Raw genomic sequence first — 57,671 nt, 5'->3', positions numbered from 1 at the left:
CTCTCCTCGATCATGGGCTCAATCTACGATCCCCGGACGCCGGTTCTGGCCGCGCCTCCGTGCACACCGGCGCGGCCAGAACCAACTCGGGCTGTCAGGACCTGGCTTCGAACCCCTCAGTCCCCAACTACACGGCTAGACAGCCCGGTTCACGGGGCGAGCTGCCACTGCTCGATGTAGCCGACGTCGACCGCCGCGTGGTCCTGCACCCTCAACTTCCAGGTGCCGTTGACCGGTTGGGCGGAGGTGTCGACGGTGAAGGTCTGGTCGACGTTGTCGGCGGAGCCGCCGGAGCGGTTCAGCAGGGAGTAGACGGTTCCGTTCGGACCCACGAGGTCGACGGTCAGGTCGCCGCGGTAGGTGTGGACGATCTTGACGTAGACCTGGGTGGTGGCCGAGGCGTTGCCGTCGCGGCCGGTGACCGTGATGGGGGACTCCACGGCGCCGGCGTTGTCGGGGATGTCGACGCGGGTGGCGCTGGCGTAGATGTTCGCGATCCGCCAGCTGAAGGCGACGGTGGCACTCGCGTCCGTGTCGTCGGTGACGGTCACCGTGACGTCACTGGTCCCGAGGGCGGTCGGGATGCCGGAGATCAGACCGGTGCTGCTGATGGTCAGTCCGTCGGGCAGTCCCGTGGCCGAATAGGTCAGGCCCGCACCGGAGTTGGTGGTGTACGCGTCCGTCTGCAGGGACACGGCCTGGCCGACTCCGCTGATCTGGGCGGCGACCGGTGCCACGTTGACGCCGAGGGCGATCCGGCTGCCGACGTTGATCGCCGCCCACGCGTCCGCCACGGCCAGGTAGGTCGGGCTGTAGGCGCCGAAGAGGTCCGCGGCGGCCTGCAGGGTCGCGGTGCGGGCACCAGCGTAGTTCGTGGACGAGGTCATGTACGTGGTCAGCGCCCGGTACCAGACCTTCTGGGCGTTGTCGATGCCGATGCCGGCGACGGGCACGCCGTCGTAGGTGGGGCTGTCGTAGGCGACCCCGTTGACGGTCTTCGCGCCGCTGCCCTCGGACAGCAGGTAGAAGAGGTGGTTCGCCGGGCCCGAGGAGTAGTGGACGTCGACGCTGCCGAGCGTCGAGCTCCAGTAGTCGCGGGACGCGCCGTCCTTGGAGGGCTTGTCCATGTAACGCAGCGGTGTGCCATTGCCGTTGATGTCGATCTTCTCGCCGACCATGTAGTCGGGGACGTCGGCGGGCAGGTTCTCGTGGAACTCCACCGCGGCTGCGAAGATGTCCGAGGTGGCCTCGTTCAGGCCGCCCGACTCGCCGGAGTAGGTGAGGCCGGCGGTGGCGGCGGTGACGCCGTGGCTCATCTCGTGCGCGGCCACGTCCAGCGCGGTCAGCGGGTGGGTGTTGCCCGAGCCGTCGCCGTAGGTCATGCAGAAGCAGGTGTCGTCCCAGAACGCGTTGACGTAGTTGTTGCCGTAGTGGGCCCTGCTGTAGGCGGCCACTCCGTCGTTGCGTATGCCGTTGCGGCCGAAGACGTCCTTGTAGTAGTCCCAGGTGGCCGCCGCGCCGAACGCGACGTCCACGCCCGCGGTCTGCCGGTTGCTCTGGGTTCCGTCGCCCCAGACATCGTTGTCATCCGTGAAGAGGGTGCCGGTGCCGGAGGTGCCCTGGTTCAGGTCGTAGGTGCGGTGGCCCGCACGGTCGCCGTCGACGAGTTGGTACGTCGAGCCTGAGAGCGTGGTGCCGAGGGGGACCGTTCCGTTGAACTGGCCGGTGCCGGTGCCCGTTTCGATGCCCTGGTACTGGAAGACGGCCTTGCCGGAGTCGGCGTCGGTGATCACGTGGAGTTCGCTGGGCGTGCCGTCGTCCTGGAAGCCGCCGACCACCGCCTCCCAGGCGAGGACCGGCTTGGCACCGGCGGCCCAGACGACGAGCCGCGGGGCGCCGTCGAGTTGGGCCTTCTCGCCGCCCGCCTTGGACGCTGCCGCGAGCGCCTTGGTCTTCACCGTCGCCGACGTGACGTTCGGGGTGATGCCCGGCAGGGCCAGGTCGGCCTTCGCGGCCTTCGTCACCGTGAGGCGGCCACTCTTGGCGTGCACGACCAGGTCGCCGCCGAGGACGGGCAGACCGGCGTACGTCCGCTCGTAGCGGGTGTGGGTGGTGCCGTCGGCGTCCTGGCTGACGTCCTTGACGACGAGCTTCTCCTTGGCGCCGAGGCCGAGGGTCTTCGCCGTGTTCCTGACGGCCGCGCCCGCGCTCTTGAGGAGGGCGGCGTGCTTCGACGGCGACAGAGCGGCGGGGGCCGCTCCGGCCCGCGAGGTGGCCAGGATCTTCGCGGAGGCGGTGGGCCCGCCGGGAGCGGCGGAGGCCGCGCTGGTCTGCATACCGGCGGCCAGCAGGGTGCCGACCGCGGTGAGCACGAGGGCTGCGGTGTATCTGGGGTGGTGCGGATAACGGTCATGCCGGGTCAAGGCGTTCTCCTTATGTGGGGTGGTCGGACTCGGTGGAGTCCTGGAGAGCGGGTCGGGCCGGGGTACGGCCGTCCGGCGGGCGCGCGGGTGCGGGGAGGAAGGGTGAGGAGTGAGTGAACGCTCGGTGAGCGTGGTGCTCAGCAGCGTGGCATCACGTCCACAGAATTGTCATGGCTATAACAAAGCAACGGCTCAAAATGGCTGCCGCGTCCTGCGGATCACTCGCTTGAGCGACACTTTTCAGCCTCACGTCGGACGCCGACGTCACGGGGGAACATCGCGCCGTCGAACAGGTGGTTGAATGTCGAGCCGGAAGGGTAATCAGTCCTTCAACTCGCGTACGGCGTCTACGACTTGCCCCACCAGGAGAGCTGCGCCACGAGCACGGCACCAGTCGCCCGTGAAGACGCTGGCATATGCCAGAAGCACCACCGGATCGGGTGTTGCCAAATCCCTTACAGGGCGTCGCAGCCTGTGCGACAGTCGTAACCGGTCCCTCCATCCGCCTTGGTCGTACCGCCCCGCATCGGAGTGCTTCATGCCGTCCCACCTCTCTGCGGACCGCCCCGCCGCCCAGCCGCCCGCGCGCGGCTCGGTCGACGCGCTGATATCGCAGGCCCGGCGGCTCATGGGCGACGTGGACGCCGTACGACGGGACGCGCAGCACGACGGTGCGGACCCGCGCGAGCGGTGGCAGCGGGCGCTGTGCGATCTGGCGCTGCATCAACTCAACGACCTCGACGAGCACTTGGCCCAGTTGCGGGACGGCCCGCCCCCCGTGCCGGTGGCCGTGGAAGCACCGCTCGCCCCAACTGCCGTACCGGAAGCGCCTCGTGACGACTCGCTGCTCAGCCGGGTCGGCAGCGCCGAGTGGAATCTGCTGACGGACGAGGCGAGTTGGTCCGGGGAGCTGTATCAGATCCTCGGCCGTGACCCGGCCGTTCCCCCGCTCACCCTCGACGAACTGCCGTCCCTGATCCTCGACGAGGACCGGCCGGCGCTGACCGCGATGGTCACGGACTGCCTGATCGACGCCAAGCCGATCGACGGCGAGTTCCGCATCGTCCGGCCCGACGGCACCGTACGGACGGTGCACATGATGGGCGAGCCCGTGCTCGACGCCGACGGCGGCACCGCCTCGATGTGGGCCGTGCTGCGGGACGTCAGCGAACTGCGCCGCAGCCAGCGGACGGTGAGCGAGACCCGTGACTCGCTGCAGCTCCACCGGCACCACGCGCAGACCGAGCGCCGGCTCGCGGTCGAGTTGCAGGAGGCCGTGCTGCCGCCGTGGCGTGGCTCCCTGCGGCTCCCGCACCAGGGGCCGGAGACACTGGACCTGGCCGCCCGCTATCTGCCCTCGTCGACGAGCGCGCTGATCGGCGGCGACTGGTACGACGCGCTCCAACTGTCGGACGGGGCAACGCTGTTGAGCGTCGGCGACCTCACCGGACACGGTGTCGCCGTCACCTCGGGCATGGCGATGCTGCTCGGCGCCCTGCGCGGCATGGCGATGGCGGGCACCGAGCCCGGCCAACTGATGTCCTGGCTCAACCAGTTGCTCGACGCCACCGTGCAACCGGCCCTGGGCAGCGCGGTGTGCTGCCGCTACCGGCCCGAGACCCGCACCCTGGCGTGGGCGCAGGCAGGACACCCCGCCCCGCTGCTGTTCCGCGGCGGAACGGGGCGCGTGCTGAGCGCGCCGGACGGCGTCCTGCTCGGCGCCACCTCGGGAGCGGCCTACGGGCAGGCCGAGGAGACCCTCGAAGCGGGCGACGTACTCCTGCTGCACACCGACGGACTGGTGCCGGGGCACAGCGGAGAGGCCGCCGTGCGCCAACTCCTCGACCTGGCCCCGCGGTTCGGCGAGGCGCGCACCGCACAGGACTGCGTACGGATGGTCGTGGAGGAGTTCGGCGACACCGAGCGCGCGGACGACGCGTGCGTGCTCGTCGCCAGGACGACCTGAGAAAGAAGCGGCTGTACGAACTCCTCGTGCGGAAGGAGCCGCACAAACCCCTTATGCCTGTGCGCTGTTGCCGCCCCTGGCCCTCGGGCTCTTCGACTGGGTCTTCGGCAGCGCGAGTTCGATCTCCTCCCGCAGTTCGTGGATCTTCGGATAGCCGGCGTACTGGGCGGTGAGCCGGTACATCTCGCGCAGCCGGTCCCAGGTGCGGTGGGAGGAGTTCGATCCCATCGACGCCAGGGCCAACCGCGCGTACCTGTCCGCCTGTTCGGGGTCGTCGGCGATGAAGCAGGCGGAGGCCATCGACAGGAAGTCGAAGATCTTCGACCGCTGCCGTCCGTCGACCCGCAGCGCCAGGGCCTTCTCCGCGAAGTACTGGGCGTGCACGGCCGCTCCGGGCTCGTGCTCGGCCAGAGTGCGGTAGGCCAGGGCCTGCATGCCGTAGAGATCCTCCTCCTTGAACGTCTGCATCCAGCTCGGGGGCGGTACGTCGCCGCGGTCGGAGACGAAGAGGTCCTCCGCCTGGCCGAGGGTGCGGCGCATGGCCTGGCCCTTGCCCATCGACGCCTGTGCCCAGGCCTCGATGGTGAAGAGCATCGCCTGGGTGCGCGGCAGCACCTCGTCGCCGGAACCGGTCTTGGCGAGTTTCATGAGATCGAGTGCGTCGTCGGGCCGGCCCAGGTGCACCATCTGGCGAGCCGCCCGTGAGAGCGCCTCCCCGGCGCGGGGCCGGTCGCCGCCCTCACGGGCCGCGTGGGCGGCGATGACGAAGTACTTCTGGGCCGTGGGCTCCAGGCCGACGTCGTGCGACATCCAGCCCGCGAGTACGGCGAGATTGGCGGCGACGCCCCACAGGCGCCGCTGCAGATCGGTCGGGTGCCGGTAGGCGAGCATGCCGCCCACCTCGTTGAGCTGTCCCACCACGGCCTTGCGCTGCAGCCCGCCGCCGCGGGCCGCGTCCCAGGCGCGGAACACCTTGACGGACTCCTCCAGTTCCTCGATCTCCTGCGACCCGATGGGGGCGGCCTCATAGCGGTCGAACCCAGCGGGGTCGGCGTGCAGGGGATCGTCGAACCGGGGAGCGTCGGCGGAAAGAGTCGGATCGGAGTGCAGCCATGCGTACATGGCGCTGCTGAGTGCGGAGCCTGCGGCGAGCGCGGCGCCCGCGCCCACCAAGCCGCGTCGGTTGAGCATGAGGTCCATTCCCGTGAATTCGGTGAGGACCGCAGCAGTCCGTTCGGGCGCCCACGGCACACCGTCGGGATGTTCCACACTCCCGTCGTCGGGCCGTTTTCCCGTACGCCCGTGCCGGACCAGACCGAGGTCCTCGATGGTCACGACACGGCCGAGACGCTCGGTGAACAGAGCCGCCAGCACCCTCGGCACCGGATCGCGCGGGATCTCTCCCGTGTCGATCCAACGCCGTACCCGCGAGGTGTCGGTCGACAGCTGGGGGTGGCCCATGGCCGCCGCCTGCCGGTTGACCCGCCGCGCGAGCTCGCCCTTGGACCAGCCGGCCAGGCCGAACAGGTCCGAGAGACGGGAGTTGGGTTGTCCGTTCACGTCAAGCCCCCAGGTTCTCGGCTGACTTGAACATAGCCCGGTGCGCCTTGCCGGGCGACTATTCGCCAGGGTTCGCCAGGGTGCGCCAGATGGTGTGCCACTGCGCATCTGGTGTCAGGTAGGAACGCGCCACCCCGACCCGGTCACCGAGGGACACTCCCCAGGGTGCACCCGTGGGACCGGGCCGGGCAGCGCACTTGCTTGGACAGGCTATGCAGGCACACGAAGGGATCTGTATCTCCCATGTACACAGCATCGTCCTCCGTGTCCGCCCCGCCCCGGTCGCTGCACCCCCGCCCGGGAGCCGGCGGCCCCTACCTCGACCCGGCGCGGCCGGCGGCCGCCCCCGTGCTCGGTGCGGGCAGGCCGCGGCGCGTTCCCGGGCTCGGCCCCCAACCCCTCAGCGGGAGACTCGACTTGTCCGGCCCCCAGGGCGCCCAGCTGCGTACGGCGATCGCGTCGGTGCACCGGATCTGCCCGGAGTTCGCTCCGGTGCAGGTGCTACGCCGCAACGGGCGCTCCGTGCTTCTGGTCGGAACGACCGGACGCAGCACGGCCGTCGCGAAGTGTTTACTGGACCACTCCCCCGCGTGGGCCGAGCGGATCCGGCACGAGATAGCCGCATACCGCTCGTTCGTCCGGCACCGCCCGCCGGTGCGGGTGCCGCGACTGATCGCGGCGGACCCGGACAACTGCACGCTGGTCATCGAGCGGATGCCGGGCCGGGTGGCGGCGCTGCACCGGCACCCGGCGGAGGCCCCGCCGCGGGCGGACATCCGGGCGGCGCTCGGCTCGATCTGCCGGCTGAACGCCTGGCGGCCGCCGGCGGGCACGTTCGACGCCCCGCTGGACTACGCGGCCCGTATCTCCCGCTTCCACGAGCTGGGGCTGCTCACCGACCGGGACATGGGAGACCTGCAGAAACTGCTGCACGGCATCGCGCACTCGGCGGGCCGCGGCGGGATGGGCCAGTTCTGTCACGGTGACGCCCTGCTGTCCAACATCCTTCTCTCACCGGCCGGTCCAGTGCTGGTGGACTGGGAGCACGCGGGCTGGTACCTGCCGGGCTACGACCTGGCGACGCTGTGGGCGGTCCTCGGGGACGCGCCGGTGGCCCGGCGGCAGATCAGCCAGATCGCGCAGTCGGCGGGACCGGCGTCACGTGACGCCTTCCTGGTGAACCTGATGCTGGTACTGACCCGCGAGATCCGTACCTACGAGATGGCCGTGCAGCGTTCGATGCACGACTCGGCCCCGGCGGCACCGGGAGTGGTGGCCCACCCGGGTGCTGCGCCGTCCGGCGAGGAACAACGGCTGCTGCTGAGGCGGCTGCACGACGACTGCCAGATGGCCCGCCGGGCCGTACGTGCGGCGGTCGGCACTCGCTGACGGGGACGACGGTCCGCGGTACGCCCTGCAGCGGCGTACCGCGGACCTTCGTGTGTCCGGCCGACATATGGCCGGCCTCTATGTGTCCGGCCTACATATATCTGCCCGAGCCCCGCCGCACTCCCCCATTGGTGTACTCCACTGACGCCCCGCAGGCCCGGACACCGCCGCCACGAAACTCCTCGCACCCCCCGTTGACATGGGAAATCGCCCTCCTCTGGGCATGATTGACGGATCGTCGGCCAGCCGGTACCACTGACGCACGCCCGGCCCCGCACGGTTCATGACAATCCCACCGTCCCAGGAGGCTGCATTGCGAGGATCCTCGACCGACCCCACCCGCTCTCCCGGACACAGACGCGCGCGCCGGTCCGCCGGCGCGCTCGCCACCGCCGCCCTGCTGCTTCCCCTGCTGGGCGCGGCCCCCTCGGAGAGCCCCACCGACTCCTCCTCAGCCACCCTCCAGCGGGCGTTCGCGTCGGCGTCCGCCCAGTACCACGTGCCGCAGACAGTGCTGCTGGCCGTCTCCTACCTCCAGTCCCGCTGGGACACGCACGGCGGAGCGCCGAGTGTGACCGGCGGCTACGGCCCGATGCACCTCACCGACGCCCGCACCGCCCTCGCCGCGACGGAGCACCTGAGCGAGGGCACCGAGGACCCCCGCGGCGACAGCGCCCGCCCCGCCCTGCACCCCACCACGCAGATCCCGGCGGACTCCCAACTCCCCGCCCGCCTCAAGACGTTGACGAAGGCGGCCGATCTGACCGGCCTTCCGGCGACCGACCTCCGTACCGACGAGACCGCCAATGTGGCCGGTGGCGCCGCGCTGCTGGCCGACGCCCAGAAGAACCTCGGTGAGTCGCTGAGCGCGGATCCGGCCGACTGGTACGGCGCGATCGCGCGCTTCTCCGGCGCCGACGACACGGCGACGGCGGCCGCGTATGCCAACGATGTCTACGACGTGATCCACACCGGCGAGGCGCGCACCACGGACGCCGGGCAGCAGGTCGCGCTGGCCGCCCGGCCGGACGTCGCGCCCGACACCGCGCAACTGAAGGAGACCGGGCTGCGCACGGTCTCCGCCGACGGCACCGAGTGCCCCAAGAAGGTGTCCTGCGAGTGGATCCCGGCGCCGTACTCCCAATTCGGGAACGACGACTACGGCAACCACGACCTGGGCGACCGGCCCGCGTCGCAGAGCATCAAGTACATCGTCATCCATGACACGGAAGGCCAGTGGGCCGGCGTCCTGAACCTGGTCCAGGACCCCACCTATGTGTCGTGGAACTACACGATCCGCTCCACCGACGGTCTCGTCGCCCAGCATGTGAAGGCCAAGGACGTGGCCTGGCACGCGGGCAACTGGTACATCAACGCCAAGTCGATCGGCATCGAGCACGAGGGCTTCCTCGCGGCGCCGGACGCCTGGTACACGGAGGCGATGTACCGCTCGTCGGCGCGACTGGTGTCGTACCTGACGAAGAAGTACGGCATCCCGCTGGACCGGCAGCACATCCTCGGCCACGACAACGTGCCGGGGCCGACCACGTCCACGGTCCCCGGGATGCACACGGACCCGGGCCCGTACTGGGACTGGGCGCACTACTTCGACCTGCTGGGTCACCCCGTCAAGCAGACCGCGAAGAAGGGCGGCGGCCTGGTGACGATCCGCCCCGACTACACCACCAACCAGCCGGTGTACACGGGCTGCGTCACCGCGGGACAGCCGTGCGCGGTGCACGGGTCGAGCGAGGTCCGGCTGTACTCCGGGCCCGGCGAGACCTACCCGCTGATCAAGGACATCGGCCTCGGGACGACCCCGACGACCGGGGTCAACGACCTCTCCTCACGGGTGTCCACCGGGCAGCAGTACGCGGTGGCCGACCGTTCCGGGGACTGGACCGCGATCTGGTACCTGGGTCAGGAGGCCTGGTTCAAGAACCCGGAGAAGCAGCCCACCGCGGTGAAGGCGGCCGGTCTGGTGGCGACGCCGAAGGAGGGCATGGACAGCGTCCCGGTGTACGGCCGCGCCTACCCGGAGGCCTCGGCCTATCCGACGGGAGTGCCCGCCCAGGCGATCTCCGCGCTGCCGTACAAGCTGCTCAAGGGCCAGAAGTACGTGGTCGGTGACAAGGTGCCCGGCGAGTACTACTACGCGGTCACCTTCACCACCGACTCGCACAAGGTCGTCGTAGGAAAGGATCTCTACTACGAGATCCAGTACGGCCACCGGGTGGAGTTCGTGCGCGCCGCCGACGTGACGGTGAAGCGGTCGAGCCGGTAGCCGTGCCTCAGCCCTGCTGGAACAGTTCCGCCGGGAGCGGTTTCAGCAGGGCGTAGAGGTCGTCCGTGATGGGGCGGTCCCAGGCGGCGATGGTGACCAGGACGTTGTCGCTGCGGTCGAACTGGACGCACGAGATCCGGCTCTCGGAGAGCTTGAGGCGGCGCACGATCAGCAGGTTGTCGCCCTGCATCACCGGCATGTCCTCGACGCCTACGACGGTCACCTCCTCGTCGTTCTCCAGCGCGAGGAGCAGTTGCGCGACCTCGAACGGGATCTCGTCCTCGGCGACGTCACGGGCCGGGGAGCCCTCCGGCAGATTGCCGATGACCATCGCGGGGCCGCGGCCGCCGAAGAGGTCGTACCGCAGGAACACGCCCTGGCAGGTGCCGTCGGGCGCGGGCAGCAGACCGGCACCCAGGTTGCCGGGCCAGTCGCCCGGGTCCATGGCCAGCACATCGAATTCGGGGCCGGCGGGGGTGGCGCTGCGGCGGCGGAGGAACGACATGAAGCAATGGTACGGGGTGCCGTTCGGCGATGTGGCCGTGGCCGGGTGCCGGGTGCGGATCGTCGGTCGGGTGCGGCGCCGTGGGGGCTGAGCGCGCAGTTCCCCGCGCCCCTGGGTAGGTGCGTCCTATGTTGGCTGGATTGGTTCCGTTTCCAATCCTGAGCGTTCCGTGCCCACCTTGCGGCAGACGGCTGAGAGCAAGCGCACCACCGTCTGCTCGTCCGTGTGGAGTTCTACGGCTATCTCGTGGTCCGTGTGGCCTTGGGCGGCCAGGGTTGCGGCGGTGCGCTCGCGGGTCGTGAGGGTGTCGGTTTCCGTGCTGTGGAGGCGGCGGGGGCGTAGGCCTGCTGCTGCCAGTTCGGCGCGGGTCGTGTCCGCGAGGCCGTCGGCGCCGCATTGGACGGCTGCGTCGAGGCCTCGGTAGAGGTGGTCGCCGGCTTCCCTGGACCTGCCTACGCGGCGGAGTTCGGTGCCTAGGGCGACAAGGGCGCAGGCCAACTCGTAGGCGGCCGGGGAGCGTTCGAGGTGGGTGACGGATTCTTCCAGGAGTTTGGCGCGGGCCGAGCCGGTGGAGACCTCGGCGGCGATGCGCAGGGCCTGGCCGATGGCGGAGGGGGTGCCGAACTGGCGGGCGCGGGCGACCGCTTCGTGGGCGGTGACGACGGCGCGCTCGGGGGTGTCGTGGCGTTCGGCGCGGGCGAGGTGGAGCTGCCAGGGGCACCACGCGGGGTTGCGGATGCCGCGTGGGTCCAGACGGCGGCCGGCGGAGGCGAGTTCGGCGGCGGCTTCCTTGGCGAGGCCACGGGCCAGCAGGAGTTCGCCGTAGACGGTCTGGGCGTCAGGGAAGACGACAGCGGCTGGGAAAGGCTCCGCGAAGGCGTGGTCCTCGGCGAGTTGTACGGCTTCGGCGACCCGGCCGCGGGCCAGCAGGACCTCGATGAGGATGCCCGTGCCGTACCAGTAGACGGGGGTGCCGGGTCCGACGCGTTCGGCGAGGCCCAGGCCGGCGCGGGCGAAGTCCTCGGCCTCGGCGAGGCGGCCGCGCCGGTAGCGGAGGTAGCCGAGGAAGGTGTACCCGAAGGACAGGTGCGCGCCGCGCCAGCCCTGTTGTTCGAAGTCGGCGATGCCGGTGGCGAAGAGTTCCTCCGCGCGGCCCGGCCGATCGCAGTACATGAAGGTGAGGGCGACCAGCACCGGCACCTCGAAGCCGCGGTCGGCCTCCGCCCAGCCGAGACCACCACTCAATGCGCGCTCCGCATGGTGCAGGGCCACATGTGCGGGTTCACCACGAAGTACGGCGTCCCAGGTACGCAGGCCGATGATGTACCGCTCGGTGAGGTCGCGGCCCTTGAGGCGGTCGGCGAGTTTGGTGAGGCGGCGGGAGCGTGAGGGGTGGTCGGGTTCGTCGGCGCGGAAGGCGTCCCACATGAACTGCTCGGAGAGCATGCGCAGTTTGACCCGGGCGTCGCCGGTGACGCGGATCTCGCGGGCGAGGGTGTCGGAGGCCTCGGCGAGTCGGTCGCTGTGGGCGAGGACCTGGGAGAGGCGGTAGACGATGTTCTGCCGCAGGCTCGCGTCACTGATCGGCTCTTCGAGGGCGGCCCGCAGATGGTTGACGGTGGTCGCCGGTTCGGTGAGCAGGGAGGCGCTGCCCAGTTCGTACAGGACGGCGGCCCGGTCGTCGAAGGGCGGGGGTTCGCGCAGGGCGCGGGCGAGGTAGCTGCGGGCCGTGTCGGGGGCGCCCGCGCGCAGGGTCTCGCCGGCCGCCGCGCGGAGTTGCTGGACCACCCAGTTGTCGCCGTCGGGGTGGGTCTCCATGAGGTGGCGGGCGGCGGCGGAAGGACCCTGGCCCTCGTTGATGACGCACCAGGCGGCCTGGCCGTGCAGGGCCACGCGGACGCCAGGGGGGATGGCCCGGTAGACGGCGGTGGCGATGAGCGGGTGCACGAATTCGAGGGTGTCCGCCGCGGTCAGCGTGCCGGTGAAGATGCGGGCGCCGCGCAGCGCGTCGACGGCGTCGGCGGCCTCCTCGTGGCCGAGTCCGGCGACGGCGGCGGCGAGCATCGGATGGGGCTCGGTGCCGAGGACCGCGCAGGCCCAGGCGAAGCGGACGGTCGAGGTGCCGAGCCGTTCGAGGCGGGTGGTGAGGCCACTGCCCTTGACGGCGGCGGCGAGGTCGCGCAGTTGGTAGGCCCCCGCCTCGGTGGGGGTCAGGCCCCGGTCGTGGATCTTGGCGGTGAGTTCGACGGTCTCGAAGGGGTTCCCGGCGGTGACGGCCCAGCACTCGTGGCAGAACGCGTCGTCGGCGTCCTCGCCGAGCGTCTCCCGCACCAGGTCGGCCACGGCGGCGACGCTGAGCGGTTCGAGGTCGAGTGGGCGTCCGCCGGCCCGGCCGGGCAGTCCCCTCAACGACTCGGCGTGGTCGGGGAGTTCGTCGGGCCGGTAGGCGACCACGACCAGCAGCGGGAGTTGTTCGGCGCGGGGTGCGAACGCGGCCAGCCAGCCCAGGGATTCGGGGTCGGTCCAGTGCGCGTCGTCGAGGACGAGGACCATCGGGGCGCGCTGCACCGCGAGGTGGGTGAGCACCCAGTCGAGGCCGTCGCGCAGACCCTGCTGGTCCGGCGGGGAGCCTTCGGTGGGCGCGCACAGGCCGAGGGCGGGGCCGACGATGTCGTACCAACTCCCCAGCGAGGAACGGAGATCGGCGTCGGCAGACCCGGCGAACTGCGGTTGCAGCAGCTGTCGGGCGACGTGGAAGGCGACGCGCTGTTCCTGGTCGCCGCCCCGCGCGGAGAGCACGGTGCAGCCCTGGGCGGCGGCGCGACGGCGGACTTCGGAGAGCAGGGTGGTCTTGCCGATGCCGGCCCGTCCCGCGAAGGCGAGCAGGGCGCCGCGCGGCCGGTCACCCGGTTCGCCGCCGTCCGTGCGCAGACCGGTGAGTTCGCCCAACGCCTCGTCCACGGCGGCGAGTTCACTCTCCCGTTCGAAGAGTGTCCTTCTGCTGCGTGCACTCCGCTGCCCCATGCCATACCCCCTGCCACGGTGGTGCGCCCGCGCGGGGAGCGAACGCGCACCGTGAGCTACAGGGACCTCAGCGTACGCTTCCCGAAGGTCGCGCGACCCGGTAGTCGGCGAAGGCGTACCGGCCGGTTCTCCTGGGTCTCCGGTGACGGCGGAGGCGCGGGGCCCGCTTGATCACATCCCGCCGTTCTTCGACCCCTTGGCGGCTCCGGACACCGTCCGAGCTGTTCACGGAGTGGCTGCTGGGGGCGCTGGAGGCCGGGGTGCGCGAGCCGCAGGCGATGACGGTCTCGACAGCCGGCGCCGACGGCAACCCGTCGGCAAGGACCTTGATCCTCAAGGGCGTTGGCCCCGACGGCTGGCGGTTCGCGTCGGACGGCGGCAGCGTCAAGGCCCGCGATCTCGCCCAACAGCCCTTCGCCGCCCTGACGTTCTACTGGTCGCCGCTCGCCCGCCAGGTCCGCGTGCGCGGTCCCGTAGTGACGGCGGGCGAGGCGGACAGCGCGGCGGACTTCCCGGCCCGGAGCACCAGCGCCCGCGCGGAGGCACTGGCCGGCCGTCAGTCCCAGCCGCTGGCGGACCTTCCTCGCCGAACGGGACGCGGCCGTCAAGGAGTTACTGGAACGCCTTGAGGACGAGCCGGACCTCGTGGCCCCCGGCTGGACCCTGCACACCATGCGGCCCGAGTCGGTCGTGTTCTGGCAGGGCGACAAGGAACGTCGGTACACGCGGCTCGTGTATGTCCGCGAGGGCGAGGGGTGGCGCACGCAGTTGCTGTGGCCGTGATCGCCGACCTGTTGCCGGTGCGGCACGTACGGTGCGACACCGTCGAGCAAGTCGCCGTAGGAACAAGGGACTTGCTCACTCCTCCAACGCCGTCGGCGGCACCACCGCCACCGGGCTCGCCGCGTGGAGCAGGACCGCCTGGGTGACCGAGCCGAGGAGTCGGGCCGGGGACAGCAGGCGGCGGCGGTGGCGGCCCACGACGACGAGGGCGGCGTCCTTGGAGGCGGCGACGAGGTGGCCGGCCGCGTCGCCCGGGGCGACGTACGGCTCGGTGGGGACGTCCGGGTGATGTTCGCGGTGCGGGGCGAGGAGGGCATCGGTGAGGGTGCGGGTCTCGTTCTCGATGGCGTCCTGGTCGATGACCGGCGGGACGAGTTCGCCGGGGGACGCCCAGGCCTGCGGCGGCCACGGGAAGGCGGCGACGACCTGGAGGCGGGCGCCGCGCAGGGCCGCCTCGGCGAAGGCGAAGGAGAGGGTGGCCTCGTCGGGGCTGTCCACGTGCAGGCCGACGACCACGCGGGGCCCGGGTTCGGCCGGGACGTCGCCGTGCACCTCACGCCCGGGCCGGGGCACCACGACGACGGGGCAGTCGGCGTCGCGGGCGGCGGCCATGCCGTTCGAGCCGAGCAGCAGGCTGGCGAAGCCGCCGCGGCCACGCGAGCCGAGCACCAACAGCTGCGCGGTGGAGCCGAGTTCGGGGAGTACGGCACTCGGCGCGCCCTGCAGCCCGAGGTACTCCATGACCGGCCGGTCGGCCCGCCCTTCGACATGCGTACGAACCTGGTCGAGCACCTCGTCCTCGTCCGGCTCCGGTGGTCCGGCGACCAGGACGCCTGGCGGTGTCCAGGCGGCGGCGTACTGCCACACATGGACGACCCGCAACGCCGCCCCGCGTCCACGGGCCGCGTCGAGGGCCCAGTCCAGGGCGCGCAGGCTGTCGTCCGAACCGTCGACCGCCGCGATGACCGGCAGGGTGCTCATGGGTTCCTCACCTCCGGAGTAACGGGATCTTCCCCTCCGGCGCCAGCCTGGCTCAGGCACCGGCTCCAGAAGGGTTCCCAAGGTCGCGTGTCCGGAAAATCAGGTGCGACACCCTTGGTAGACCCCGACGCTGCCGACCCGCTCCCGCCACCCCGACGCTGCCGGCCTGCTCCCGCCACCCCTCCGTCCGCTCCCTTGAGCGCTACGTCCGCCCCGGCGCCGATGAGTCGACGGTGACGGCGATGGCCACGAGCGGGCGTTCCCGGCACAGGACTCCGTCGAGGAGGTGTACCAGGAGGTAATCGAAGCCCGCGCACTGGCCAGCCCGGGGCATCCCCGCCCAGCACGGCCGCACCGCTGTGATCACGGGTGCCGACACCGGCATCGGATTCGAGACGGCCAAGGCCCTAACCCTGCGCGGGGCAGCAGTCGTCCTGGCGGTACGGGACGCCGACAAGGGCAAGCGCGCGGCGGAGGAGATCGCTCTCGTCGCGCCGACGGCGAGGGTGCACGTCCAGCGGCTCGACCTGAGTTCGCTCGCCTCGGTCCGCGACACGGCCGGGGATTTGAGAGACGCCTACGCCCGGATCGACCTGCTGATCAACAACGCCGGCGTGATGTACACGCCGTACCGGACGACCCCGGACGGCTACGAGCTCCAGTTCGGAACCAACCACCTGGGGCACTTCGTCCTGACCGGGCTGCTGCTGGACCTGCTGCCGGCCTCGCCCGCCTCCCGTGTCGTCACGGTCGGCAGCGCGGGCCACCGCATGGGCGGCCCGATCGATCTCGATGATCTCGACCGGCGCAGACGTTCCGTACGACCGGACCGCCGCGTACGGGCCCTCCAAGCCGGCCAACCTGCTGTTCACCTACGAGCTCGACCGCAGGCTGCCCGCCGGCGGGCCACTGGCAGTCCCCCGAGAGGGGAGCACAGCCGGTACTGCGCGCCGCGACCGGCCCGGACGTGCGGGGTGGTGAGTACTACGGCCCACGCGGATTCCAGCAGAGCAAGGGGCATCCCAAGGTGGTCCGCTCCAGCCCGCAGTCGTACGACACGTCGCGGCAACGCCGCCTGTGGGCGCTCTCCCAGGACATGACCGGCATCGAGTTCCATCAGGCACGCAGCCCGGCCGCCACCCTCACGAGTGAAGGCCGGGCTGTAGATGCCCTGTGCGTACGTCCCCCGATGGTTCGCCGGGGATCTCTCACCTTCAGGTGAGGTCGAACTCCCCTTCCCGCGCCCCCGACACGAACGCGCCCCATTCCGCGGGCGTGAAGATCAAGGAAGGGCTTTCCGGGCGGCCGCTGTTGCGCATCGCGATGAATCCCTCGACAAAAGCGATCTGGACATCCCCCAGTCCACGGCTGCCTGAGTGCCAATCGGCGTCACTGAGGTCCAGCTCCGGCTTGTCCCAGCCCGCAAGCGGGTGCTGCTGGATGGTGCTCTCGGCCACGTCCGTGCTCCTCCCGATTCGTCGTCCGCGGCCAGCCTAGCGATCGGTTTCTGATGCCAACAGGCCACGTGAGGGGGACCTTTCAGGAGGCGGGGGGTTCGCTGCCCACGAGCCACATCGAGAAGAACTGGGATCCGCCGCCGTAGGCGTGCCCGAGAACCCGTCGAGCGCCTTCCACCTGGTGTTCTCCGGCTTGCCCGCGAACCTGGAGGGCGGCCTCCGCGAAGCGGATCATGCCCGAGGCGCCGATCGGATTGGTGGAAAGCACGCCCCCTGACATGTTCACGGGAAGGTCGCCGTCCAGCTCGGTCACGCCCGATTCGGTGAGTTTCCAGCCCTCCCCCTCCTCGGCGAATCCGAGGTTCTCCAGCCACATGGGCTCGTACCAGGAGAACGGCACGTACATCTCCACGGCATCGATGTCCCGGCGCGGATCGGCGATCCCGGCCTGCCGGTACACGTCGGCCGCGCAGTCCTTGCCGGCCTGTGGCGACACACAGTCCTTTCCGGCGAACAGTGTGGGTTCGCTCCGCATGGCGCCCCCATGCATCCAGGCCGCCGGACGTGGTGCGCGAGCCGCGCCCGCCCGGTCGGTGAGCACCATCGCGCAGGCGCCGTCGGAGGAGGGGCAGGTCTCCGAGTACCGGATCGGGTCCCACAGCATCGGCGAGGCCTGGACCTTCTCCAGCGTGATGTCGTGCTCGTGGAGATGCGCGTACGGGTTCTTCAGCGCGTTGCGCCGATCCTTGTACGCCACCAGCGAGCCGACCGTGTCGGGCGCCCCGGTGCGCCGCATATAGGCGCGCACGTGCGGCGCGAAGAACCCGCCCGCACCGGCAAGCAACGGCTGCTGGAAGGGAATCGGCAGGGACAGTCCCCACATGGCGTTCGACTCGGACTGCTTCTCGAAGGCAAGGGTGAGGACGGTGCCGTGCACACGGGCCGCGACGAGGTTCGCGGCGACAAGCGCCGTCGACCCGCCCACGGAACCAGCGGTATGCACCCGCAGCATCGGCTTCCCTACGGCGCCCAGCGCATCCGCGAGATACAGCTCGGGCATCATGACGCCCTCGAAGAAGTCGGGCGCCTTCCCGATGACGACGGCGTCGATGTCGGCCCACGTCAACTCGGCGTCGTCCAGAGCCCGTTGGGCAGCCTCCCGCACCAGCCCCGCGATCGACACGTCCCGCCGCGCGGCGACATGCTTGGTCTGGCCGATCCCTACGACGGCCACGGGCTCCTTGCTCATCGCGGATCCCCTTCGAGTACGGCGACCAGGTTCTGTTGCAGACAGGGGCCGGAGGTCGCGTGGGCGAGAGCCCGGTCGGACTCGCCCCGGTGGATGCGGGCGGCGGCCTCGCCGATGCGGATGAGCCCGGCGGCCATGACGGGGTTGGCGGCGAGGGCGCCCCCGGACGGGTTGACGCGCACGTCGTCACCGAGGCGCAGCGCCTTGCGCAGGACCACCTCCTGCGCGGTGAACGGCGCATGCAACTCGACGGTGTCGACGGGCCGTTCGAAGACCCCGGCCTTCTCGGCGGCCAGCCGCGTGGAGGGCGAGTCGGTCAACTCCCTCACCCCGAGCCCATGTGCCTCGATACGGTGGTCGATCCCCCTGATCCACGCGGGCCGTTCACACAGCTCACGGGCCCGGTCTCCGGCCGCGAGGATCACGGCAGCGGCGCCGTCACCGACCGGCGGACAGTCGCCGGTGCGCAGCGGCCGTACGACATAGTCGCCCTGCGGCACCGAACCCCGCGCCTGAGCATGGGAGTTGGCGCTCGCGTCCGTCCGGCTGCGGGCCGCGACGGCGGCGAGCGCGGGCTCGTCGGTGTCGCCCGCGTCGATGAGGGCCTGGGCCTGGAGGGCGGCCAGGGCGACGGAGTCCGGCCACAGGGGGGCGACGTAGTACGGGTCGAGCTGTCGGGTCAGGACGTCGCGTACGGAGCCGGGGGACGACTTGCCGTACGAGTAGACGAGCGCGGTGTCCGCGTCGCCGGTGAGCAGCTTGGTCCACGCCTCGTAGAGCGCCCAGGCACCGTCCATCTCGACGTGCGACTCGGAGATCGGCGGCCAGGCGCCGACGCCGTCGAGGGCGAGGGTGAAGGAGAAGGCGCGGCCGGCGAGGTAGTCGCTGGAACCGGAGCAGGTGAAGTCGATGTCGGCGGTCTTCAGACCGGTCTGTTCGAGGACGCCGTGCAGGACCGGCATCAGCATCTCCACCTCGGAGAGCTCGTCGGTGGTACGCCGGTGGTCGGTCTGCGCGAAGGCGACGACGGCGATCTCCCGCATCGCGGCAGCTCCTTGCATCACAGCAGCTCCTTGTAGACGTCGTAGTCCGCGTCGGGCTCGCCGGTCGGCCGGTAGTGGTCCGGATAACGGCCGCCCTCACTCCACACCGCCTCGACCCGCAGCCCCATGCGCACCTGGTCATACGGAATCCCGCCGATGCGTCCGTGCAACGCGAGGTCGGCCCCGTCGAGCGCGATGTGCGCGTAGACGTACGGCACCTCGATGTCGAGGTTCTTCGCCTTGATGTTGACGATGCAGAAGGTGGTCACTGTGCCGCGCGGACCCACTTCGACATGTTCCGCTGTGGCGACACCACATGTGGGACACGCACCCCTCGGCGGGACGTACACCTTCCGGCAGGAGGGGCAGCGTTCGCCGACGGTGCGTTGCTCGGAGAGCGCGTGGATGTAGTCGGTCTGGGCACGGCCGGGCGAGTAGACGTAGTCGAGGCGCGCGGGGGCCACGATGCCGGTGACCATGTCCTCGAACTCGCCGCTGTGGGCGGCGGGTTGGCGCTCCTCGTCACCATCGGCATCGCCTGCGTACGGCTCGAAGCAGGCGATGTCCGTGATGGCGCCGACGCGCTCCTCGGCCCAGCGGACGCGGACGCGCATACCGGTGCGGACGGCGTCGGAGCCGGGGGCGTCGAGAGCATGCAGGAGGGCGGTGTCGGCACCGTCGAGCCGGACCAGGACCCAGGCGAAGGGGGTGTCGAGGGGCTGCCCGCGCCGGGGTTCATGGTTCCAGGCCCAGGTGGTGACCGTACCTGTGGCCCCGACCTCGACGAGATCGCGGATCTCCTCCGCGGTAACGGGGTCGTACTCGACGGGCGGTACGAGGGTCCGTCCGTCGCCGGTCTTCACACCGAGCACGACACGTTCGCGCAGCCCGGTGAGAAAGGCGCTCTGCACGGGACCGAGGGAGCGGGTGAATGGGAATTCAAGGACCAAGGGGGCTTTGAGCACTTCAGGCACGACATCTCCTCACTAAACAGATGCGGGCCGGCTGTCCCCACCCAGGGGCGCGGGGAACTGCGCGACTAGCCACAACGAACCCGCAGACGAAATCCGGCCGACCAGCGAAACGCTTACGCCCGCCTATAAACAGGCGGCCGTTTCTCCGCAAAGGCACGCGCCCCCTCCTTCGCATCGGCGGTGTCGAAGATCGGCCAGCCACGCTTGAGTTCGGCGGCCAGCCCGTCCGTCTCGGTCAGCTCCGCCGTCTCGTACACCGACGCCTTGACCGCCTCAACCGCCAACGGCCCACACTCATTGACGAGTTCGGCGATCTCCAGCGCCTTGGCAAGCGCCGTACCGTCCGGCACGACATGTCCGACGAGACCGACGTCCGCCGCCTCCCTCGCGCTGTACGGACGCCCGGTCAGCAACATCTCCAGCGCATGGGTACGCGGAATCTGCCGCTGAAGCCGCACAGTTGACCCCCCGATCGGGAACAGCCCACGCTTCACCTCGAACAACCCGAAGGTCGCCGACTCCCCCGCAACCCGAATATCGGTGCCCTGCAAGATCTCCGTACCGCCGGCCACGCAATACCCCTCGACCGCGGCGATCACCGGCTTCCGGGGCCGGTGATGCCGCAGCATCGCCTTCCAGTGCAGATCCGGATCAGCCGTGAGCCGATCGCGGTACTGCTGCCCCTCCATGCCCTTCCCGGCCAGCGCCTTGAGGTCCATTCCCGCGCAGAACGCACCCCCCGCCCCGGTCAGCACGATCGAGCGGATCGCGTCGTCCGCGTCGGCCTCGACCCAGCCGTCGTAGAGACCGACCAGCATCGGCAACGAGAGCGCGTTCTTGGCCTCGGGCCTGTTGAGCGTGAGCACCAGTGTGGCGCCCTCGCGCCGCACGGTCAGGTGTTCCGTACCGCTCATGGTCGTCCTCCCGTCGCCGTACCGCCTCCGGAACGAGAACAGGTTGCAGGAGGCGCCCTGCCAGTACAAGGGGTTTCTGACACTCAGTCAGATTTCTTCTGCGCGGACCCTTCACAGTTGCCGCGCCCTTTGCTCTGATGACCGGCGAACCGACGTCAGGAGGAGTGGTGGAGTACAACATTGCCGACCTGTTCGAGTCGGTCGTCGACGTGGTCCCGGACCGCGAGGCGCTCGTGTACATCGACCACCCGGGCACGGGCGCGGAACGCCGCCTGACCTACGCGGAGTTGGACGCGGCCGCGAACCGCGTCGCCCATCATCTGATCGACACCGGGATACGCCCGGGTGAGCACCTCGGGCTCCATCTCTACAACGGCATCGAGTACTTGCAGACGGTGCTGGGCTGCCTCAAGGCACGGGTCGTACCGGTCAACGTCAACTACCGCTACGTCGAAGAGGAGTTGGTGTACCTCTACCGCGACGCCGATCTCGTGGCTCTCGTCTTCGACACGGAGTTCACCGAGCGGGTGGCGGCCGCGCTGCCGCGTGCGGAGCAACTGCGGCACCTGGTACGGGTGGGAGCGGCGCCGGAGTTCGGACCGGACGTACCCGCCGTGGACTTCACGGACGCCGAAGCCGCCGGGTCCCCCGAGCGCGGGTTCCCGGCGCGGTCGGCGGACGACCAGTTCATCATCTACACCGGCGGTACGACCGGGATGCCCAAGGGTGTGATGTGGCGGCAGGAGGATCTGTTCTTCTCGGGGCTCGGCGGCGGCGCGCCGACGGGTGAACCGGTGAAGAAACCAGAGGAGTTGGCCGAGCGGGTCGCGGCCGGCGGAGCGGGGATCACGTTCTTCCCCACTCCCCCGCTGATGCACGGCACCTCCACGCTCACCGCGTTCATCGGCTTCAACTTCGGCCAACGCATCGTGATCCACCGCAAGTTCGTGCCGGAGGAGGTGCTGCGGACCATCGAGAAGGAGAAGGTCACCAGCATGTCCCTGGTCGGCGACGCGATGCTGCGCCCGCTCATCGACGCCCTCAACGGTCCTATGAAGGGCATCGATTGCTCATCGATGTTCAGCGTGTCGTCATCGGGCGCGATCATGTCGGAGACGGTGCGGCGGCAGTTCCAGGAGCTGCTCCCGAACACGATGCTGCTGAACAACTACGGCTCGTCCGAGTCCGGCTTCAACGGCACGGCGACGGCCGACTCCGGCGCCGGGAAGTCGTTCCGCATCCGCGTCAACTCCCGTACCCAGGTGGTAGATCCGGCTACGTACGAACCGGTCGCCGTCGGTGAGATCGGCCGGGTCGCCCAGTGCGGTCACGTACCGCTCGGCTACTACAACGATCCGACGAAAACCGCCGAGACCTTCTTCGAGAAGGACGGCCGGCGCTGGGTCCTGCTCGGCGACATGGCGACCGTGGACGAGGAGGGCGTCGTCACGGTTCTCGGGCGCGGCTCGCAGTGCATCAACACCGGTGGGGAGAAGGTGTATCCGGAGGAGGTCGAGCAGGCGCTCAAATCGCATCCGGACGTCTACGACGCGCTGGTGGCCGGGGTGCCGGACGTGCGGTGGGGCAACCATGTGGCCGCCGTCGTACAACTGCGGACGGGTGCGGAACGGCCGTCGCTGGACGAGATCCAGACGCACTGCCGTACCCATCTCGCCGGGTACAAGATCCCGCGCCAGTTGGTGATCGCGGAGTCCATCCAGCGGTCGCCGAGCGGCAAGGCGGACTACCGGTGGGCGCGGGAGGTGGCGGTCACCGCAGATCAGTGAGTCAACAGTGGGTCAACGCGCAGGCCAGATTGAACTGACGGTAGCGTGCGCCCGTACTGGTGGTGACGGATGTGGTGGCCCGGGCCAGGTCCGCCATGCCGTCACCGGGCTCAGCACGGAAGGACGTTCGGGTGCCGCTCTTCACTCGCTCTCACCCATTGGCGCAGCAGAAAGCCACCGGGGAGACCGACCCGACAGCGGCACCGGAGGCCGCCGCACCGCCCGAACCACAGGCCCCACCCGAGCCACGCGACTCGGTCGGCGAGACCAAGGCACGGGAATCGGCTGACGCGACCGGGTCGACGGAGTCGGTTGAGGCGATCGACGCCGGTGAAACGGCCGACGCGACCGAGGCACCTGCCCCCGCCGATGCGGCTGACTCGGCTGACCTGGCCGACGCGACCGACGCGGCTGGCTCCGCCGACGCCGACGGTTCGGCCGACGCTCCCGAGTCGGCCAAGTCCGCCGAGCCTGCTGAATCCGCCGCATCCGCAGGGTCCGACGAGCCCGCTGAACCCGCGCAGCCTGCCGAGCACGCACGGTCCGCCGAGGACGCGGAGTCTGCCGAGCCCGGAGAGCCCACTGAACCCACACGATCCGCCAAGCCTGCTGAATCCGCCCAGCGCGCCGAGCCCGTAGAGCCCATCGAGGTCGCGGAGCCCGCCGAACACGCTGAGGCCGCCGCGCCCAGCGAATCCTCAAGTTCCGCCGAGTCAACGGGATCCACAGACCCCACAGGGTCGGACGGACCCGGCGAGACCGCAAAGACCGGCGCCTCAACAGACCCCTCCGCACCCGGCGAGACCGCAGACTCCGCCGTGCCTGCCGAGACCACTGGCCCCGCTCACCCCGCAAAGTCAACCGCGCCCGGCGAGACCACTGAGTCTGCCGACCCCACCGACCAATCGTCCCAACTCCCCCTCCGCGCAGGCTGGTTCGGCTGGCGTCGCCGTTACCCCCGCACCGCACGTGCCGTAGGGGTGGGTACGAGCGTGCTGGCCGGTGCGCTGCTGGTCGTCGCGCTGGTCGTGCCCGACCGGCTCGACCGGATGACGTTCCAGTCGTTCCTCCGGCTGCCCGTGGAGCTGATCGTGCTCGCGGTCGTGCTGCTGGCTCTGCCGTCGCGGGCCCGGCGGATCACCGCCGTCGTGCTGGGTGCGTTCGTCGGGCTGTCCACCGTCCTGAAGTGCCTCGACATGGGCTTCTACGAGACGCTGGCGCGGCCGTTCGACCTGGTCTTCGACTGGGTGTTGCTGAGCGACGCGGCGGACTGGATGAAGGACTCGTTCGGTCGCTCGGGCGAGGTGCTCGCGATCATCGGGGTGATCGTCCTGCTGATCGCCGTGCTCGCGGGCAGCGCGCTCGCGATGGTGCGGCTGGCGGATGTGATGGCCAAGCACCGCCCCATGGCCGTACGCACCACACTTGTCCTCGGTGTCGTGTGGATCATGTGCTTCACGCTGAGCGTGCAGGTCGGCGGTGTCACGCTCGCCACCAAGGGCTACAGCCAGTTCCTCAGCAACCGTGTGAAGTACGTCCGCGAGGGTCTCGGTGACGCCGACGTCTTCAAGAAGCAGCTCACCGTGGACGCCTTCGCGAAGACCCCGCCCAACCAGCTGCTGACCGGACTGCGCGGCAAGGACGTGCTGTTCACCTTCATCGAGAGCTACGGCCGGGTCGCGCTCGACGACCCGACGATGGCACCGGAGATGGACAAGACGCTCACGGCGGGCGACGCCCGACTCAAGGCGGCCGGATTCTCGTCGCGCAGCGCGTGGCTCAGGTCGCCCGTGACCGGCGCCGGCAGCTGGCTCGCCCACTCGACGTTCCTGTCCGGCCTGTGGGTCAAGAACCAGCAGCGGTACCGGACCGTGACGACGAGCACCCGCGCGACCCTCACCAGCTACTTCCAGAAGACCGGCGCCTGGCGCACGGTGGGCATCGTCCCCGGCGTGCGCAAGTCGTGGCCCGAGGGCAAGTACTTCGGCCTCGACAACATCTACGACTCCACGCACCTCGGCTACAACGGCCCGTACTTCAGCTGGACTCCGGTGCCTGACCAGTTCAGCCTGGAGTCCTTCGAGAAGCTGGAGTACGGCAAGAAGAACCGCGACCCGATCATGGCGGAGATCATCCTGGCCTCCAGCCACAACCCGTGGTCCCCCATCGCCCACACGATCCCCTGGAACCAGCTCGGCGACGGCACGATCTTCAACCAGATCAAGAAGGAGGGCACGAACCCGACGGAGGTCTGGAAGAGCGCGAAGCGCGTGCGGACCGAGTACCGCAAGGCCATCCAGTACTCCGTGGACAGCCTGACCCAGTGGGTCCAGCGCTACGGCAACAAGAACACCGTCCTCGTCTTCCTCGGCGACCACCAGCCCGTCCCGACGGTCACCGGTGGCACGACCGACCGGGACGTGCCGATCACCATCGTCGCCCACGACCCGAAGGTCCTCGACAAGATCTCCAGCTGGGGCTGGACGGACGGCCTCAAGCCGGCCGACAACGGACCGGTGTTGAGCATGGACAAGTTCCGGGACCGCTTCATGACGGCGTACGCGAAGTGACCTGCTCCCCCACCAGGAACCCTTCCACGACGGCGAGGTACTCCTCCGGCCGGTTCTCGTGCACGAGATGTCCGGCGTCCACCGTCACCAGCCGGGCGTCGGGGATCCGCTCGACGAGCACGGCGACCCGGTCCTGAGGAACCCCGCTGGTGGGACCACCCGCAATCGCCAGCGTGGGCATGGTGATCCGCCCCATGTGGTCCCACCACATGGGGTCAGGGTTGTTCGCTTGGGCATCGGTGGCCTCGATCATGGCCCAGTCGAACGGCAGCTCCCCCGCCGGTCGTTCGGTGGGCAGCCGTGGCGGGTCGAAGGCGATCGGCGCGGGCACGTCCTCCAGAACCAGCCGCCGTACGACGCCGGGCGCCTCCTGCGCGAGCAGATACGCGACGATGCCGCCGAGGGAGTGCCCGATGACGTCGACGCGTTCGATACCGAGGGCGGTGAGGAGAGCGAGTATGTCGTCCCGCATCGCCTCGTAGGCGTACGCCTCCGCCGTGGCGCCCGGTTCGGTACCGGGCCAGTCGCTGGTTCCGTGGCCGCGCAGGTCGGGGGCGTACACGCGGTACGGGACGGCGCCGGCGGCGAGCCGCTCGGCGATCGGCGTCCAGTCGGTGCCGTCGGCGCCCCGGCAGTGGAGCAGGAGGACGGGCAGCGCGTCTTCGGGGCCCCAGGCTCGGCAGGCGAGGGTGATGCCGTTCGCCTTGACGGCGCGGATCTCGGTGTCCATGCCGGGAACGTATCCGCTGGGCCGCCGGGTCATCCGCCTACTCTGCCGAGGGCAGAGCCCCGCCGCTCCCGTCGAGGAACGCGGTGACCCGACTCACGAACCACTCCGGATCGTCGAGCCACGGGTAGTGCCCGGCGCCCGGCTGGACCGTCGACTCCGCGTTGCGGAAGACGTCGGCGGCGCGGCCGGCGAGGTCGGGCCGGGGGCCGCCGTCCAGCTCGCCCGCGAGGACCAGGACGGGTGCGGGCAGGTCCGCGAGGGCGGCCCGGGTGGCGGGCGGGTCGAAGGCACCTTCCGAGAAGTACAGGTCGGCGGCCTCGTCGTTGCACTGATCGTCGGCGAGCGCGGAGTGCTTCTCGGCTACGGCATCCCAACGGCCGTAGAAGAAGGGCTCGAAGACCGGGTCGAAGTCCCGCGTGCCCGCGAGCCATGCCTCGAACGCCGGGTACGCGGCCTCGAACCACGGCTCGCCCTTCCGTAGCCGTGCGGCGGTGAGCCGGTCCTCGGGCGTGGCCGGCATGTCCAGTGCCCACGGGGTGGCGGTGATGAGGGTGAGCCGTGCGACTCGCTCGGGGTACCGGGCCGCGTACAGCATCGCGAGGCTGCCGCCCGCCGAGTGGGCGAGCAGATCCATATGGTCCAACCCCATGTGCGCACGCAACACTTCCACGTCGTCGACGAGTCGGTCGCAGCGGTACGACGTCCTGTCGGCCGGCACCGCGGAGTCGCCGGTGCCCCGGAGGTCGAGCAGGATCAGCCGACGGTGTGCGGCTAGTCCACCCAGGTCGCCGAGGTAGATGGAGGCGCGCATGGGCCCTCCGGGCAGGACGACCAGCGGCTCGCCCTCGCCCCGGACGTGGTAGGCGAGTTCGGTGCCGTCGGTGGCGGTGAGGGTCGGCATGCGACTGATCCTCACCGCCAACCGGGCCCTACCGCAAGGCAGTTCCGCAGGTCCTCCACCACCTCAAGCCCTCGATCTCCTCAGAGGGCGATGGGGCGGTAAGCCAGTGCCGCGTCGACGATCTGCTCGGCGGAGACGTCCGCGAGATCGGACGGCGGGTGGAAGACCAGGTCCGAGGCCGCGGGATGCGCCACGTTCGATGTGAAGAGCCGGAGGTAGTACTCGCTGTCCGTATCCCCGGCCAGGATCGTGCGGACGACTTCGACGAGTTCGTCGCGGGTGACGTCCGGCACGCGCGGGTACGCCGGGCGTGCGGCCTCCAGGGCGAACTCCTCCCCCGTCCGCGGCCGCGCGGTCGACGCCGTAGCAGAGGGTCTCGACCCGCTCTATGTCGCGGCTGAGTTCCTCAACTCACTCCGCGGACACGGACGGTGGCAACAGTTCCGGACGAAGATCCACGCGCCCGTCCTGCCGAGCGACGCGTCGAGAAAGTAGGGGCAGAGCTCTTGCCCCATGGGTGGCTGGCTGGATTACTGATCCCACACACGTCGACCGAATGATCGGTCGCCCGAAATGGCACGATTGACGAAGAGGTGCACCGATGGCGGACGCGGCGGAGCTGCTCGACTCGGGGGAACAGCTCGACCAATACGCGCTCAGGACACTGCAGTTGGCACGGCTACGGGCCTCCCTCCGGCACGCCTACGCGAACGTGCCCTTCTACCGTCGGTCCTTCGACTCGGCCGGAATCCACCCGGACGACTGCCGCGCGCTCTCCGACCTCGCCCTTTTCCCGTTCACCACCAAGCTGGACCTGCGTGACAACTACCCATACGGCATGTTCGCCGTCCCCGAGGACCGCATCCGCCGCATCCACGCGTCGAGCGGCACCACCGGACGCCCCACAGTGGTCGGCTACACAGAGAACGACCTTTCCATGTGGGCGGACGTGGTGGCCCGTTCCATCCGCGCCGCGGGCGGACGGCCCGGCGACAAGGTGCATGTGGCGTACGGCTATGGGCTGTTCACCGGTGGTCTGGGCGCTCACTATGGTGCCGAACGACTGGGTTGTACGGTCATCCCCGCGTCCGGCGGTATGACGGCCCGCCAGGTGCAGATCATCCAGGACTTCAAGCCCGAGATCATCATGGTGACCCCGTCCTACATGCTCACGCTCCTCGACGAGTTCGAGCGGCAAGGGGTGGACCCGCGCGGGACCTCTCTGCGGGTCGGCATCTTCGGGGCGGAGCCCTGGACCGAGCAGATGCGGCTGGAGATCGAGAAGCGGTTCGCGATCGACGCGGTCGACATCTACGGGCTGTCGGAGGTGATCGGTCCGGGCGTCGCGCAGGAGTGCGTGGAGACGAAGGACGGGCTGCACATCTGGGAGGACCACTTCTTCCCGGAGGTCGTCGACCCGATCTCCGGTGAAGTCCTGCCCGAGGGCGAGAAGGGCGAGTTGGTGTTCACCTCGCTCACCAAGGAGGCCATGCCGGTGGTCCGTTACCGCACCCGGGACCTGACCCGCCTCCTTCCCGGCACGGCCCGACCCGCTTTCCGGCGCATGGAGAAGGTCACCGGCCGCAGTGACGACATGGTGATCCTGCGCGGGGTGAATCTCTTCCCCACCCAGATCGAGGAGATCGTCCTGCGCACCCCGGGCGTCGCACCCCACTTCCAGCTCCGACTCACCCGTGAGGGCCGCCTCGACGCCCTCACCGTACGGGCCGAGGCACGCCCCGGCGCCGACCCCGAAACCCGGGACGCGGCGGCCCGCGCCATCACCACGGCCGTGAAGGACGGCATCGGCGTCTCCGTCGCGGTCGAGATCGTGGAACCCGAGTCGTTGGAGCGCAGCGTGGGCAAGATCCGGCGCATCGTGGACCTGCGGACTCCCTGAGGCGGCTCTCCCAGCCGAAGGCCCCGTCGTCGACTCTCCCAGCCCAAGTCACCGCCCGATAGCCGCAGTTACCCCAGCCTCAGCAGTTCCGCCAGATTCCCGCCCAGCACCCGGTCACGCACCTCGCCCGGGGGCGTGACCCGTTCCGCCGTCGTGCGCGCGACGACCGGATCTCCGTAGGGCGCGTCCGAGCCGAAGAACGTGCGGGTGGGAAGTTCGTGGATGGCGAGGCGGACGGCGAAGACGATGGTCGCGGTGGAGAGTTCGAGGTGGAGGTTGGGGGTGGCGCGGGCCAGTTCGATGGCCGACATCCAGTGGGCTCCGGCGAGTTGGCTGATCACCAGCGGCACCTTCGGGTAGCGGGCGGCCAGGTGGGCGAGTGTGCGCACGTCCGCCGCGGTCGTGGGGGCGGCGCCGTGGACGACCACGGGGAGGCCGGTGTGGTCGTGGGCCGCGCGGAGCACCGGTTCGACGAGGGCCGCCCGGTCCGGGGGCGGGGTGAGTTCCCCGATGCCGTACAGCCCGCGGCCGGTCACGTCGCGCTCCACCCGGGCCGCGATCTCGGCGTCGGGGCGGCCGAGGGGGACGGAGCCGAAGCCGAGGAAGCGGTCGGGGTGTTCGGCGAGGGCCTCGTCCAACTCCCGTAGCGCCAGGGTGAATCCGTCGTCGCCGGAACCGCCGGCCAACGCCCTTTCCAGGGCGCCCATTTCGTGGTGGAGGGAGTCGAGGTCGGTGGCCCTTTCCGGGTGTGCGCGGGTGGGGAACAGGACTGTGCGGTGCACGCCCGCGGCGTAGAGCGCCGACAGATGGGCGTCGATCGGGTCGTGGACATGGCTGTGGGCGTCGAGAATCATGCGTGTCTCCCTGAGGGCCGACCGCCCGGCGGAATGCGGGCGGCGGGAGCCAGTGTTGAGCCCTGACACCGTTGGAAGGTCAAGCCGGAAAGGGGTGCGTGCCCGTGCTGATCGGGGAGCTGGCCGAGCGGACGGGAACCAGCGAGCGACTGCTGCGCTACTACGAACGGGCGGGGCTGCTACGACCCGAGCGACTGCCCAACGGCTATAGGGAGTACGCCGATTCGGACACCGCCGCCGTACTCCGCATCCGCGCGCTCCTCGCCGCCGGGCTGCCCACGCGGGTCATCCGGCACGTACTGCCCTGCACCACGGACGAGGCCGCCGTACAGCCCTGCCCAGGTGTACTCGACGCCCTGCGCCTCCAGTTGAGGGATCTCGACCGCCGCGCCGCCGAACTCGCCGCGGCCCGTGAGGTGTTGCGGGACACCATCGCGGGAGCGGAGGCTCGCACGGCCCCGGCACCCGACCCGGCCCCGATTCCGGGGTGAGGACGCTCGGGCTCGCGGCTGAGAACGCTCAGTCCCCCAACCGCTCCCGCAACTCCCGCTTGAGGATCTTCCCACTGGCGTTGCGCGGCAGCTCGTCCACGAACACGACCCGCTTCGGCGCCTTGAAGTGGGGGAGCTTCTCCCGTGCGTGGTCGATGAGTTGGGCCTCGGTGACCTCGCCGCGCGGGACGACGACCGCGGTGACGGCCTCGATCCAGCGGTCGTCGGGGAGGCCGATCACCGCGACCTCGGCGACGCCCTCGTGGGTGTAGAGCGCGTCCTCGACCTGGCGTGAAGCGACCAGTACGCCACCGGAGTTGATGACGTCCTTCACCCGGTCGACGACGGTGAAGAAGCCGTGGGCGTCCCGTACCGCGAGGTCGCCGGAGTGGAACCAGCCGTCGCGGAAGGCCGCGGCGGTCTCCTCGGGCTTGTCCCAGTAGCCCTCGCACAACTGCGGTGAGCGGTAGACGACTTCGCCAGGTGTGCCGTCGGGTACGTCCTTGCCGTCCTCGTCGACCACGCGTGCATCCACGAAGAGGACGGGACGGCCGCAGGAATCCAGTCGGCCCTTGTGCTCGTCGGGGCCCAGGACGGTGGCCAGCGGACCGATCTCGCTCTGCCCGAAACAGTTGTAGAAGGCCAGCTTGGGGAGCCGCTCGCGCAGCCGCTCCAGGACGGGCACCGGCATGATCGACGCGCCGTAGTACGCCTTGCGCAGCCCGCTCAGGTCACGGGTCGCGAAGTCGGGCCGGTTCGCGAGGCCGATCCACACGGTGGGCGGGGCGAACAGGCTGTCCACGCGCCCGGCCTCGATCAGGTCGAAGAGCCGGTCGCCGTCGGGCGCGTCGAGGATGATGTTCGTGGCCCCGACGGCAAGGTACGGCAGCAGGAACACATGCAGCTGCGCCGAGTGGTACAGCGGCAGCGAGTGCGCTGGCCGGTCCCCCGCGCTCAGGTCCAGAGCGGTGATCGCGCTCAAGTACTCGTGCACCAGGGCCCGGTGAGTCATCATCGCGCCCTTGGGCAGCGCGGTCGTACCCGAGGTGTAGAGCAACTGCACCAGGTCGTCGGTGCGCGGCTCGGGCCCGTCGTACGGCACCGCGGACGCCAGCCGGTCCAGCAGGGAGCCGTCCGCGTCCCGCAGCGGCAACGTCCGTACGCCGTCAGGGAGTTGACCGGCGAGGTCCGGGTCGGTGAGCACCAGCGTGCTGCCGGACTGGCCGACGATGTACGCGAGGTCGTCGCCGGTGAGGTTCTGGTTGACCGGCACGTGCACGAGGCCCGCGCGGGCACAGGCGAGGAAGCCGATCAGATAGGCGTCCGAGTTGTGGCCGTAGGAGCCGACCCGGTCGCCCGGCGCGAGGCCCTGGTCGAGGAGCACGCTCGCCGCGCGGGAGACGGCGTCGTCGAGTTCCTCGTACGTCCAGGAGCGCTCGCCGTAGTCAACCGCCACGCGTGCGGGAGTGCGCCGGGCACTGCGTCGCAGTACCCCGTCAACCGTGCTGCCGTGTCCGGTCGTCATGACACATGATCCTCGGGCCGCCACCCGGGCAGGTCAAGCGGGCTGGTCGAGGGGGCGGGTAGGCCCGCCCCACATGGGCCGAGACCACATGAGGCGGGACCACATGGGTCCGGACCACACCCTTCCCCCTCCAAGTGCCCAGGCACTCACACAGGCCGCGTCCGCCCCTCCCAGTACGGATCCCGCAGCCGCCGCTTGTACAGCTTGCCGTTGGGGTCGCGGGGCATCTCGGTGATGAAGTCGATGCTCTTGGGCCGTTTGTAGCCGGCGAGTTGCTCGGCGCAGTGGTCGAGGAGGGCGGTGGCGAGGGCCGGTCCTGGCTCGTGGCCGGGGGACGGTTCGACGACGGCCTTGACCTCCTCGCCCCACTCGTCGTGCGGGATGCCGAAGGCCGCGGCGTCTGCGACGGCGGGATGGGCGAGGAGCGCGGACTCGATCTCGGCCGGGTAGATGTTGACGCCACCCGAGATGATCATGTCGATCTTGCGGTCGCGGAGGAAGAGGTAACCGTCCTCGTCGAGGAAGCCGAGGTCGCCGACGGTGAAGAAGTCGCCGATGCGGTTCTTCTTCGTCTTGGCCTCGTCCTTGTGATAGGCGAAGCCGCCGGTGCTCATCTTCATGTACACGGTGCCGAGTTCACCGGGCGGGAGCCGGTTGCCGTCGTCGTCGAAGACCGCGAGTTCGCTGATGGGCCAGGCCTTGCCGACCGTACCGGGCTTCTTCAGCCAGTCCTCGGCGGTCGCGAAGGCACCGCCGCCCTCGCTGGCCGCGTAGTACTCCTCCACACAGTCGCCCCACCACTCGATCATCGCCCGCTTCACATGGTCGGGGCACGGGGCGGCGCCGTGGATGGCGTGCCGCATGGACGAGACGTCGTAGCGCGCCCGTATGTCCTCCGGGAGGGCGAGGAGGCGGTGGAACTGGGTGGGGACCATGTGGGTGTGGGTGCACTTCTCGCGGTCGATGAGGCGGAGCATCTCCTCCGGGGTCCACTTGTCCATCAGGACCAGGCGGTGCCCGATGTGCAGGCTCGCGCCCGCGAACTGGAGGACAGCCGTGTGGTAGAGCGGCGAGCAGACCAGGTGCACGTTGTCGTCGAACGGCTTGATGCCGAAGATGCCGAGAAATCCGCCGAGGTACGCCGACTCGGGCGGCCTGCCCGGCAGCGGGCGGCGGATGCCGCGGGGGCGGCCGGTGGTGCCCGAGGTGTAGTTCATGACCCAGCCGAGCGTGCGGTCCGCAGGCGCCGACTCCGCTTGTCCGTCTAGGAGTTCAGCGTACGGCCGGAAGCTTTCGACCGTGCCGACCGCGTACCGGTGGGTGGCCGGGAGGCCGGCCTCGTCGGCGGCCTGGCGGGCGGGCTCGGCGAACCGCTCGTGCGCGATGAGCACCTTGGCGCCGGAGTCGGCGACGATCCAGGCGATCTCCGGTGCGACGAAGTGGTGGTTGACGGGGACGAGGTAGAACCCGGCCTGGGTGGCGGCCAGATGGGCCGTGAAGAACTCGACGCCATTGGGCAGGACGACGGCGAAGGCATCGCCGCGTTCGAGTCCGGCGGCGCGCAGACCGTGGACGAGCTGGTTGGCGGCGGCGTGCAGTCGGCCCGCCGTCCACACCTCGCCGTCGGGCGCGACGAGGACCTCACGGTCGGGGTCCTGAGCCGCCTGGGCCCAGAAGCCGGTGGGAGGTGTGCTCACACCCTGTGTGGCAGCGCCCTGTGTGGCAGCGCCCTGTGTCGTCTCCCCCTGTGTGGCCGCCCCACGTGTGGTCTCGCCCTGTGTGTCCGCACCACCTGTGGTGGCACCCCTTGCGCCTACGCCCTCTGTGCCTGCGCCCTGTGTGCTCACGACTGGCCGCTCCTTCCGGCGATGCGGTTGATGCGGTCGACGGCGTGCTCGAAGCCGCGGGTGAGGTCGTCGAAGACGGCCTGGACACTGCGTTCGCTGTTCATCCGGCCGACGATCTGGCCGACGGGGGTGCCGAGCAGCGGTTCGACCTCGTACTTCTGGATGCGCGAGACGGCCTCGGCGACCAGCAGACCCTGGAGCGGCATGGGGAGGGTGCCCGGGCCGTCCGGGTTGTCCCAGGCGTCGGTCCACTCGGTGCGCAGTTGGCGGGCCGGTTTCCCGGTCAGGGCGCGGGAGCGGACGGTGTCGCCGGACCCTGCGGCCAGCAGTTTGCGGGTCACGCCGGCCGAATGCATATCGGCTTCCGTGGTGGTCAGCCATATGGAGCCCAGCCACACACCCTGGGCGCCGAGGCTGAGCGCGGCGGCCACCTGCTGTCCGCTGCCGATGCCGCCCGCGGCGAGGACCGGCAACGGGTCGACGGCGTCGACGACTTCGGGCGTGAGCACCATGGTCGCGATCTCACCCGTGTGGCCGCCCGCCTCGTAGCCCTGGGCCACGACGATGTCGATGCCGCCCTCCGCGTGCTTGCGGGCGTGCCGGGCGCTGCCCGCGAGCGCGGCGACGAGCACGTTCCGGTCGTGGGCGCGGGCGACGACGTCGGCGGGCGGGGAGCCGAGGGCGTTGGCGAGCAGCTTGATCGGGTAGTCGAAGGCGACGTCGAGCTGGGTGCGGGCGACCTGTTCCATCCACCCGGTGATGCGCCAGCCGGACACCTCGCCCTCGGCGAGTTCGGGCACGCCGTACTTGGCCAGGGTCTCGGTGACGAACTGCCGGTGCCCTTCCGGGATCATCGCTTCTACCTCGGCCTCGGTGACGCCCTCCACTTTCTTCGCCGGCATGACGACGTCCAGGCCGTACGGCATCCCGTTGACGTGCGCCTCCAGCCAGTCGAGGTCGCGCTTGAGGTCGTCGGGGGCGGTGTAGCGGACCGCGCCGAGCACTCCGAATCCGCCGGCCCGGCTGATGGCCGCGGCGACGGCGGGGAACGGCGTGAAGCCGAAAATGGCGTGCTCGACTCCCAGTTTCTTGCTCAACTCCGTCTGCATGGGCGCAGAATGCCGCAGTCCTCCGGACGACGGAAGGCCTTTTCTGATGCTCCGTCAGATTTTCTCGACGGCTAGGCCGGTCGCGCCGTCAGCACGGGCTGGTAGAAGCCGCCGCCCTGCGGTTCGTGCCAACTGACGTCCGTGAAGCCCGCGTCGGCCACCGCGGCCCTCAACTGGCCGCGGGCCAGGGCCCAGGAGGTGACACGGCGTACCCGCACCTCCCAACCGTCGCCCACGGGCAGGAGCTGGAAGAACTCCTGGTCGTACCGCTCGCCGTCCTCGTGCCAGTGCCACAACTGGAAGGTGATCGCGCGGCCTCCGGCAGTGGTCGACAGCTGGGGAGGCGTCGACGTGGGCCGGGTGGCCCGGAGCTCGTCGTAGTCCCGGATGCTGATCATCAGGAACCCGTCGTCGCGCAGGACCCGCCGCATGCCGGCCAGAGTCGTACCGACGTCGTCGGCGGTGAGCAGATGCGCGAGGGAGTTGTCGGCACAGACCACGACGTCGAACACGGCGGCCCGGAAGGGCAGCGCCCGCATGTCCGCCACGGTCACCGGAAGGCGGACACCCCGGGCCGCGGCCTCGACGGCGGCCCGCGCGACAGCGGCCGGGCTCAGATCACTCCCGATCACCCGGTGTCCGACGCCCGCCAGCCCGATCGACTGTGTGCCGATCCCACATGAACAGTCCAGTACCTGGTGTGGCCCCGCACCCAATCGAGCCCGGACGACTCCGTCCAGGGCCGCCGCCTGGCGGGCCATGCTCGCGTCCCAGTCCGGGAAGATCAGGTGGTAGTCGGCGGCGAGCGCGTCGTAGAAATCCCGGACGGAGGACATCACTCCCCCGCCTCCAGCACCGCCATCGCCGCGTTGTGCCCCGGCACCCCGCTCACGCCGCCGCCCCGCACCGCGCCCGCCCCGCACAGCAGGACGTTCGGGTGCCGGGTCTCGACGCCCCAGCGGCCGGTGTCGTCCTGGGCGTAGGGCCAGGTCAGTTCGCGGTGGAAGATGTTGCCGCCGGGCAGTCTGAGGTCGCGTTCCAGGTCGAGGGGGGTCTTCGCCTCGATGCAGGGGCGGCCGTCCGCGTCGGTGGCCAGGCAGTCGGCGAGGGGTTCGGCGAGGTGGTTGTCCAACTGGGCCAGCGTCGCCTTCAACAGTTCGTCGCGTACGGCGTCGTTGTCCCTTTCGAACAGCCGCGCCGGTGTGTGCAGGCCGAAGAGCGTGAGGGTCTGGTAGCCGTCCTCGACGAGGTCCCGCCCGAGGATGCTCGGGTCGGTGAGCGAGTGGCAGTAGATCTCCGAGGGCGGTGCGGCGGGCAGCGAACCGGACGCGGCCTGGGCGTGTGCGGCGGCCAGTTGGTCGTAGCCCTCGGCGATGTGGAAGGTGCCGGTGAAGGCCTCGCGCGGGTCGACCGAGGTGTCGCGGAGTCTGGGCAGCCGCTTGAGCAGCATGTTCACCTTGAGCTGGGCGCCCTCGGCGGGCGCGGGCGGCTCGTCGCCGGTGAGGGCGGCCAGTTGCTGCGGCGAGGCGCCGACGAGGACGTGCCGGGCGGCTACGGTTCCCTCCCCCTCGGCGGTGCGGTAGGTGATCTCGGCGGCGCGTCCGTCCGTGTCGATCCGTACGGCCTCGTGCCCGGTGGCGAGTACGGCGCCGGCCTCGCGCGCGGTGGTGGCGAGGGCGTCGGTCAGGGCGCCCATGCCGCCGACGGGGACGTCCCAGGCGCCGGTTCCGCCGCCGATGACGTGGTAGAGGAAGCAGCGGTTCTGGGCGAGCGTTGGGTCGTGGGCGTCGGCGAAGGTGCCGATGAGGGCGTCGGTGAGGACGACGCCCCGGACCAGGTCGTCGGTGAAGTTCTCCTCGATCGCGACGCCGATCGGCTCCTCGAAGAGCATCCGCCAGGCGTCCTCGTCGTCCACGCGGCGGCGCAGTTCGTCGCGGGTGGGCAGCGGTTCGGTGAGCGTGGGGAAGACCCGCTGAGCGAGGCGGCCGGTCATGCCGTAGAGCCGCTGCCAGGCCGCGTACTCGCGGTCGCCGCCGGTCAGCCGGGCGAAGGCGTCGCGGGTGCGGCGCTCGCCGCCGCCGACGAGGAGGCCGGTGGGGCGTCCGCCGCGTTCGACGGGGGTGTACGACGAGATGGTGCGGCCGCGGATACGGAAGTCGAGGCCGAGGTCCCGCACGATCTTCTTGGGCAGCAGGCTGACCAGGTACGAGTACCGGGACAGCCGTGCGTCGACCCCGGCGAACGGCCGCGTCGACACGGCCGCGCCACCGGTGCCGTCCAGGCGTTCCAGGACGAGCACGGAGCGCCCGGCCCGGGCCAGGTAGGCGGCGGCGACCAGGCCGTTGTGGCCGCCGCCGACGATGACGGCGTCGTACGTCCGGTGTCCGGGTCCCTCGTGTGCAGGCATGGTTCTTCGTAACACGAGGTGATCTAGGTCGGCCAGGGGTGGGCAGGGTGAGGGGCGAGTTGGTTGTGCGTCCTTGGGTTGTTTCGCGGGTGGCGCGCCGTGGGGGCTGGGGTCGCGCAGTTCCCCGCGCCCCCTTTGGGGCGTTCGCCCTTGGGGGTTGGCCTGCGGGACAGCCGGAGGCAGACGCGGCCGGAGTGGGCGGCGCTGCTCTCAGTGGCCGCCCGGTGCCCGCCCCTGCCGAAGTACCGCCACCCGGCGGTACAGCTCGACCGCCTCGGCGTTGCGGCCGAGTTGTTCCAGGCAGTGGGCCTCGTCGTTGCGGCTGGCGAGGGTGTCGGGGTGGTCCGGGCCCAGGACGCGCTCGCGGGCGGCGGCGACACGGCGGTACTCGGTGAGGGCGTCGGCCCAGCGGCCCAGCCAGCCGAGGCCTACGGCGACCTCGCGGCGGCTGACCAGGGTGTCGGTGTGGTCGGCGCCGAGGACGCGCTCGCGGATGGCGCACACGTCGCGGGATTCGGCGAGGGCCTCCTCCCAGCGGCCGAGGCGCCCGAGGTTGACGCCGAGGCCGTGGCGGGCGCGGAGGGTCTCGGGGTGGGCGGGGCCGTGGACGCGGGTGCGGTCGTCGATCAGGTCGCGGTAGAGCTTGAGGGCGTCGGCGCTGCGGCCGAGCCGGCCGAGGCTGATGCCGATCTCGTAGCGGGCGGCGAGGGTGTCCGCGTGGTCGGGGCCGAGTGCCTGGGCGCGTGCCTCGGCGACCTCGCCGTAGGTCTGGAGGGCCTCGGGCCAGCGACCCAACTGGCCCAGCGCGTACGCCACTTCGTAACGGGTGACCAGAGTGTCGGGGTGTGCGGGACCCAACACGCGGGCGCGGGCGGCAGCGACCTCGCAGGCCATGCGGTACGAGTCCTCCAGGCGGCCGAGCCGGCTGAGGTTGAAGGCGAGGTTGTGACGGCAGCGCAGGGTGTCCGGGTGGTCGGGGCCCATGGTGCGTTCCCGGGCGGCGAGTACGGACGTGTACACCTGGTGTGCGTCGAAGTGGCGGCCCAACTGGCCCAGCACGTACGCCATTTCCTGCCGGGCGGCGAGTGTGTCGGCGTGGTCGGCGCCCAACGCCCGTTCCCTGGCACGGGCGACGTGCGTGTACTCGTGCAGGGCGTCGGCGGCGCGGCCGGTGCGGCTGAGGGTGAAGCCGAGTTCGTAGCGGCTGGCGAGGGTGTCGGGGTGGTCCGGGCCCAGCAGGTGCCGGCGTTCGGCGGCGACCGCGCGGTGCACCTCGCCGGCCTCCGCCCAGCGGCCCAACCTCCCAAGACTGAGGCCCGCGTTGTGACGTCCGGCCAGGGCGTCGAGGGTCTCCGGGGACGGCGCGGAGGGCGACTCTGGCGCGGGTTCCTCGGCATGGCCGGTGGTCGGTCGGGCGATCCACTCGCCGGTGAGTCCGGCTCCGGCGTCCGGCGGGGTGGTGCGCAGACCGGCACCGGTCGCCTTGTGTCCGGTGGTCATCCCGCGCGTCCAGGACGGCAGGCGCGCTTCACGGGAGACCGGCTCGGACGCCGGTTCCGACACCGCTTCGGACGGACGCAGTTGAGGCTGCGGGGTCACAACGGTCGGTACGTACAAGGGTGTCGTACGGCCCATCATGATCCGGCGCCCCAACTCCCGCGCATCGTGAGGACGTTGTTCAGGGAGCTTGGCCAGCAGGTCGAGGATGACCTTCTCCAGGTACTCGGGCACTTCGGCACGCTCGGCGCGCGGCGGGCGGGGCGGTGTGTCGCGGTGGCCGATGAGGATCGCCCAGGCGTCACCGAGGTCGAACGGCGGTGCCCCGGTGGCGAGTTCGTACAGCACGCAGCCGAAGGAGTAGAGGTCGCTGCGCTGGTCGACCTCCGAGCCGCTGATCTGTTCCGGCGACATGTAGTGCGGGGTGCCCATCGCGATGCCCGTACCGGTGAGCCGGGAGGTGAACCCGATGTCGGCGCCGAGACGGGCGATGCCGAAGTCGCAGATCTTCACCGTGCCGTCGGTCAGCCGCATGATGTTCGCGGGCTTCAAGTCCCGGTGCACGATGCCCTGTTGGTGGCAGTAGGCGAGGGCGGAGGCGACCTGCTCGGCGATGTCGACGACGTCACCGACGGGCAACGGCCGCTGCTCGTTGTCCTCCAGGAGCTGGCTGAGATTGCGGCCGTCGAGCAGTTCCATCACGAGGTAGAGGACGCCGTCGGACTCGCCGAAGTCGTGGACGACGGTCACCCCGCGGTGCTGCAACGCGGCGGCCACCCGGGCCTCCCGCCGGAACCGCTCGCGCAGGACACGGGTGAACGACTGGTCGTGGTGCGGGTTCAGCGGCTTGAGGCACTTCACGGCGACATGCCGCCCCAGCGACTCGTCCCGCGCGCGCCACACCTCGCCCATGCCGCCGCGCCCGATCAGTTCGAGCAGGCGGTAGCGACCCTGGATCAGTCTGCTGTCCCCCATCTCCCGCCTTCGCCCCCGTCAGTGTTCGTCCCGCCCTCCCCTGGCTCGTCCAGTATGGCGAGCGATCGTCCGACTTTGTACGGGGGTGTGCGCGAGCCGCCCCGAGCCGTGACACGGCACACAGGATGCGCCCGAGCGGGTGTGGCCGACACACATGTGCGGGAACGCAGTGCAACAGGGTGCCTGTGGCGCGCAGTTGCCGGGGGACCGTGGCGGGTACGGGGGCCGACTTGTCGCGGCCCGGGGATCGGTCCGCCGTAGGGCTGATGGACGTACTACGGCAGGAAGGCGTACGACGAGTGCGCCACGCGCCGCCGGAGCGCCTCGCGCGCTGGGACGGGAAGGGGTGCGCCGGCGACGGCTAAGCGGGGCACCGAGAGCTAACGCCGCACCCTCGGCATCCCGAGCCCGATCCACGAGATGATCTCCCGCTGGATCTCGTTGTTGCCGCCGCCGAAGGTGAAGATCACGGCGGAGCGGTAGCCGCGCTCCAGCTCACCGTGCAGGACGACGCCCGCCGAGCCCTCCTTCAGCGCGCCGGCCGCGGCGACGATCTCCATGAGCCAGGCGTACGCGTCGCGGCGGGCCTCGGAACCGTAGACCTTGACGGCGGAGGCGTCCTGGGGGGTGAGGGTGCCTTCCTGGACGGCGTTCACCATCTGCCAGTTGAGGAGTTTCATCGCGTCGAGCCGCGCGTAGGTACGGGCGAGGAGGCGGCGGACCCAGGGGAGGTCGACGACGCGGCGGCCGTCGGCGAGTTTGGTCTCCATGGCCCAGTGCTGGACGTCGTGCAGGGCACGGATCGCCATGGTGCCGTGGGCGGCGAGGGTGACGCGCTCGTGGTTGAGCTGGTTGGTGATCAGGCGCCAGCCCTGGTTCTCATTGCCGACGCGGCGGGTGACGGGGACGCGGATGTTCTCGTAGTAGCTCGCCGTGGTGTCGTGCGAGGCGAGGGTGTTGATCACCGTGCAGGAGTAGCCGGGGTCGGCGGTCGGGACCAGGAGCATGGTGATGCCCTTGTGCGGCGGGGCGTCGGGGTCGGTGCGGACGGCGAGCCAGACCCAGTCGGCGGTGTCGCCGTTCGTCGTCCAGATCTTCTGGCCGTCGACGACGTACTCGTCGCCGTCCCGTACGGCCCGCGTCTTCAAGGCGGCCAGGTCCGTGCCGGCCTCGGGCTCGCTGTAGCCGATCGCGAAGTCGATCTCGCCGGCGAGGATCTTGGGGAGGAAGTACGCCTTCTGCTCGTCGGTGCCGAACTGCATGATCGTCGGGCCGACGGTGTTCAGGGCCATCAGCGGCAGCGGTACGCCGGCCTGCGCGGCCTCGTCGAAGAAGATGAACTGCTCCATCGGCGTCAGCCCGCGCCCGCCGTACTCCTCGGGCCAGCCGACACCGAGCCAGCCGTCCGTGCCGAGCCGACGGATGGTCTCGCGGTAGAAGCGCTTCTGGGCGGCCGGGTCGTCGTAGCGCGAGTAGGCGTGGTCGGGCACCAACTCGGCGAAGTAGGCGCGCAGTTCGGTGCGCAGCCGCTGCTGCTCGGGCGTGTATTCGAGATGCACGGCGCCTCCAGGCTCCCCAAGGCCGGTCCTGACGGCGCACACCGTAGAACGTGTTCCAGAAATAGGGAATGGCGAGGCCGCAATGCCCCTGAAGTGGGCGTGAACGCGGCTCAGTTCAGCGTCGCCATGAACTCCGTGCACGCCCGCGCGCAGTCCCGGCACGTCTCCGCGTCCGCCTCGGCGCCCGGCTGCGCGTCGAGGACCTGCGCGCACTCCAGGCAGACGAGCAGGCACCACTTGGCCTGGAGGCGCAGGGCGGACTCGTCCTGGAGGTTCTGTTCGGCCAGCATCCGGCAGGTCGCGTCGCACACCTCAGCGCACAGCAGCGCCTTGCGTCGTACGAGTGCCTCGTGGTCGGTGGCGTCCGGATCGGAGCGGCTGACGCGCAGCACACAGGCCCGCGCACACTCGGTGCAGGCCTGTGCGCAGGCGAAGCGGTCCTCCAGAAACCGGACGAGCTCCTGTTGCGTGGTCATGGCTGTCACACGGTCCGGGTTGCCGCTGCCGTCCGGCGCAAACCCGGCAGAGCAGGCATCCGGGGTGCGCGCTCCCCCGCCGGTCAGTACGGTGCTGTCCAGGTGTTCGACCTTGAACACGAGGAACCGCGCACGTGACCGAGGGGTTGAGGCAGCATGGCCGGCAAGAAGGCGACGAAGCTGCCGCGCGCGAAGTACGAGACCGAACTGCTGCGCCTGCAGACGGAGTTGGTGAAGCTCCAGGAGTGGGTGCGGGCCGAGGGCACCCGCCTGGTCGTGGTCTTCGAGGGCCGGGACGCGGCGGGCAAGGGCGGCACCATCAAGCGCGTCTCCGAGCACCTCAACCCGCGTGTCGCCCGGATCGCCGCGCTGCCGAAGCCCACCGACCGCCAGCGCACCCAGTGGTACTTCCAGCGCTACGTCGAGCATCTGCCGGCCGCCGGCGAGATCGTCCTGTTCGACCGCAGCTGGTACAACCGGGCCGGCGTCGAGCACGTGATGGGCTTCTGCACCAAGGAGGAGTACCAGCTCTTCCTGCGCCAGTGCCCCATCTTCGAGCGGATGCTCGTGGAGGACGGGATCGTGCTGCGCAAGTACTGGTTCTCGGTGAGCGACGACGTCCAGGAGGAGCGCTTCCGCCGCCGGCTGGACGATCCGCTGCGTCGCTGGAAGCTGTCGCCGATGGACCTGGAGTCCCTCACCCACTGGGAGGCCTACTCCCGGGCGAAGGACGAGATGCTGGTGCACACCGACATCTCGGAGGCCCCCTGGTACGTCGTCGAGAGCGACGACAAGCGCCGGGCCCGCCTGAACATGATCGCCCACCTCCTCGGCTCCCTCCCCTACCGCGAGGTGTCGCCCCCGGTCCTCGAACTCCCGCCCCGCCCGCCGTCCACCGGCTACGAGCGCCCGCCGCGCGACCTGCAGACCTTCGTCCCGGACCACGCGGCGAGCCTCTGAGCCGGTCGGGTCGAGGAGCACCATGTCCCCCAGCCCGGGCGGACGCGTCCTGAAGTGGCGGCGCCTGACGCCCGGAATCGCCGCGCTGGCCGGATACCGGCGCGCGTGGCTGCGCGGCGATCTGCTGGCCGGTGTCACGGTGGCCGCGTACCTCGTACCGCAGGTGATGGCGTACGCCGGGGTGGCCGGCCTCCCGCCGGTCGCCGGACTGTGGGCGATCCTGCCCGCGCTCGCCCTGTACGCCGTACTGGGCTCGTCCCGGCTGCTCTCGGTCGGCCCCGAATCGACGACCGCGCTGATGACGGCGACGGTCGTAGGTCCGCTCGCCGCGGGCGACCCGGCCCGCTATGCCACCCTCGCCGCCGCCCTCGCGGTCACGGTCGGCCTGTTGTGCCTCGCCGCATGGGCGGTACGGCTCGGCTTCCTAGCCCATCTCCTCTCCCGCCCGGTGCTGATCGGCTACTTGGCGGGCGTGGCCCTGATCATGATCGTGGACCAACTCCCCAAGCTCACCGGGGTGTCGACGACGGGCTCGGCGTTCTTCCCCCAACTCTGGTCGTTCCTACGGCACTTGGGCCAACTCCACACGCCCACACTCCTGTTCGCCGCCGTCACGCTCGCGTTCCTGTTCACGGTGGCGCGCGTGTCCCGGATGGTGCCCGGCCCGCTGCTGGCCGTGGTGCTGGCCACGGCGGCCGTGGCCGTCCTCGACCTCGACGACCGCTACGGCATCAAGGTGATCGGCCACGTCCCGGCGGGACTTCCCACGATCGGCCTGCCCGACCTCACCCAACTCCCCCACCTGGTGCTGCCCGCACTCGGCGTCCTGCTCGTCGCCTACACGGACTTCATCCTCACCGCCCGCGCCTTCACCGGCGGCGAGGAGGACGACGGCCCCGGCCTGGACGCCGACCAGGAGTTCCTGGCACTGGGCGCGGCCAATCTCGGCGCCGGTGTCCTCCACGGCTTCCCGGTGAGCAGCAGCGCCAGCCGCACCGCGCTGGCCTCCTCGGCGGGCGCCCGCAGTCAGGCGTACTCGCTGATCGCCGGAGCGCTCGTCCTCTCGGTCCTCCTCTTCCTGAGCCCTCTGCTCACCCGCACCCCCTCGGCGGTCCTCGGCGCCCTCGTCGTCTACGCGGCCGTCCGCATGATCGACCTCACCGGTTTCCACCGCCTGGCCGCCTTCCGCCGCCGCGAACTCCTCCTGGCCCTGGGCTGTTTGACCGGAGTGCTGACCCTGGACATCCTCTACGGCGTGATCGTCGCCGTGGGCCTGTCGGTTGCCGAACTCCTCACCCGGGTGGCCCGTCCGCACGACGCCGTCGAGGGCCTGGTCCCCGGGGTGGCCGGCATGCACGACGTGGACGACTATCCACAGGCCCGCACGATCCCCGGGCTGCTCGTCTACCGCTACGACTCACCGCTCTTCTTCGCCAACGCGGAGAACTTCCGCCGCCGCGCCCTGGCCGCCGTAGCCCAACAGGCCGTCCCTGTCCGCTGGTTCGTCCTCAACGCTGAGGCCAATGTCGAGGTCGACATCACCGCCCTGGACGCGGTCGACGAACTCCGCCGCGAACTCACCCACCGGGGCGTCGTGTTCGCCCTCGCCCGGGTCAAACAGGACCTCCTCACCGACCTGGAGGCGTACGGCCTGGTGGACTCGGTCGGCACGGACCACATCTTCCCGACCCTGCCCACGGCTGTGGCCGCGTATCGGGAGTGGAGCGGTGGGCCTGGTGAGGGGTCGGGCGGTTGACGTCGCCGTAGGCGGAGCCCCGGCCGCTGTTGAAGGCAACGGCAGAACCACCAACCCCGGCATCTAGGTCACATTGCCGATGCCACCGCAAAAGCGCTCCTCATAGGGTCCATGGCATGCCACACCGATGAAGCCGCCCGTGCGCGGCTGAGCCCGCCGACCGAGCCGAACTCCTGACGGCAACCTGTTCAGTTGGCGCCCGCCGCCCTCGCACAGCAGCTCAGCGGCGAGCACTTCGTCAGACCTGTTCCCCCCCATCCCCATGCCTGAGGAGTCCCATGAGTTCCGATGTTTCCCGCCGGCGGGTACTGGCCGCCGGAGCGGCTCTGGCCGGGTCGGCGGCGCTGATCGCCGGCGCAGAAGGAGCGGCCGGCGCGGCGACGGCCACACCTGGCAACGGTGAGGAGAAGTCCAAGGTGAAGCCCACGATCGTCCTGGTGCATGGCGGGTACGCCGATTCGTCCTGCTGGAACGCCACCATCGGGGAGTTGCAGGACAAGGGCTACACCACGGTCTGCGCGGCGAACCCGTTGCGGGGCATTCCGACCGACGCCCCGTACGTCGCGAGTCTGCTGGACTCCATCAGCGGACCGGTCGTGCTGGTCGCGCACTCCATGGGCGGCACGGTCATCACGAATGCCGCCGCCGGGAAGTCCAACGTCAAGGCGTTGGTCTACATCGCGGCGTTCGTGCCCGACGTCGGCGAGACGCAGGGCGAGCTCATCACCAAGTTCCCGGGCAGCGAGGTCGGGCCGGTGAGCGTGCCGGTCCCGTACACGAAGGCCGACGGCACGACCGGAACCGACTTGTACCTGAGCAAGGACGGCCAGGCGGCCTTCGCCGCCGACATCTCCGCCGCCGACTTCCGGGTCCTGCAGGCGACGCAGCGGCCGTTCGACGCCGATTCGTTCGTCTTCCCGACCACGGCCGCGGCCTGGAAGACGATCCCGTCGTGGGGCCTGGTCGCCGGCCAGGACAAGGCGATCCCGCCGGCGTGCGAGCGCTGGATGTACAGCCGTGCGAACGCGCGCAAGGTCGTCGAAGTACCGCGCTCGTCCCACGTCGCGATGATCAGCCACCCCAAGATCGTCGCCAACCTCATCAGCGACGCCGCCAAGGCGGTCGGCTGACACTCGCGACGAGTGCCCCGGTCCACCATCAGGGACCGGGGCGCGCTGCCACCCCCTGCTGCCTCGATCCGTCGCCACGCTTCGGATCGACCCGAACGGTCAACGGCCGTTGACAGTACGGAGATTCGGGGCTCGGGGGCATCGACGCCCGGCCCAGGCCGATGGATACGGCCGGAGGGCGCGGCGGCGCGAGCGCCCTTGCCTAGGCTGGCTGTTTCATCCGACGTACCGCGACGAGGATCAGGACATGCACAGCAGCACCAGGATCCGCCTGATCGAGCCCGCCGACGCCGCCCCGATCGCCGCGCACCGGGCGCGGGACCTCGAAGCTTTCCGGCCGTGGGAACCGGCCCAGCCCGCCGGCTTCTTCACCCCGGAGGGCCAGGCGGAGCGGATCGACAGGCTGCTGGCCGGATACCGGGCCGGTGCGGTCTGGCCGGGCGTGGTACTTGCCGACGACCAGGTGGTCGGGCAGGTCACCGTCGGAGGCATCCTGCCGCAGCCGCACCTGCGCCGTGGTTCCGTCGGCTACTGGATCGCGAGCGTCGCCCAGAATCAAGGGCACGCCGGGAACGCCGTCGGACTCGCACTCCGGGTGATGACCGACGAACTCGGGCTGCACCGCGCCGAGGCGTCCACCCAGCTGGAGAATCTGCCGTCCCAACGGGTGCTGCGCCGCAACGGGTTCAGCCCGTACGGCGTCGCACACTCCTCGATCTTCCTCGACGGGAGCTGGCGGGACGGGCTGCTGTGGGAGCGGGTGCTCGGCGACTGACGGACTGACCCGCGATTGGTGTTGTCGTCGAGGTGCCAGCCGGATGTCTCGTCACGAGGATCGCGGCGAGTCCCCCACCACGAGTCGTGCCTGGCCGCGGGTGCACACCCGGACCCGGACCGCGTACTACACCGCGGGCGGCATGCCCGAGGAGCAACTCGCCGAGCCGCGTGCATAGGGGCAACGGCGTGATGCCTGGGCACGAGTGCTGGCCACGTCGTCGCGCGCCACGCCGGTCGCGGGAGACGCGGACGGAACAGTGGTCGGGCTGCTCACTGCCGGGCCACCGCACCACGAAGACCTGAACGCCTCGACCTCCTACGAGCTGTGCCAGATCGGGGTGCTGCCGCACGCCTGGGGGCGCGGGGTGGGTGGGGCCCTGCACCGGAAGTTCGTCACTCTGGCCGCGGCCGCCGGCCGCACCGATGGCGTACTGGAGTGCTGGGCGTCCAACGCCCGTACGCAGGGTTGCTACGCCCGAAACGGCTAACGGCCGGATGGAACGCGCCGTCCGGGACCGCTGGACCATGACTACGTCCGGCTGCGGCTGAAGCTCGTAACGCACGGTTCCTGAACGGCAGCCGGCTGCCGGGACGCTCGGGGACGTCGGCCCCACGGCCTGCCCGCAGCGGGCGACCTTCCCGGATCGTCCGGCCGGTCGTGGAGGACCCCACCTCGTAGACCACGCCCAACGCCTCAGGGTGAACCCGCTCCGCAGATGACCAGCGTCGCCGGGAGCCAGTCGGTGAAGGCCGGTTCGGCAGCTGGCGTGGTCCTCTGCACGCCCCCCGCTCACCGACCAAGGTCAATCGCAGGTCGGCTCGTTAGGCTCGGAGGCATGACGACACCCCTTGCCGGCAGTGCATTCGACTCTCTCCGCCTGGACGCCGTGCGCGACCAGGAGGCGCTGCGCCAGGTCTACGAACTCCCGCGTGACACGGCCATGCGGAAGCAGATGACCGAACTCACCGAGCAGACCCGGCAGTTGATCGGCTGCTCATCGCTGGTCCTGGTCGCCAGCACGGACGCCGAGGGCAACTGTGACGTCTCCCCGCGCGGCGGCCCCGCCGGTTTCGTGGCCGTCCTCGACGCCCGGACGGTGGCGATACCGGACGCGACCGGCAACAAGCGTCTGGACACCTTGCAGAACGTCATCGCCACCGGACGAGCCGGACTGCTGTTCGTCATCCCGGGACGCACCACGACGCTCAGAGTGAACGGCCGCGCCTGCGTCTCCACCCACCCGGAACTCCTGTCACAGCTGACCGCCGTGGGCAAGCCACCGGCCAGTGCACTGGTCCTGGGAATCGAGGAGGTCTACCCGCACTGCCCGAAGGCCCTCCTCCGCAGCGCGGCCTGGAAGCCGGACCAGTGGCTGCCCGCGGACGCCCAGCCGACCTCCGCCGAGGTGACCCTGGCCCAACTCCGGATGCCGGACCTGACGATCGCCGACATCGAGCAGGCGGAGACGGACTCGCTGAAGTACCGGTACGAGTAGCGGGCCAGCCGGCGCTTGCCGAACCACCGGCCCGCCCCAAGATCAATCGCAGGGCGCCCTGTCAGTCCACGTCCCGTCACCACAGCGCCCGACCCCGGACGGACCCTAGTTTTTCTGCAGGGCACGGGTCACACCCGCGATGACGGCGGTCGTCAGCACCCAGCCGAAGGCGATCAGCAGGTAGGCCAGCCACTGGAGACCGCCGTTCGGCCAGTACCAGGCCGTGCGCTGGCCCAGGCCGCCGATGGGGATCAAGAGGTCGAGTGTGTAGACGAGGGGCTGGAACGGGGTGCCTTCGCCTCGTTGGACGGGAATGGGGGCGTGTGTGCTGAAGGACAGCGTGCCGAGCAAAGTGAGCGCGAGGAGCCAGACGCCCGCCAGCCAGGGACGGTAGCCGTAACCGACTGTCACGTCGAGCAGATGCCCCCACACACGGGCGGCCCGGGGCAGAGTCTGACGCCGATGGCGCTGCCTGGCCAGGAGTACACGGCGGGCCTCGTCGTCGTGACCGTCCTGCCGGTACCAGCTCGCCAACTGTTCGTAGGGCTGCGGGTTGTAGCCGGGGCAGCGTCGTATCCACGCCAAGCGGGAGGCCACGGAGTTCCGCCGGCCCACTGCCTCCCGGCGCTCGCCCGCCTCGTCCGCCTTGAGGGAGCCGTAGACGAAGCCCTCCAACTCCACCACGTCCGGCCAGCTCTGCTCACTGTCGTGGAGGTAGGTCACCTGCGCGCCCCGTAGATCCACCGGGCCGGACGGCGGCCGGGCCAACGTGAGGTCGACGTCGACGGCCTGCATGAGTCGGCAGGTCAGCGCGGGGCCGTCACCGCCGGGTGGGCCATTCAGGACGGCTCCTGCGAAGCTCAGACTGTCCGAGATCTGGGTACGCCTCAGGTGCACGGTCCCGTTCGCGGTGAATCCGTCGGAGAAGTCGAGCCTTGAGGCCACGGCGTTGTCCATCGCGAGCGCCACTCCGTCGGGACCCGGGTCTTCCAGCTGTGCGCCCCGCATGAACAGTCCACCCGGCAACTGCGCCCCCATCAAACGGACTTGCCCTCGCGCGACGAAACCGCGCCTGAAGAAGACTCCCCCTTCCATGACCAGTCCACCGGCAGCCACGGCCCATCCTCCCGGCGCGCTGATGTGGGCCCCGTTCAGGAGCATGCCGCCTGTTACCCGGGCGTCGCTCAGCGACAGGGCGGTGCTCACGTGGTTGAAGGGCGAGGAGGCGAGGCTCTCCACGACGGAGCCCCGCAGGTCGAGATTTCCCTCGATGCGGGCCGAGTCGGCTTCGATGCCGGGCACCCGGCTGCCCGTGATCACAAGCGTCCGCAACGATGCTCCGAGAAGGTTCATCGACTCCTCGAACCAGCAGTCGTCCAGCCACAGGGCGTGAGCGATCTGCGCCCCGGCCAAGTTGAGGTGTCCGGATATCCGCGCCCCGGCGAGCCTCAGACCTGCCACGGCACCCGATTGCACCGCGTTCGCACCCAGCAGGAGCGCCACGATCACCGTGGCCCGAACTGTCCGCCCGGGCCCCCACTGCCCGCCCTCGACGGCACGGTCCTGGTCGGACACACCAGCGCGCAGGTCCACGCGCCGCCCCTCCGGGAACGCGTCCCACAGCTCACGCTCAGGTGGGCTCAACTCGCCATATGAAAGCACCAGTTCAGAGTAGTGATCTTCCTCCGCGCCCGCCTCACCGCATACTGCACAGGCCGACGAGTACCTCACGACGCCCACGATCACGCGCCGCCCCGACCGCCGGTACCGCACTGTCCAATACCGCCACGACCGGGGCGCTCGCGCGTCTACGACTGCTGTCGGCCCGTCGGCCGACAGCTCACCCTCACTTCAGGTGCCGCCCGAAGAACCGGTCCCCGTCCTCCCGCTCGAACCACGGGGTACCGGTGTGCCCGCCCAGATTCGCGTGCAGCGTCTTCTCCTTGGTGCCGAAGGCGTCGAACAGGTCCAGGGCCCGCTGCCGGGGGTTCCCCTCGTCGTCCCACTGCAGCAGGAACAGCAGCGGAACGGTGACCTGCCGGGCCTCCTCGCGCTGGGCGCGGGGCACGTACCCCCCGGCGAAGAAGCCGGCGGCCGTGATGCGCGGCTCGACCGCCGCCAGTCGAATGCCGAGGGCGGTCCATCCCGCGTACCCGACCGGGCCACCGATCTCGGGCAGCGTGAGGAGGGCGTCCAGAGCCAACCGCCATTCCGGGACCGCATTTTCGACCAGCGGGCCGACGAGGGATTCGAAGATCTCGTCGACCGGCTCACCGGCCCGCATCGCCCGGCGGAGGTCGGCGCGGGCCTGTTCGCCGGCGGCGGTACGGGGCCGGTCACCGCACCCGGCGGCGTCGATGGTGGCCACCGCGTAGCCGGACGCCGCGGACAGCCGGGCCCGGGCCACCAGCCGGGGTTCCGCCTTGGGCAGGCCGTTGTTGTGGGCCATCAGGATCAGCGGGGCCGGTGCGACGGATTCAGGGGTCCACAGGGTGCCGGGGATCTCGCCGAGGGTGAATTCGCGTTCGAGGACGCCGTCGTCGAGGCGGCGCTCGGAAGTGACATGCATGGTCGTGCCTTTCGGGAGGGCAGCTTTACGGCGCTCCCGGACGACCTATCGCCCGACCGTGACCCCGGAGGAGAGCACCCACGTCGATTCTTCGTTCACGGGTACCACCTCCTCGTTCTCTCGCACGGCCTCCGCGAAGCTAGCAGTGGTCTCCATGATCCACCAACAGGTTTTCGCGAAGGCTCCCCAGCCGGACACCGCCTCACCGGACCAGATGCCGGCCCACCACCGAATACCGGCCCACCCCATACGACCCGGTCCTACTCCTCATCACCGGCCGCCGTCAGCTCGACCTCCGTCACACCGTCGTTCTGGAACAGCTCGGACGTCAACTGCCCGGCGTCGGCCGCGCCTTCCAGCCGCAACAGCACCCGCGCGGCCGGATCAGCCCGCTCGGGCAACCGGTCGACCTTGACCTCCTGGATGCGGAAACCCCTCCGCGTGCACGTCTCCATCAGCTGCGGCAGCAGCGCCGTGCCGGTCCGGTACGTCAGCCGTACCTCGAACGACCCCGCCTCGGCTCCGGGCGTCATGCGCGCGAACAGCATCGGATATCCGCGTACGACGAGGAAGTGCACGGCGGTCGTGGCCAGCGCGAGGATCGGCAGGCCTCCGCCGCAGGCCATGCCGACCGCGCAGGTGAGCCAGATGGTGGCGGCGGTCGTCAACCCCCGTACCGCGTCCCGGCGCACGAAGATCAGGCCGCCGCCGATGAACCCGATCCCGGAGACGATCTGGGCTGCCACGCGGGACGGGTCGAAGGAGACGTTGTCCAGGCCGAGGACGTTCGTGAAGCCGTGCTGGGAGACCTCCATCATCAGCGCGCTGGCGATGCCGACCAGGGTGTGCGTGCGCAGCCCGGCGCTCTTCTGCTGGGCCGCCCGTTCCCAGCCGATCAGGGTCGACAGCAGCAACGCCAGTCCCAGTTCGGCGAGTTGACGCAGTCCCTGCCCATTGCTCACGTCCCACAACGGGACCGCCAGTCCGACCACCCCGCACCTCCCTTCCCTTCCGGCTCCCTGCCCCGACAGAGCCCCTACCCGGATGGACGGGACCATGCCACCGGACAACTTCTCCCTCCGACAACTTCACCCTCCTTGACAATTTTTTTTGTCGGTTGGATCCTGGAGCGACCAGCACACGCACCCGCACACACACCGACCACCCGAGGAGCCACGATGCGCACCCTGATCAGCACCGCCTTCATCTCGCTCGACGGCGTCATAGAGGCCCCGGGCGGCGAACCCGGCTACCGCAACTCCGGATGGACCTTCAAGGAGGTGGAGTTCCTGCCCGAGTCGTTCGACATCAAGGGGCGGGAGCAGCTGGAGTCCACCGCGATGCTGATGGGCCGGGCCAGCTACGAGGCGTTCAGTCCGGTGTGGCCGGACATGGACGAGTTCGCGGCTCTGTCCGCAGTTCCGTGAATTCCCAGGTCAGCGGCAGGAACGCGGGATCGTTTCGGCAGCGTGCTTCCTGCCATGGCGAGCAAGACGGTTGAGGATGTGTTGTTTCCCGGGATCGATGTGGGGGTGGAGGGAGTGAGTGACGCCTCCGGCATCCTGGTGGTGGAGGCGGTGTCGACGGCCCGCCCAGGCAGGTGCCCGAACTGCCACAAGCAGGCCCGCCGCGTACACAGCACGTATCAACGCACCCTGGACGAGCGGCCGTTGGGATCGCGCCGGGTCGTCATCCGGCTGCGGGTGCGCCGGTACTTCTGCGACCGCAGGAGCTGCTCCCGCACGACCTTCGTCGAGCAGGTACCGGGGTTGTCCGCGCGCTACCGCCGTTCCAGCACTGGGCTGGCGGGCTGGCTACGGTCGATCGCGATCGAGCTCGGAGGCCGTCCCGCCGCCCGGCTGTGCCACCGGCTGCGGCTGACCGCAGGCCGGACCCGGCTGCTCAGGCTGCTGACGGCGCCAGCGGTGCCGGACCGTGCCCCGCGGGTGCTGGGGGTGGACGAGTTCGCCTTTCGCAAGGGCTGCACCTACGGCACCGTGCTGGTCGACGTTGAGGCCGGCCGGGTCGTGGACGTGCTGCCCGACCGCACCTCCGAGACGTTCGCAGCCTGGCTCACCGGGCATCCCGGCGCGGAGATCATCTGCCGGGACCGGGCCACGGCCTACACCAAGGCGGTCAGGGAAGCCGCCCCTCACGCCCTGGAGGTGGCTGATCGCTGGCACCTGTTGCAGAACCTGTCCGCCGCGGTGGAGAAGACCTGCCACCAACACCGTGACTGCCTGCGCAAACGTGCCGAGGAGGAGACGGTGACCGAGGTGCCGGAGCCGCCCCTGATGCTGTTACCGCCCGCGGAACTGCCCCGCACCCAGATCATCGAACGCACCCGCCACCGCTACGAGGACATCCACCGCCTGCTGGAGAAACGCTGGACGATCAGCGCTATCGCCCGCCGTCTGAACCTCGACCGCAAGACTGTGCGCCGCTTCCGCGACACCGACATCGACGAGTTGCTGGCCTCCGCCCGCGAGCGCCGCCCCAACGGCGTCCTGGAGCCGTTCAAGGCCTACCTCAACGCCCGCTTCACCGAAGCCCAAGGCCAGGTCAGCGGCACACGCCTCTTCCTGGAGATCCAGGCTCGCGGCTACCGCGGCAGCCGCCAGGTGGTCCGCAAACACCTCGCCGCCCTCCGCGCGGGCATCGCCGAACCGGTCCGGGCCGACATTCCGAGCCCTCGCAAGATCACCTCGTGGATCATGCGGCCCCGGGAGACGCTCACCGAAAGCCAGGACGAGCGACTCCTTCAAGTCCGCCTCGCCTGCCCGGACATCACCCGGGCCTGCGATCTCGCTCGGACGTTCGCTGACCTGGTCCGTCACCAGCGCGGATACCTGTTGCTGGAGTGGATCCGGCAGGCCGAGCAGGACGCACCGAAGCCCATGAAGGGCTTCGCCGGCTTCCTCCGTCAAGATCTCGACGCCGTCACCGCCGGCCTCACCCTTCCCTGGAGTTCTGGCGTCGTTGAAGGCCACGTGAACCGGGTGAAAACCCTCAAGCGAGCCATGTACGGCCGGGCCTCGTTCGAACTCCTCCGCACTCGCATCCTCACTCAGCCGACGATGCCCCTTCAGTGGGCCTCTGGTAATGAGGAAGGTTGAGCTGGCCATGCAGGAGAGCCGCAGCCTGGAGGTCGTTGGTGACCATCACCTGAGCCAACCTGCCCGCGACTGCGATCACGTTGCCCCAGGCTGGAGCGTCTAGATAGACATCGTCCGGGGCACCGCGACCTAACTCTTCCTGCACGGTCGTGTAGACCTCGCCCAGCTCCTTCATGAGCGCGACTTCCTCCTCGGTCCGCAGGCTCTTGCCCAGCCATGGCGCGGGATCGTCTGCGTTGCAGAAGTCGTCGAACAGTACGGTGACCACGTAGTCCAGGTCCTCGAACTCCTCCGGCCGTAGCCAGACATCGCGCTGCCACGACGGACTCGCAAGGGCGAGAACCGCTGGCACAACATGAAGTCGGAAGACCGGGAACTCAATGCCGTGATCCGTCACGACGCGAGCCTACTGACAGGTCGAGGAACACCACCCACTGACCAGTGCGCTGTTCACGGAACTGCGGACAGAGCCGAGTTCGCGCACTACAAGACCCTGCCGAAGTACGTCGTCTCCACCACCCTCACCGACGACAAGCTCGTGTCGAACTGGGGCGAGACCACGATCCTGCGCGACCTCGACGAGGTCGCCGCACTCAAGGAAACCGAGGGCGGCCCGATCATCGTCCACGGCAGCGCCGCCCTCAACCACGGCCTCGCGGACGCCGGCCTGGTCGACCGCTACCACCTGCTCGTCTTCCCGCTGCTGCTGGGCGCCGGAAAGCGCCTGTTCCCCGCCACCGACAAGGACACCCAGAAGCTGAAGCTCGTCGAGCACGCCGTGTACGCCAACGGACTGCAGCTGAACGTCCTCGACGTCGTGCACTGACCACGTCTCGGCCAGAGCGCATCTCAACAGGTGTAGACCCTTGACTCCGATTCAACACAACTCCACACTGTCGCCCAAACCTCCACGGACAGTCAGGACGGCGCCCGCCCGCTCCTGAGAGCGCTCTCCGGGGCTGTCCTCACCCCCCCTCTGGAGAAGGACGACACTGTGCGAAGAGCCTTGAGACGCCTTCTGCCCTTATGGGTCATGGCCCTGGTCGCCGCCCTCTGTTCGGTCGGTGCGCCACCGGCCCAGGCGGCAGCCGCGGCCACCTCGATCACCGTGGACGGCAGCCAGAGCGGCCGGACGTTCGACGGGATCGGTGCGATCAGCGGCGGCGGGGGCAACTCCCGGCTGCTGCGCGACTATCCGGCCGCCCAGCAGGCGCAGATCCTGGACTACCTGTTCAAGCCGGGCTACGGCGCGAACCTCCAGGTGCTCAAACTGGAGATCGGCGGGGACGCCAACTCCACGGACGGCTCGGAACCGTCCGTCGAGCACACCAAGGGGCAGATCAACTGCGACGCCGGCTACGAGTTCTGGCTCGCCGAGCAGGCCAAGGCACGTAACCCGAACATCAAGTTGTACGGTCTGGCCTGGGCCGCCCCGGGCTGGATCAGCGGTGGATTCTGGTCCACCGACACCATCGACTACCTGATCTCCTGGCTGGGTTGCGCCAAGCAGCACGGTCTGCCGATCAGTTACCTCGGCGGCTGGAACGAGCGGGGCCACGACGTCAACTGGTACATCCAGTTGCGCTCGGCGCTGGACAGTGCCGGATACGGCGACGTGCAGATAGTCGGTGACGACTCGGGCTGGAGCGTCGCGGACGACATGGCGAGCAACACCGCGTTCAACGACGCCGTGTCGGTCATCGGCGCCCACTACCCCTGCGCGGGCGGTGACGGCGGCAGCGCGGACACCTGCTCCAGCACCACCACCGCGAAGAACAACGGCAAGCCGCTGTGGGCGTCGGAGAACGGCTCACTGGACATGGACGCCGGAGCCCCCGCACTGATCCGCTCCATCGTGCGCGGCTACGTGGACGCACGCATGACCGCGTACCTCAACTGGCCGCTGGTCGCGGCCATTTACCCCAACCTGCCGTACGGCACGGTCGGCCTGGCCACCGCGAACTCGCCGTGGTCCGGGAACTACTCGATCGGCGAGAACACCTGGGCGACCGCGCAGGTCACCCAATTCGCCCAGCCGGGCTGGAAGTTCATCGACTCCGCGTCCGGCTACCTCGGCGGTGCCGAGTCCAACGGCACCTACGCGACGCTGAAGTCACCGAACGGCTCCGACTACTCCACGGTCCTGGAGACCACCACCGCCACAGCGGCACAGACGGTCGACGTCCAGGTGCAGGGCGGTCTTTCGACCGGTGCGGTGCACGTGTGGGCGACCCGGGTCAACAGCCCCAGCCCGTCGACCGACTTCACGCACACACAGGACATCACCCCGACCGCCGGCTCGTACGCGCTGACGCTCCAGCCGGGTTGGATCTACACGGTCACCACGACCACCGGCCAGGGCAAGGGCACCGCCACCGCGCCCGCCGCGCATGCCCTCGCGCTGCCGTACGGCGACACCTTCGACAACGATGTCTCCGGCACCGAGGCGACGTATCTCTCCGACATGCAGGGCTCGTTCGAGGCGCGCCCGTGCGCGGACGGCCGTAGCGGACAGTGTGTGCAGCAGGTGGCGCCGGTCAAACCGATCGAGTGGCAGGACGACTCCGACGCCTTCTCGCTGCTCGGCGATCCGACGTGGACCGACTACACCGTCAAGGCCGACGTGAACCTCCAACAGGCCGGTACGGTCGAGCTGTTGGGCCGGGCCAATACCCAGAACCGGCCGCAGAGTCACCAGGCCGCCTACCTGCTCCGGGTGAGCGACTCGGGTAGCTGGTCCATCGTCAGGAGTTCGGCGGCGGGCACCCTGACCACGCTGGCCTCCGGAACCCGGGCGGCGCTCGGCACGCACGCGTGGCACACGCTCGCCCTCGGCTTCTCGGGTGACCAGATCACCGCCACCGCCGACGGCGTCAACCTCGGTACCACCAACGACAGTTCGTACTCCGCGGGCCAGATCGGCATCGGCGTGGTGGGCTACCAGACCGACCAGTTCGACAACCTGTCCGTCACGGCGAACCCGCCGGGCAACCACGGCGGCATCCTCAAGGGCCGTCAGTCCGGCCTGTGCGCGGACGTCCCTGGCGCGAACCAGAGCAACGGCGTCCAACTCGCCCTCTGGGACTGCAACGGCGCCGCCAACCAGTCCTGGACCCTGACACCCGCCGGCCAACTCACCGTCTACAGCGGCGCGAAGTGCCTGGACGCCAAGGGCAGCGGCACGACCGACGGCACCCCGGTGCAGATCTACGACTGCAACAACTCCGCGGCCCAGAAGTGGACCGTGAACAGCGAGGGCACGGTGGTCAACCCCAACTCGGGCAAGTGCCTGGACGCCACGGCCGGAGCCACCGCCCCGGGCACCCTGCTGGAACTCTGGACCTGCACCGGCGGCACCAACCAGAGCTGGCTGCGCGGCGCGGTCGCTGCACCCCTGAAGGGCCAGGAGTCCGGCCGCTGCGTCGACGTCCCCGGCGCGAACCAGGCCAACGGCACCCAGCCCGCCCTCTGGGACTGCAACGGCGGCACGAACCAGACCTGGACATCCACGACCACCAACCAGCTGACCGTCTACGACTCCAAGTGCCTTGAGGTCACGGGCGGAGCCACCGCCGACGGCAGCCCGGTGGAGATCTGGGACTGCGGCAGCTCCACGGCCCAGCAGTGGCGGGTGCGTTCCGACGGCAGTGTCGTCAACGTGGGCTCCGGCAAGTGCCTGGACGCGGTCGGCCACGGCACGGCCGACAGCACGGCACTGGAGATCTGGACCTGCACGGGCGGCGCCAACCAGATCTGGCGCCGGTCCTAGTCATCGCGGGCCCCCGCCGGGTGGTGGACAAGTACGACCTCTGCTGCCCGCGACCCGGCGGGACCCTCGCCACACACACGGTCCGAGCTGGCACCGAACTGATCCGCTGAGTAGCCTCCGATCCATGCGGATCTCTGTTTCCTCGGACATGGACGCACCCGTGGCGCGTTCCCTCGTCGCGGAGTTGCGCGGCCGGGGCCACGAGGTGGTGACGTACGGGGCGTTGCGTCCCGGGGACGACCCGCAGTGGGCGGTCTGCTCGGAGGCGGCCGCTCGCGAGGTCGCGACCGGGGCGTCGGACCAGGCGGTCGTGTGCTGCTGGACCGGCACGGGCGCGTCGATCGCCGCGAACAAGGTGCCGGGCGTACGGGCGGCCCTGTGCACGGACGCGTACACGGCGGACGGCGCCCGCCGCTGGAACGACGCCAACGTCCTGGCCCTCAGCCTGCGACTGACCTCCGAGCCGCTGCTCAAGGAGATCCTCGACGCCTGGTTCGCCGCGGCGGCGAGCGAGGACGCCGACGACCGGGAGAACGTGTCCCGCATCGGGCGACTCGACCTGAACAGGCCTGCCCTGTAGGCGAGTTCGAGCAAGCGTGGCTCACCTCTCGCCACGCAAAAATCTCATGCGTGGACCTGTGTCACCCCCATACGATCCCCTCGCCGCCCGTACACCAGCGCGTATCCAGGCACCGTGGCACGGGCATCCAAACGGGAGGGATCACTTGACCATGTCCTTCGGCGCGCGCTCGCGTGCCGTCCTCGCTTCTGTCGGAACCCTCGGCCTGGCGCTGGCCGCCGCCGTGTCGCCCGCGAGCGCGGCCGACGCGACACCCGTCACACCGACCCAGTTGTTCAACGGCAACCAGAGCTGCTCGACCGACTCGGACCGGCCCACCTACCTCTGGGCCGGCACCG

47 protein-coding genes and 3 pseudogenes (2 of these 50 running past the window's edge) are annotated in these 57,671 nt (G+C 70.1%); 23 read left to right on the top strand and 27 right to left on the bottom strand.

Going from position 1 to position 57,671, the window contains the following annotated elements; translation table 11 throughout:
* Together murJ and ACGFY9_RS17505 are read right to left on the bottom strand one after the other, a co-directional pair.
* Positions 1–14, bottom strand: the 5' end (the start) of a protein-coding gene (murJ, locus tag ACGFY9_RS17510; protein WP_393755001.1) for a murein biosynthesis integral membrane protein MurJ. 1,666 nt of this gene lie to the left of the window's left edge; only the first 14 of its 1,680 coding nucleotides appear in the window; the start codon lies at positions 12–14; its stop codon lies off the left edge, out of view.
* Positions 15–149: 135 nt separating this feature from the next.
* Positions 150–2,423: a M4 family metallopeptidase gene (locus ACGFY9_RS17505; RefSeq protein ID WP_393754999.1), complete on the bottom strand. Its 2,274-nt coding sequence runs from the start codon at positions 2,421–2,423 to the stop codon at positions 150–152.
* 538 nt (positions 2,424–2,961) lie between these two features.
* Between ACGFY9_RS17505 and ACGFY9_RS17500 the strand changes: the two genes are divergently transcribed.
* Positions 2,962–4,389, top strand: coding sequence for a PP2C family protein-serine/threonine phosphatase (locus ACGFY9_RS17500; RefSeq protein WP_393754997.1), 1,428 nt, complete (start codon positions 2,962–2,964; stop codon positions 4,387–4,389).
* A 51-nt stretch (positions 4,390–4,440) separates the two neighbouring features.
* On the opposite strand, the gene ACGFY9_RS17495 is transcribed toward ACGFY9_RS17500, so the two are convergent.
* Entirely contained in the window at positions 4,441–5,949 is a 1,509-nt protein-coding gene (locus tag ACGFY9_RS17495; protein WP_393754995.1) for a hypothetical protein, read from the bottom strand.
* Between the two features lie 243 nt (positions 5,950–6,192).
* On the opposite strand from ACGFY9_RS17495, the gene ACGFY9_RS17490 reads away from it, so the two are divergent.
* Both ACGFY9_RS17490 and ACGFY9_RS17485 read left to right on the top strand, forming a co-directional pair.
* The gene (locus ACGFY9_RS17490) at positions 6,193–7,338 is read left to right on the top strand and encodes an aminoglycoside phosphotransferase family protein (RefSeq protein ID WP_327406287.1); all 1,146 of its coding nucleotides are present in this window, start codon (positions 6,193–6,195) and stop codon (positions 7,336–7,338) included.
* 313 nt (positions 7,339–7,651) lie between these two features.
* Positions 7,652–9,622 (top strand): N-acetylmuramoyl-L-alanine amidase, encoded by a 1,971-nt coding sequence (locus tag ACGFY9_RS17485; RefSeq protein WP_393754992.1) that lies wholly within the window; start codon positions 7,652–7,654, stop codon positions 9,620–9,622.
* Between the two features lie 7 nt (positions 9,623–9,629).
* On the opposite strand, the gene ACGFY9_RS17480 is transcribed toward ACGFY9_RS17485, so the two are convergent.
* Both ACGFY9_RS17480 and ACGFY9_RS17475 read right to left on the bottom strand, forming a co-directional pair.
* Positions 9,630–10,127 carry a hypothetical protein gene (locus tag ACGFY9_RS17480; RefSeq protein WP_033280692.1) on the bottom strand — a complete coding sequence of 166 codons (498 nt, stop codon included), beginning with the start codon at positions 10,125–10,127 and terminating at the stop codon, positions 9,630–9,632.
* 126 nt (positions 10,128–10,253) lie between these two features.
* Positions 10,254–13,151 (bottom strand): ATP-binding protein, encoded by a 2,898-nt coding sequence (locus ACGFY9_RS17475; protein ID WP_393754990.1) that lies wholly within the window; start codon positions 13,149–13,151, stop codon positions 10,254–10,256.
* A gap of 167 nt (positions 13,152–13,318) precedes the next feature.
* Here ACGFY9_RS17475 and ACGFY9_RS17470 point away from each other — a divergent pair, with 167 nt between their 5' ends.
* Both ACGFY9_RS17470 and ACGFY9_RS17465 read left to right on the top strand, forming a co-directional pair.
* Entirely contained in the window at positions 13,319–13,780 is a 462-nt protein-coding gene (locus ACGFY9_RS17470) for a pyridoxal 5'-phosphate synthase (RefSeq protein ID WP_393754988.1), read from the top strand.
* Between the two features lie 43 nt (positions 13,781–13,823).
* Entirely contained in the window at positions 13,824–13,934 is a 111-nt protein-coding gene (locus ACGFY9_RS17465) for a pyridoxine 5'-phosphate oxidase C-terminal domain-containing protein (protein ID WP_393754986.1), read from the top strand.
* 75 nt (positions 13,935–14,009) lie between these two features.
* On the opposite strand, the gene ACGFY9_RS17460 is transcribed toward ACGFY9_RS17465, so the two are convergent.
* Positions 14,010–14,915, bottom strand: a complete 906-nt coding sequence (locus ACGFY9_RS17460; RefSeq protein WP_393754984.1) for a universal stress protein — start codon at positions 14,913–14,915, stop codon at positions 14,010–14,012.
* 332 nt (positions 14,916–15,247) lie between these two features.
* Between ACGFY9_RS17460 and ACGFY9_RS17455 the strand changes: the two are divergent.
* Positions 15,248–16,137: pseudogene (locus ACGFY9_RS17455) on the top strand (oxidoreductase).
* On the opposite strand, the gene ACGFY9_RS17450 reads toward ACGFY9_RS17455, so the two are convergent.
* The 5 genes from ACGFY9_RS17450 to ACGFY9_RS17430 form a co-directional block, all read right to left on the bottom strand.
* Positions 16,130–16,372: a DUF397 domain-containing protein gene (locus tag ACGFY9_RS17450; protein WP_019057879.1), complete on the bottom strand. Its 243-nt coding sequence runs from the start codon at positions 16,370–16,372 to the stop codon at positions 16,130–16,132. The pseudogene ACGFY9_RS17455 and the gene ACGFY9_RS17450 sit on opposite strands and share 8 nt — an antisense overlap.
* 82 nt (positions 16,373–16,454) lie before the next feature.
* Positions 16,455–17,621, bottom strand: a complete 1,167-nt coding sequence (locus tag ACGFY9_RS17445) for a thiolase domain-containing protein (protein ID WP_019057880.1) — start codon at positions 17,619–17,621, stop codon at positions 16,455–16,457.
* A complete protein-coding gene (locus ACGFY9_RS17440; RefSeq protein WP_393754981.1) occupies positions 17,618–18,682 on the bottom strand; it encodes a thiolase domain-containing protein in 1,065 nt (354 codons plus the stop codon). Before ACGFY9_RS17440 ends, ACGFY9_RS17445 begins: the two co-directional genes overlap by 4 nt.
* A complete protein-coding gene (locus ACGFY9_RS17435) occupies positions 18,682–19,638 on the bottom strand; it encodes a Zn-ribbon domain-containing OB-fold protein (protein ID WP_393754979.1) in 957 nt (318 codons plus the stop codon). Before ACGFY9_RS17435 ends, ACGFY9_RS17440 begins: the two co-directional genes overlap by 1 nt.
* A gap of 113 nt (positions 19,639–19,751) precedes the next feature.
* Positions 19,752–20,552 carry a crotonase/enoyl-CoA hydratase family protein gene (locus ACGFY9_RS17430; RefSeq protein WP_393754978.1) on the bottom strand — a complete coding sequence of 267 codons (801 nt, stop codon included), beginning with the start codon at positions 20,550–20,552 and terminating at the stop codon, positions 19,752–19,754.
* Between the two features lie 167 nt (positions 20,553–20,719).
* Between ACGFY9_RS17430 and ACGFY9_RS17425 the strand changes: the two genes are divergently transcribed.
* Together ACGFY9_RS17425 and ACGFY9_RS17420 are read left to right on the top strand one after the other, a co-directional pair.
* The gene (locus ACGFY9_RS17425) at positions 20,720–22,339 is read left to right on the top strand and encodes an acyl-CoA synthetase (protein WP_393754976.1); all 1,620 of its coding nucleotides are present in this window, start codon (positions 20,720–20,722) and stop codon (positions 22,337–22,339) included.
* Between the two features lie 818 nt (positions 22,340–23,157).
* Complete coding sequence (locus ACGFY9_RS17420; protein WP_393755274.1) at positions 23,158–24,909, top strand: sulfatase; 1,752 nt, start codon at positions 23,158–23,160, stop codon at positions 24,907–24,909.
* On the opposite strand, the pseudogene ACGFY9_RS17415 reads toward ACGFY9_RS17420, so the two are convergent.
* The 3 genes and pseudogenes from ACGFY9_RS17415 to ACGFY9_RS17405 form a co-directional block, all read right to left on the bottom strand.
* Positions 24,887–25,639: pseudogene (locus ACGFY9_RS17415) on the bottom strand (alpha/beta fold hydrolase); the annotation flags it as partial. The gene ACGFY9_RS17420 and the pseudogene ACGFY9_RS17415 overlap by 23 nt on opposite strands.
* A gap of 37 nt (positions 25,640–25,676) precedes the next feature.
* Positions 25,677–26,540, bottom strand: coding sequence for an alpha/beta fold hydrolase (locus ACGFY9_RS17410; RefSeq protein ID WP_393754975.1), 864 nt, complete (start codon positions 26,538–26,540; stop codon positions 25,677–25,679).
* A gap of 80 nt (positions 26,541–26,620) precedes the next feature.
* Positions 26,621–26,833, bottom strand: coding sequence for a hypothetical protein (locus ACGFY9_RS17405; RefSeq protein ID WP_393754973.1), 213 nt, complete (start codon positions 26,831–26,833; stop codon positions 26,621–26,623).
* A 308-nt stretch (positions 26,834–27,141) separates the two neighbouring features.
* Between ACGFY9_RS17405 and paaK the strand changes: the two genes are divergently transcribed.
* Entirely contained in the window at positions 27,142–28,440 is a 1,299-nt protein-coding gene (gene paaK, locus ACGFY9_RS17400; protein WP_393754972.1) for a phenylacetate--CoA ligase PaaK, read from the top strand.
* A gap of 68 nt (positions 28,441–28,508) precedes the next feature.
* Here paaK and ACGFY9_RS17395 read toward each other — a convergent pair whose 3' ends face one another.
* Positions 28,509–29,294: an amidohydrolase family protein gene (locus ACGFY9_RS17395; protein ID WP_393754971.1), complete on the bottom strand. Its 786-nt coding sequence runs from the start codon at positions 29,292–29,294 to the stop codon at positions 28,509–28,511.
* 98 nt (positions 29,295–29,392) lie between these two features.
* On the opposite strand from ACGFY9_RS17395, the gene ACGFY9_RS17390 reads away from it, so the two are divergent.
* Positions 29,393–29,785 carry a MerR family transcriptional regulator gene (locus ACGFY9_RS17390; protein WP_393754969.1) on the top strand — a complete coding sequence of 131 codons (393 nt, stop codon included), beginning with the start codon at positions 29,393–29,395 and terminating at the stop codon, positions 29,783–29,785.
* A gap of 28 nt (positions 29,786–29,813) precedes the next feature.
* Here the strand turns inward: ACGFY9_RS17390 and ACGFY9_RS17385 are convergent, their stop codons facing one another.
* The 8 genes from ACGFY9_RS17385 to ACGFY9_RS17350 all read right to left on the bottom strand — a co-directional run bounded on the left by ACGFY9_RS17385 (position 29,814) and on the right by ACGFY9_RS17350 (position 41,180).
* The gene (locus ACGFY9_RS17385; protein ID WP_393754968.1) at positions 29,814–31,310 is read right to left on the bottom strand and encodes an acyl-CoA synthetase; all 1,497 of its coding nucleotides are present in this window, start codon (positions 31,308–31,310) and stop codon (positions 29,814–29,816) included.
* A gap of 146 nt (positions 31,311–31,456) precedes the next feature.
* On the bottom strand, positions 31,457–33,007 hold the full coding sequence (locus ACGFY9_RS17380) for an acyl-CoA synthetase (protein ID WP_393754967.1): 1,551 nt from the start codon (positions 33,005–33,007) through the stop codon (positions 31,457–31,459).
* A gap of 146 nt (positions 33,008–33,153) precedes the next feature.
* Entirely contained in the window at positions 33,154–34,266 is a 1,113-nt protein-coding gene (locus tag ACGFY9_RS17375; protein ID WP_393754965.1) for a nitronate monooxygenase, read from the bottom strand.
* Positions 34,267–34,337: 71 nt separating this feature from the next.
* Positions 34,338–35,102: a class I SAM-dependent methyltransferase gene (locus ACGFY9_RS17370; protein ID WP_393754964.1), complete on the bottom strand. Its 765-nt coding sequence runs from the start codon at positions 35,100–35,102 to the stop codon at positions 34,338–34,340.
* A complete protein-coding gene (locus ACGFY9_RS17365) occupies positions 35,102–36,673 on the bottom strand; it encodes a phytoene desaturase family protein (RefSeq protein ID WP_393754963.1) in 1,572 nt (523 codons plus the stop codon). Before ACGFY9_RS17365 ends, ACGFY9_RS17370 begins: the two co-directional genes overlap by 1 nt.
* A 210-nt stretch (positions 36,674–36,883) precedes the next feature.
* The gene (locus tag ACGFY9_RS17360) at positions 36,884–39,145 is read right to left on the bottom strand and encodes a tetratricopeptide repeat protein (protein WP_393754961.1); all 2,262 of its coding nucleotides are present in this window, start codon (positions 39,143–39,145) and stop codon (positions 36,884–36,886) included.
* Positions 39,146–39,525: 380 nt separating this feature from the next.
* A complete protein-coding gene (locus tag ACGFY9_RS17355; protein WP_393754960.1) occupies positions 39,526–40,704 on the bottom strand; it encodes an acyl-CoA dehydrogenase family protein in 1,179 nt (392 codons plus the stop codon).
* Between the two features lie 110 nt (positions 40,705–40,814).
* Positions 40,815–41,180 (bottom strand): ferredoxin, encoded by a 366-nt coding sequence (locus ACGFY9_RS17350; RefSeq protein WP_393754959.1) that lies wholly within the window; start codon positions 41,178–41,180, stop codon positions 40,815–40,817.
* A gap of 156 nt (positions 41,181–41,336) precedes the next feature.
* Here ACGFY9_RS17350 and ppk2 point away from each other — a divergent pair, with 156 nt between their 5' ends.
* The 7 genes from ppk2 to ACGFY9_RS17315 all read left to right on the top strand — a co-directional run bounded on the left by ppk2 (position 41,337) and on the right by ACGFY9_RS17315 (position 47,299).
* Positions 41,337–42,140, top strand: a complete 804-nt coding sequence (gene ppk2, locus ACGFY9_RS17345; protein WP_393754957.1) for a polyphosphate kinase 2 — start codon at positions 41,337–41,339, stop codon at positions 42,138–42,140.
* A 22-nt stretch (positions 42,141–42,162) separates the two neighbouring features.
* Positions 42,163–43,896, top strand: a complete 1,734-nt coding sequence (locus tag ACGFY9_RS17340) for a SulP family inorganic anion transporter (RefSeq protein ID WP_393754956.1) — start codon at positions 42,163–42,165, stop codon at positions 43,894–43,896.
* A 278-nt stretch (positions 43,897–44,174) separates the two neighbouring features.
* Entirely contained in the window at positions 44,175–45,026 is an 852-nt protein-coding gene (locus ACGFY9_RS17335) for an alpha/beta hydrolase (RefSeq protein WP_393754954.1), read from the top strand.
* A gap of 247 nt (positions 45,027–45,273) precedes the next feature.
* A complete protein-coding gene (locus ACGFY9_RS17330; protein ID WP_393754952.1) occupies positions 45,274–45,801 on the top strand; it encodes a GNAT family N-acetyltransferase in 528 nt (175 codons plus the stop codon).
* Between the two features lie 43 nt (positions 45,802–45,844).
* A complete protein-coding gene (locus ACGFY9_RS17325; protein WP_393754950.1) occupies positions 45,845–45,979 on the top strand; it encodes a hypothetical protein in 135 nt (44 codons plus the stop codon).
* A 27-nt stretch (positions 45,980–46,006) separates the two neighbouring features.
* A complete protein-coding gene (locus ACGFY9_RS17320) occupies positions 46,007–46,291 on the top strand; it encodes a GNAT family N-acetyltransferase (protein ID WP_393754948.1) in 285 nt (94 codons plus the stop codon).
* Between the two features lie 348 nt (positions 46,292–46,639).
* A complete protein-coding gene (locus ACGFY9_RS17315) occupies positions 46,640–47,299 on the top strand; it encodes an MSMEG_1061 family FMN-dependent PPOX-type flavoprotein (RefSeq protein ID WP_393754947.1) in 660 nt (219 codons plus the stop codon).
* A 105-nt stretch (positions 47,300–47,404) separates the two neighbouring features.
* Here ACGFY9_RS17315 and ACGFY9_RS17310 read toward each other — a convergent pair whose 3' ends face one another.
* The 3 genes from ACGFY9_RS17310 to ACGFY9_RS17300 all read right to left on the bottom strand — a co-directional run bounded on the left by ACGFY9_RS17310 (position 47,405) and on the right by ACGFY9_RS17300 (position 50,860).
* Entirely contained in the window at positions 47,405–48,961 is a 1,557-nt protein-coding gene (locus ACGFY9_RS17310) for an oxidoreductase (protein ID WP_393754945.1), read from the bottom strand.
* 184 nt (positions 48,962–49,145) lie between these two features.
* Positions 49,146–49,868, bottom strand: coding sequence for a dienelactone hydrolase family protein (locus tag ACGFY9_RS17305; protein ID WP_393754943.1), 723 nt, complete (start codon positions 49,866–49,868; stop codon positions 49,146–49,148).
* Between the two features lie 260 nt (positions 49,869–50,128).
* The gene (locus ACGFY9_RS17300; RefSeq protein WP_393754941.1) at positions 50,129–50,860 is read right to left on the bottom strand and encodes an MgtC/SapB family protein; all 732 of its coding nucleotides are present in this window, start codon (positions 50,858–50,860) and stop codon (positions 50,129–50,131) included.
* A 186-nt stretch (positions 50,861–51,046) separates the two neighbouring features.
* On the opposite strand from ACGFY9_RS17300, the pseudogene ACGFY9_RS17295 reads away from it, so the two are divergent.
* Positions 51,047–51,292: pseudogene (locus tag ACGFY9_RS17295) on the top strand (deaminase); the annotation flags it as partial.
* Between the two features lie 117 nt (positions 51,293–51,409).
* Positions 51,410–52,984, top strand: a complete 1,575-nt coding sequence (locus ACGFY9_RS17290; protein ID WP_393754939.1) for an ISL3 family transposase — start codon at positions 51,410–51,412, stop codon at positions 52,982–52,984.
* Here ACGFY9_RS17290 and ACGFY9_RS17285 read toward each other — a convergent pair.
* Entirely contained in the window at positions 52,932–53,381 is a 450-nt protein-coding gene (locus ACGFY9_RS17285) for a hypothetical protein (RefSeq protein WP_393754937.1), read from the bottom strand. The two genes, ACGFY9_RS17290 and ACGFY9_RS17285, sit on opposite strands and share 53 nt — an antisense overlap.
* On the opposite strand from ACGFY9_RS17285, the gene ACGFY9_RS17280 reads away from it, so the two are divergent.
* From ACGFY9_RS17280 to ACGFY9_RS17265, 4 genes are all read left to right on the top strand, one after another.
* Positions 53,340–53,810 carry a dihydrofolate reductase family protein gene (locus ACGFY9_RS17280; protein ID WP_393754935.1) on the top strand — a complete coding sequence of 157 codons (471 nt, stop codon included), beginning with the start codon at positions 53,340–53,342 and terminating at the stop codon, positions 53,808–53,810. The genes ACGFY9_RS17285 and ACGFY9_RS17280 overlap by 42 nt on opposite strands.
* Positions 53,811–54,017: 207 nt before the next feature.
* On the top strand, positions 54,018–56,753 hold the full coding sequence (locus ACGFY9_RS17275) for a ricin-type beta-trefoil lectin domain protein (RefSeq protein ID WP_393754934.1): 2,736 nt from the start codon (positions 54,018–54,020) through the stop codon (positions 56,751–56,753).
* 124 nt (positions 56,754–56,877) lie between these two features.
* On the top strand, positions 56,878–57,333 hold the full coding sequence (locus ACGFY9_RS17270) for an RpiB/LacA/LacB family sugar-phosphate isomerase (protein WP_393754932.1): 456 nt from the start codon (positions 56,878–56,880) through the stop codon (positions 57,331–57,333).
* A 151-nt stretch (positions 57,334–57,484) separates the two neighbouring features.
* Positions 57,485–57,671: the 5' end (the start) of a hypothetical protein gene (locus ACGFY9_RS17265; RefSeq protein ID WP_393754930.1), read on the top strand. 1,208 nt of this gene lie beyond the right edge of the window; only the first 187 of its 1,395 coding nucleotides appear in the window; its start codon is at positions 57,485–57,487; the stop codon falls past the right edge of the window.

Source organism: Streptomyces sp. NPDC048504 (genome assembly GCF_043200035.1).
Classification (GTDB): domain Bacteria; phylum Actinomycetota; class Actinomycetes; order Streptomycetales; family Streptomycetaceae; genus Streptomyces.
The sequence above is the reverse complement of the archived record's forward strand: the minus strand, read 5'-3'. Positions and strand labels throughout refer to the sequence as shown.

Excerpts from the sequence above, each read along its gene's own strand:
- ACGFY9_RS17370 (WP_393754964.1), bottom strand. The coding sequence starts at position 35,102 with ATGTCCTCCGTCCGGGATTTCTACGACGCGCTCGCCGCCGACTACCAC.
- ACGFY9_RS17330 (WP_393754952.1), top strand. The coding sequence starts at position 45,274 with ATGCACAGCAGCACCAGGATCCGCCTGATCGAGCCCGCCGACGCCGCC.
- ACGFY9_RS17305 (WP_393754943.1), bottom strand. The coding sequence starts at position 49,868 with ATGCATGTCACTTCCGAGCGCCGCCTCGACGACGGCGTCCTCGAACGC.
- ACGFY9_RS17335 (WP_393754954.1), top strand. The coding sequence starts at position 44,175 with ATGAGTTCCGATGTTTCCCGCCGGCGGGTACTGGCCGCCGGAGCGGCT.
- ACGFY9_RS17270 (WP_393754932.1), top strand. The coding sequence starts at position 56,878 with ATGCGGATCTCTGTTTCCTCGGACATGGACGCACCCGTGGCGCGTTCC.
- ACGFY9_RS17385 (WP_393754968.1), bottom strand. The coding sequence starts at position 31,310 with ATGACGACCGGACACGGCAGCACGGTTGACGGGGTACTGCGACGCAGT.
- paaK (WP_393754972.1), top strand. The coding sequence starts at position 27,142 with ATGGCGGACGCGGCGGAGCTGCTCGACTCGGGGGAACAGCTCGACCAA.
- ACGFY9_RS17445 (WP_019057880.1), bottom strand. The coding sequence starts at position 17,621 with ATGAGCAAGGAGCCCGTGGCCGTCGTAGGGATCGGCCAGACCAAGCAT.
- ppk2 (WP_393754957.1), top strand. The coding sequence starts at position 41,337 with ATGGCCGGCAAGAAGGCGACGAAGCTGCCGCGCGCGAAGTACGAGACC.
- ACGFY9_RS17365 (WP_393754963.1), bottom strand. The coding sequence starts at position 36,673 with ATGCCTGCACACGAGGGACCCGGACACCGGACGTACGACGCCGTCATC.
- ACGFY9_RS17490 (WP_327406287.1), top strand. The coding sequence starts at position 6,193 with ATGTACACAGCATCGTCCTCCGTGTCCGCCCCGCCCCGGTCGCTGCAC.
- ACGFY9_RS17460 (WP_393754984.1), bottom strand. The coding sequence starts at position 14,915 with ATGAGCACCCTGCCGGTCATCGCGGCGGTCGACGGTTCGGACGACAGC.
- ACGFY9_RS17395 (WP_393754971.1), bottom strand. The coding sequence starts at position 29,294 with ATGATTCTCGACGCCCACAGCCATGTCCACGACCCGATCGACGCCCAT.
- ACGFY9_RS17465 (WP_393754986.1), top strand. The coding sequence starts at position 13,824 with ATGCGGCCCGAGTCGGTCGTGTTCTGGCAGGGCGACAAGGAACGTCGG.
- ACGFY9_RS17325 (WP_393754950.1), top strand. The coding sequence starts at position 45,845 with ATGTCTCGTCACGAGGATCGCGGCGAGTCCCCCACCACGAGTCGTGCC.
- ACGFY9_RS17280 (WP_393754935.1), top strand. The coding sequence starts at position 53,340 with ATGAAGTCGGAAGACCGGGAACTCAATGCCGTGATCCGTCACGACGCG.
- ACGFY9_RS17375 (WP_393754965.1), bottom strand. The coding sequence starts at position 34,266 with ATGCAGACGGAGTTGAGCAAGAAACTGGGAGTCGAGCACGCCATTTTC.
- ACGFY9_RS17480 (WP_033280692.1), bottom strand. The coding sequence starts at position 10,127 with ATGTCGTTCCTCCGCCGCCGCAGCGCCACCCCCGCCGGCCCCGAATTC.
- ACGFY9_RS17440 (WP_393754981.1), bottom strand. The coding sequence starts at position 18,682 with ATGCAAGGAGCTGCCGCGATGCGGGAGATCGCCGTCGTCGCCTTCGCG.
- ACGFY9_RS17430 (WP_393754978.1), bottom strand. The coding sequence starts at position 20,552 with ATGAGCGGTACGGAACACCTGACCGTGCGGCGCGAGGGCGCCACACTG.
- ACGFY9_RS17275 (WP_393754934.1), top strand. The coding sequence starts at position 54,018 with ATGGCCCTGGTCGCCGCCCTCTGTTCGGTCGGTGCGCCACCGGCCCAG.
- ACGFY9_RS17500 (WP_393754997.1), top strand. The coding sequence starts at position 2,962 with ATGCCGTCCCACCTCTCTGCGGACCGCCCCGCCGCCCAGCCGCCCGCG.
- ACGFY9_RS17350 (WP_393754959.1), bottom strand. The coding sequence starts at position 41,180 with ATGACCACGCAACAGGAGCTCGTCCGGTTTCTGGAGGACCGCTTCGCC.
- ACGFY9_RS17340 (WP_393754956.1), top strand. The coding sequence starts at position 42,163 with ATGTCCCCCAGCCCGGGCGGACGCGTCCTGAAGTGGCGGCGCCTGACG.
- ACGFY9_RS17475 (WP_393754990.1), bottom strand. The coding sequence starts at position 13,151 with ATGGGGCAGCGGAGTGCACGCAGCAGAAGGACACTCTTCGAACGGGAG.
- ACGFY9_RS17410 (WP_393754975.1), bottom strand. The coding sequence starts at position 26,540 with ATGCCGACCCTCACCGCCACCGACGGCACCGAACTCGCCTACCACGTC.
- ACGFY9_RS17315 (WP_393754947.1), top strand. The coding sequence starts at position 46,640 with ATGACGACACCCCTTGCCGGCAGTGCATTCGACTCTCTCCGCCTGGAC.
- ACGFY9_RS17360 (WP_393754961.1), bottom strand. The coding sequence starts at position 39,145 with ATGGGGGACAGCAGACTGATCCAGGGTCGCTACCGCCTGCTCGAACTG.